General features: G+C 39.2%; 58 protein-coding genes, 5 tRNA genes, 1 riboswitch and 4 other annotated features (1 of these 68 running past the window's edge). Of the genes, 53 read left to right on the top strand and 10 right to left on the bottom strand.

From position 1 onward, the window contains the following. The 6 genes from K0R93_RS16875 to K0R93_RS16850 form a co-directional block, all read left to right on the top strand. Window positions 1-730: the 3' portion of an FCD domain-containing protein gene (locus tag K0R93_RS16875; protein WP_300303753.1), read on the top strand. It extends 26 nt beyond the left edge of the window; only the last 730 of its 756 coding nucleotides appear in the window; the start codon falls outside the window, past its left edge; the stop codon is at window positions 728-730. A gap of 1 nt (window position 731) precedes the next feature. Continuing rightward, complete coding sequence (locus K0R93_RS16870; RefSeq protein WP_300303750.1) at window positions 732-1,007, top strand: (2Fe-2S)-binding protein; 276 nt, start codon at window positions 732-734, stop codon at window positions 1,005-1,007. A 63-nt stretch (window positions 1,008-1,070) separates the two neighbouring features. Further along, a complete protein-coding gene (gene dapA / locus K0R93_RS16865) occupies window positions 1,071-1,946 on the top strand; it encodes a 4-hydroxy-tetrahydrodipicolinate synthase (protein ID WP_300303747.1) in 876 nt (291 codons plus the stop codon). 27 nt (window positions 1,947-1,973) lie between these two features. Next, window positions 1,974-2,303 (top strand): (2Fe-2S)-binding protein, encoded by a 330-nt coding sequence (locus tag K0R93_RS16860; protein ID WP_300303744.1) that lies wholly within the window; start codon window positions 1,974-1,976, stop codon window positions 2,301-2,303. Continuing rightward, window positions 2,296-3,411, top strand: a complete 1,116-nt coding sequence (locus K0R93_RS16855) for an NAD(P)/FAD-dependent oxidoreductase (protein ID WP_300303741.1) — start codon at window positions 2,296-2,298, stop codon at window positions 3,409-3,411. The genes K0R93_RS16860 and K0R93_RS16855 overlap by 8 nt, the downstream gene beginning before the upstream one ends. Then, entirely contained in the window at window positions 3,393-3,908 is a 516-nt protein-coding gene (locus K0R93_RS16850) for a 4Fe-4S dicluster domain-containing protein (protein WP_300303738.1), read from the top strand. The genes K0R93_RS16855 and K0R93_RS16850 overlap by 19 nt, the downstream gene beginning before the upstream one ends. An 18-nt stretch (window positions 3,909-3,926) precedes the next feature. On the opposite strand, the gene dapD is transcribed toward K0R93_RS16850, so the two are convergent. The 5 genes from dapD to K0R93_RS16825 all read right to left on the bottom strand — a co-directional run bounded on the left by dapD (window position 3,927) and on the right by K0R93_RS16825 (window position 8,327). Then, the gene (dapD, locus tag K0R93_RS16845) at window positions 3,927-4,664 is read right to left on the bottom strand and encodes a 2,3,4,5-tetrahydropyridine-2,6-dicarboxylate N-acetyltransferase (RefSeq protein WP_300303735.1); all 738 of its coding nucleotides are present in this window, start codon (window positions 4,662-4,664) and stop codon (window positions 3,927-3,929) included. A 99-nt stretch (window positions 4,665-4,763) separates the two neighbouring features. Then, on the bottom strand, window positions 4,764-5,531 hold the full coding sequence (gene dapB, locus K0R93_RS16840; protein ID WP_300303732.1) for a 4-hydroxy-tetrahydrodipicolinate reductase: 768 nt from the start codon (window positions 5,529-5,531) through the stop codon (window positions 4,764-4,766). An 11-nt stretch (window positions 5,532-5,542) separates the two neighbouring features. Beyond that, on the bottom strand, window positions 5,543-6,424 hold the full coding sequence (dapA, locus tag K0R93_RS16835) for a 4-hydroxy-tetrahydrodipicolinate synthase (protein ID WP_300303729.1): 882 nt from the start codon (window positions 6,422-6,424) through the stop codon (window positions 5,543-5,545). Between the two features lie 99 nt (window positions 6,425-6,523). Beyond that, a complete protein-coding gene (locus K0R93_RS16830; protein ID WP_300303726.1) occupies window positions 6,524-7,519 on the bottom strand; it encodes an aspartate-semialdehyde dehydrogenase in 996 nt (331 codons plus the stop codon). Between the two features lie 25 nt (window positions 7,520-7,544). Next, a complete protein-coding gene (locus tag K0R93_RS16825; protein WP_300303723.1) occupies window positions 7,545-8,327 on the bottom strand; it encodes a DeoR/GlpR family DNA-binding transcription regulator in 783 nt (260 codons plus the stop codon). A 298-nt stretch (window positions 8,328-8,625) separates the two neighbouring features. Continuing rightward, window positions 8,626-8,816, bottom strand: a riboswitch (Lysine riboswitch). Window positions 8,817-8,981: 165 nt separating this feature from the next. On the opposite strand from K0R93_RS16825, the gene K0R93_RS16820 reads away from it, so the two are divergent. From K0R93_RS16820 to thrS, 18 genes are all read left to right on the top strand, one after another. Further along, window positions 8,982-10,151: a M20 metallopeptidase family protein gene (locus K0R93_RS16820; RefSeq protein ID WP_300303720.1), complete on the top strand. Its 1,170-nt coding sequence runs from the start codon at window positions 8,982-8,984 to the stop codon at window positions 10,149-10,151. Between the two features lie 32 nt (window positions 10,152-10,183). Further along, on the top strand, window positions 10,184-11,155 hold the full coding sequence (locus K0R93_RS16815) for a type II CAAX endopeptidase family protein (protein WP_300303717.1): 972 nt from the start codon (window positions 10,184-10,186) through the stop codon (window positions 11,153-11,155). Between the two features lie 22 nt (window positions 11,156-11,177). Then, complete coding sequence (locus K0R93_RS16810) at window positions 11,178-11,714, top strand: mismatch-specific DNA-glycosylase (RefSeq protein WP_300303714.1); 537 nt, start codon at window positions 11,178-11,180, stop codon at window positions 11,712-11,714. 60 nt (window positions 11,715-11,774) lie between these two features. After that, complete coding sequence (locus K0R93_RS16805; RefSeq protein WP_300303712.1) at window positions 11,775-11,987, top strand: small, acid-soluble spore protein, alpha/beta type; 213 nt, start codon at window positions 11,775-11,777, stop codon at window positions 11,985-11,987. Between the two features lie 312 nt (window positions 11,988-12,299). Then, window positions 12,300-12,992 (top strand): SOS response-associated peptidase, encoded by a 693-nt coding sequence (locus K0R93_RS16800; RefSeq protein ID WP_300303709.1) that lies wholly within the window; start codon window positions 12,300-12,302, stop codon window positions 12,990-12,992. Window positions 12,993-13,017: 25 nt separating this feature from the next. Further along, window positions 13,018-13,779 carry an SIR2 family NAD-dependent protein deacylase gene (locus tag K0R93_RS16795; protein WP_300303707.1) on the top strand — a complete coding sequence of 254 codons (762 nt, stop codon included), beginning with the start codon at window positions 13,018-13,020 and terminating at the stop codon, window positions 13,777-13,779. Continuing rightward, entirely contained in the window at window positions 13,766-14,506 is a 741-nt protein-coding gene (locus K0R93_RS16790; RefSeq protein WP_300303705.1) for a class I SAM-dependent DNA methyltransferase, read from the top strand. Before K0R93_RS16795 ends, K0R93_RS16790 begins: the two co-directional genes overlap by 14 nt. A gap of 116 nt (window positions 14,507-14,622) precedes the next feature. Beyond that, a complete protein-coding gene (locus tag K0R93_RS16785) occupies window positions 14,623-14,823 on the top strand; it encodes a cold-shock protein (RefSeq protein ID WP_300303703.1) in 201 nt (66 codons plus the stop codon). 160 nt (window positions 14,824-14,983) lie between these two features. Beyond that, window positions 14,984-15,868, top strand: coding sequence for an Hsp33 family molecular chaperone HslO (gene hslO / locus K0R93_RS16780; RefSeq protein WP_300303700.1), 885 nt, complete (start codon window positions 14,984-14,986; stop codon window positions 15,866-15,868). Between the two features lie 156 nt (window positions 15,869-16,024). Beyond that, window positions 16,025-16,100: transfer RNA gene (locus K0R93_RS16775), tRNA-Val, on the top strand. Between the two features lie 4 nt (window positions 16,101-16,104). Further along, window positions 16,105-16,181 (top strand) — tRNA-Asp (locus tag K0R93_RS16770). A 4-nt stretch (window positions 16,182-16,185) separates the two neighbouring features. After that, window positions 16,186-16,261 (top strand) — tRNA-Phe (locus K0R93_RS16765). A gap of 236 nt (window positions 16,262-16,497) precedes the next feature. Next, a tRNA-Gly gene (locus K0R93_RS16760) sits at window positions 16,498-16,572 on the top strand. Window positions 16,573-16,579: 7 nt separating this feature from the next. Continuing rightward, window positions 16,580-16,654, top strand: a tRNA-Cys gene (locus tag K0R93_RS16755). A 98-nt stretch (window positions 16,655-16,752) separates the two neighbouring features. Next, complete coding sequence (locus K0R93_RS16750) at window positions 16,753-17,388, top strand: DUF6873 family GME fold protein (protein ID WP_300303697.1); 636 nt, start codon at window positions 16,753-16,755, stop codon at window positions 17,386-17,388. A 55-nt stretch (window positions 17,389-17,443) separates the two neighbouring features. Further along, entirely contained in the window at window positions 17,444-18,355 is a 912-nt protein-coding gene (gene ytxC, locus K0R93_RS16745) for a putative sporulation protein YtxC (RefSeq protein ID WP_300303694.1), read from the top strand. Window positions 18,356-18,407: 52 nt separating this feature from the next. Continuing rightward, window positions 18,408-19,085 (top strand): DUF445 domain-containing protein, encoded by a 678-nt coding sequence (locus K0R93_RS16740; RefSeq protein ID WP_300303691.1) that lies wholly within the window; start codon window positions 18,408-18,410, stop codon window positions 19,083-19,085. Window positions 19,086-19,179: 94 nt separating this feature from the next. Beyond that, window positions 19,180-19,396, top strand: a binding site (T-box leader). Between the two features lie 81 nt (window positions 19,397-19,477). Then, window positions 19,478-21,391 (top strand): threonine--tRNA ligase, encoded by a 1,914-nt coding sequence (gene thrS, locus K0R93_RS16735; RefSeq protein WP_300303688.1) that lies wholly within the window; start codon window positions 19,478-19,480, stop codon window positions 21,389-21,391. Between the two features lie 44 nt (window positions 21,392-21,435). Here thrS and ftsH read toward each other — a convergent pair whose 3' ends face one another. Beyond that, the gene (ftsH, locus tag K0R93_RS16730) at window positions 21,436-22,848 is read right to left on the bottom strand and encodes an ATP-dependent zinc metalloprotease FtsH (RefSeq protein ID WP_300303684.1); all 1,413 of its coding nucleotides are present in this window, start codon (window positions 22,846-22,848) and stop codon (window positions 21,436-21,438) included. 563 nt (window positions 22,849-23,411) lie between these two features. Here ftsH and K0R93_RS16725 point away from each other — a divergent pair. The 18 genes from K0R93_RS16725 (at window position 23,412) to K0R93_RS16645 (ending at window position 42,369) form a co-directional block, all read left to right on the top strand. Continuing rightward, entirely contained in the window at window positions 23,412-24,575 is a 1,164-nt protein-coding gene (locus K0R93_RS16725; RefSeq protein WP_300303681.1) for a DUF3798 domain-containing protein, read from the top strand. A gap of 82 nt (window positions 24,576-24,657) precedes the next feature. After that, on the top strand, window positions 24,658-26,259 hold the full coding sequence (locus tag K0R93_RS16720) for a sugar ABC transporter ATP-binding protein (RefSeq protein ID WP_330685194.1): 1,602 nt from the start codon (window positions 24,658-24,660) through the stop codon (window positions 26,257-26,259). Between the two features lies 1 nt (window position 26,260). Next, the gene (locus tag K0R93_RS16715; RefSeq protein ID WP_300303678.1) at window positions 26,261-27,304 is read left to right on the top strand and encodes an ABC transporter permease subunit; all 1,044 of its coding nucleotides are present in this window, start codon (window positions 26,261-26,263) and stop codon (window positions 27,302-27,304) included. 1 nt (window position 27,305) lies between these two features. After that, window positions 27,306-28,586, top strand: a complete 1,281-nt coding sequence (locus tag K0R93_RS16710) for an ABC transporter permease subunit (RefSeq protein ID WP_300303675.1) — start codon at window positions 27,306-27,308, stop codon at window positions 28,584-28,586. A 53-nt stretch (window positions 28,587-28,639) separates the two neighbouring features. Continuing rightward, window positions 28,640-28,775 (top strand) — a sequence feature (ribosomal protein L20 leader region). After that, entirely contained in the window at window positions 28,773-29,330 is a 558-nt protein-coding gene (gene infC, locus K0R93_RS16705) for a translation initiation factor IF-3 (RefSeq protein WP_425323464.1), read from the top strand. Its footprint overlaps the feature before it by 3 nt. Window positions 29,331-29,353: 23 nt before the next feature. Further along, entirely contained in the window at window positions 29,354-29,551 is a 198-nt protein-coding gene (rpmI, locus tag K0R93_RS16700) for a 50S ribosomal protein L35 (protein ID WP_300303672.1), read from the top strand. 28 nt (window positions 29,552-29,579) lie between these two features. Next, window positions 29,580-29,939: a 50S ribosomal protein L20 gene (gene rplT / locus K0R93_RS16695; protein ID WP_184312747.1), complete on the top strand. Its 360-nt coding sequence runs from the start codon at window positions 29,580-29,582 to the stop codon at window positions 29,937-29,939. A 118-nt stretch (window positions 29,940-30,057) separates the two neighbouring features. Then, the gene (locus K0R93_RS16690; protein WP_300303790.1) at window positions 30,058-30,855 is read left to right on the top strand and encodes a TrmH family RNA methyltransferase; all 798 of its coding nucleotides are present in this window, start codon (window positions 30,058-30,060) and stop codon (window positions 30,853-30,855) included. Window positions 30,856-30,966: 111 nt separating this feature from the next. Beyond that, on the top strand, window positions 30,967-31,059 hold the full coding sequence (locus tag K0R93_RS19315; protein ID WP_415781270.1) for a YqzL family protein: 93 nt from the start codon (window positions 30,967-30,969) through the stop codon (window positions 31,057-31,059). Between the two features lie 8 nt (window positions 31,060-31,067). Then, window positions 31,068-31,285, top strand: a binding site (T-box leader). An 85-nt stretch (window positions 31,286-31,370) separates the two neighbouring features. After that, window positions 31,371-31,562 (top strand): hypothetical protein, encoded by a 192-nt coding sequence (locus K0R93_RS16685; RefSeq protein ID WP_300303668.1) that lies wholly within the window; start codon window positions 31,371-31,373, stop codon window positions 31,560-31,562. A gap of 31 nt (window positions 31,563-31,593) precedes the next feature. Then, window positions 31,594-32,613: a phenylalanine--tRNA ligase subunit alpha gene (pheS, locus tag K0R93_RS16680; protein ID WP_300303665.1), complete on the top strand. Its 1,020-nt coding sequence runs from the start codon at window positions 31,594-31,596 to the stop codon at window positions 32,611-32,613. A gap of 44 nt (window positions 32,614-32,657) precedes the next feature. Next, complete coding sequence (gene pheT, locus K0R93_RS16675) at window positions 32,658-35,054, top strand: phenylalanine--tRNA ligase subunit beta (RefSeq protein ID WP_300303662.1); 2,397 nt, start codon at window positions 32,658-32,660, stop codon at window positions 35,052-35,054. Between the two features lie 205 nt (window positions 35,055-35,259). After that, entirely contained in the window at window positions 35,260-35,832 is a 573-nt protein-coding gene (gene zapA / locus K0R93_RS16670; protein ID WP_300303657.1) for a cell division protein ZapA, read from the top strand. Between the two features lie 105 nt (window positions 35,833-35,937). Beyond that, window positions 35,938-38,481, top strand: coding sequence for a U32 family peptidase (locus tag K0R93_RS16665; protein ID WP_300303654.1), 2,544 nt, complete (start codon window positions 35,938-35,940; stop codon window positions 38,479-38,481). Between the two features lie 48 nt (window positions 38,482-38,529). Then, entirely contained in the window at window positions 38,530-40,908 is a 2,379-nt protein-coding gene (locus K0R93_RS16660; RefSeq protein WP_300303651.1) for an endonuclease MutS2, read from the top strand. A gap of 16 nt (window positions 40,909-40,924) precedes the next feature. Continuing rightward, a complete protein-coding gene (locus tag K0R93_RS16655) occupies window positions 40,925-41,278 on the top strand; it encodes a hypothetical protein (protein ID WP_300303648.1) in 354 nt (117 codons plus the stop codon). 14 nt (window positions 41,279-41,292) lie between these two features. Then, the gene (locus K0R93_RS16650; RefSeq protein ID WP_300303645.1) at window positions 41,293-41,748 is read left to right on the top strand and encodes a DUF523 domain-containing protein; all 456 of its coding nucleotides are present in this window, start codon (window positions 41,293-41,295) and stop codon (window positions 41,746-41,748) included. Between the two features lie 33 nt (window positions 41,749-41,781). Next, window positions 41,782-42,369, top strand: coding sequence for a GerMN domain-containing protein (locus K0R93_RS16645; protein WP_300303642.1), 588 nt, complete (start codon window positions 41,782-41,784; stop codon window positions 42,367-42,369). 35 nt (window positions 42,370-42,404) lie between these two features. Here the strand turns inward: K0R93_RS16645 and K0R93_RS16640 are convergent, their stop codons facing one another. Then, on the bottom strand, window positions 42,405-43,838 hold the full coding sequence (locus K0R93_RS16640) for a rhomboid family intramembrane serine protease (RefSeq protein WP_300303639.1): 1,434 nt from the start codon (window positions 43,836-43,838) through the stop codon (window positions 42,405-42,407). 126 nt (window positions 43,839-43,964) lie between these two features. Next, window positions 43,965-44,179: a binding site (T-box leader), on the top strand. Between the two features lie 53 nt (window positions 44,180-44,232). On the opposite strand from K0R93_RS16640, the gene argS reads away from it, so the two are divergent. Next, window positions 44,233-45,933 carry an arginine--tRNA ligase gene (gene argS / locus K0R93_RS16635; protein ID WP_300303637.1) on the top strand — a complete coding sequence of 567 codons (1,701 nt, stop codon included), beginning with the start codon at window positions 44,233-44,235 and terminating at the stop codon, window positions 45,931-45,933. A gap of 63 nt (window positions 45,934-45,996) precedes the next feature. Then, a complete protein-coding gene (locus K0R93_RS16630) occupies window positions 45,997-46,866 on the top strand; it encodes a radical SAM protein (protein WP_300303634.1) in 870 nt (289 codons plus the stop codon). A 100-nt stretch (window positions 46,867-46,966) separates the two neighbouring features. Here the strand turns inward: K0R93_RS16630 and K0R93_RS16625 are convergent, their stop codons facing one another. Together K0R93_RS16625 and K0R93_RS16620 are read right to left on the bottom strand one after the other, a co-directional pair. Continuing rightward, window positions 46,967-47,164, bottom strand: coding sequence for a hypothetical protein (locus K0R93_RS16625; protein WP_300303631.1), 198 nt, complete (start codon window positions 47,162-47,164; stop codon window positions 46,967-46,969). Window positions 47,165-47,329: 165 nt separating this feature from the next. Next, window positions 47,330-47,824, bottom strand: coding sequence for a hypothetical protein (locus K0R93_RS16620; RefSeq protein ID WP_300303629.1), 495 nt, complete (start codon window positions 47,822-47,824; stop codon window positions 47,330-47,332). A gap of 164 nt (window positions 47,825-47,988) precedes the next feature. Here K0R93_RS16620 and K0R93_RS16615 point away from each other — a divergent pair, with 164 nt between their 5' ends. The 3 genes from K0R93_RS16615 (at window position 47,989) to K0R93_RS16605 (ending at window position 51,114) form a co-directional block, all read left to right on the top strand. Continuing rightward, complete coding sequence (locus tag K0R93_RS16615) at window positions 47,989-48,483, top strand: amidase domain-containing protein (RefSeq protein WP_300303626.1); 495 nt, start codon at window positions 47,989-47,991, stop codon at window positions 48,481-48,483. A gap of 109 nt (window positions 48,484-48,592) precedes the next feature. Beyond that, window positions 48,593-50,356, top strand: coding sequence for a B12-binding domain-containing radical SAM protein (locus K0R93_RS16610; protein WP_300303623.1), 1,764 nt, complete (start codon window positions 48,593-48,595; stop codon window positions 50,354-50,356). A 5-nt stretch (window positions 50,357-50,361) separates the two neighbouring features. Further along, a complete protein-coding gene (locus K0R93_RS16605) occupies window positions 50,362-51,114 on the top strand; it encodes a hypothetical protein (RefSeq protein WP_300303620.1) in 753 nt (250 codons plus the stop codon). Window positions 51,115-51,161: 47 nt separating this feature from the next. On the opposite strand, the gene K0R93_RS16600 is transcribed toward K0R93_RS16605, so the two are convergent. Then, window positions 51,162-51,383, bottom strand: a complete 222-nt coding sequence (locus K0R93_RS16600) for a DUF3892 domain-containing protein (protein ID WP_300303617.1) — start codon at window positions 51,381-51,383, stop codon at window positions 51,162-51,164. A 136-nt stretch (window positions 51,384-51,519) separates the two neighbouring features. Between K0R93_RS16600 and K0R93_RS16595 the strand changes: the two genes are divergently transcribed. The 6 genes from K0R93_RS16595 (at window position 51,520) to K0R93_RS16570 (ending at window position 57,203) form a co-directional block, all read left to right on the top strand. Then, complete coding sequence (locus K0R93_RS16595) at window positions 51,520-52,728, top strand: MFS transporter (protein WP_300303614.1); 1,209 nt, start codon at window positions 51,520-51,522, stop codon at window positions 52,726-52,728. A 77-nt stretch (window positions 52,729-52,805) separates the two neighbouring features. Next, window positions 52,806-53,633 (top strand): NAD(+)/NADH kinase, encoded by an 828-nt coding sequence (locus K0R93_RS16590; protein ID WP_300303611.1) that lies wholly within the window; start codon window positions 52,806-52,808, stop codon window positions 53,631-53,633. 31 nt (window positions 53,634-53,664) lie between these two features. Next, window positions 53,665-54,150 (top strand): GNAT family N-acetyltransferase, encoded by a 486-nt coding sequence (locus tag K0R93_RS16585; RefSeq protein ID WP_300303608.1) that lies wholly within the window; start codon window positions 53,665-53,667, stop codon window positions 54,148-54,150. 100 nt (window positions 54,151-54,250) lie between these two features. Further along, window positions 54,251-55,372 (top strand): tetratricopeptide repeat protein, encoded by a 1,122-nt coding sequence (locus K0R93_RS16580; RefSeq protein ID WP_300303605.1) that lies wholly within the window; start codon window positions 54,251-54,253, stop codon window positions 55,370-55,372. Window positions 55,373-55,561: 189 nt separating this feature from the next. Then, entirely contained in the window at window positions 55,562-56,470 is a 909-nt protein-coding gene (locus tag K0R93_RS16575) for a phosphate butyryltransferase (RefSeq protein ID WP_300303602.1), read from the top strand. Between the two features lie 31 nt (window positions 56,471-56,501). Next, window positions 56,502-57,203 carry an aspartate/glutamate racemase family protein gene (locus K0R93_RS16570; RefSeq protein ID WP_300303599.1) on the top strand — a complete coding sequence of 234 codons (702 nt, stop codon included), beginning with the start codon at window positions 56,502-56,504 and terminating at the stop codon, window positions 57,201-57,203. The last annotated feature ends 468 nt before the right edge of the window (window positions 57,204-57,671 follow it).

The raw sequence follows: 57,671 nt of genomic DNA, 5'->3' as shown, positions 1-57,671 counted from the left end.
ACTAATTGTATTGGAATGTATCGCATCCTCAGAGGAGCCCATTGGTTCATGGTTTCTTGTTGAGTTGTTAGAGGAAAGAGATGTGAATACCAGTTCCGCAACCATAGGAAGAATTCTAAATAGGCTAGAACGGCTAGGGTATGTAGAAAAAGAGAGTGTTAAGGGCAGAGTCATTACGCCAACTGGTATAGATGCTATTCGCAATGCGAAGACCATTGAAAAAATTAACTTTCATAAGAATGAACTAGATAAGATGATCAACACAAAGGTGCTTGAAGATTTCATTATGGTCCTTCAAGCGAGGAAAGCCATTGAACGGGAGACCGCAAGACTGGCAGCCCAGCATAGCACGGATCGTGAGATAGATGAGATGATATCAGTTTTGAAGCGTCAAGAAGATCATTTTACCAATCATAGCAGCATCGCCCAAGATGATATAGACTTTCATAAGGCCATTGCCAAGGCTTCTAAAAACACAGTGTTAGAGTCTCTTTACACCATTATTTCCACAATGGGGCAGCAGTCAAAGCTGTTTGAATATGTAAGGGCTCAAGTGAAATCACCTTATTCAAAGTCCCATCGTGATATTCTTAATGCCATCAAAAACCATGACGCCGAGGAGGCTGAGCGGTGCATGATTGAACATACGGAAAACCTCATCCAGGATGTAACCAAGTATTGGGATGAATACAATATCAAGAGTCACACCAACCCAGATGGAGGGAAATGAAATGAATGATGAAATCCTTTGCAGATGTGAAGAAATTACGGAAGGACAAATTAGAGAGGCTATACGGCAAGGTGCAACAACTGTCAATGAAATCAAACGTTGGACCCGATCCGGCATGGGTTTATGTCAAGGGCGAACTTGTAGAAGACTCATGGAACGGATTCTATCGGAGGAAATGGGAATACCATTGAAGGAGATTACGCCTGCTACCTTTCGACAGCCTGTACGCCCCATAAGGATGGGCATATTCTCTGAGATCGAAGATAGGGATGAATAAGAGAATAGATAATCCTAGTCATTATTGAATATAGAGATAACAAGTATAAAGGGGGAAATAGTCATGAAAAGTTGGGGCAGATTGATCACTGCCATGGTTACTCCTTTTAATGAAAATTTGGAGGTGAATTACGAACTGGGGATAGAGCTAGCGAATCGCTTGGTCAACGAGGGAACAACCGCTTTGGTGATTTGCGGTACAACGGGTGAGGGTTCTACCCTTTCGGCGGAGGAAAGAGAAAATCTTTTTAGTAACATAAAGGAGAATGTACGGGTGCCAGTGATCGCAGGGGTTGGAACGAATTCAACGGCGGCGACCATAGAAAATGCGAAGCGTGCCGTGGCATGTGGTGTGGATGGTCTCCTGGTGGTGGCACCATACTATAACAAACCGGATCAGGATTCTTTATATGAACATTTCAAAGCTGTAGCCGGAGCGGTAGAAACGCCAATCATGCTATATAATGTGCCCGGTAGAACGGGATGCAATATTGCGCCTGAAACCATCGAAAGGCTTGCTAAAATAGAGAATATTGTTGCCCTGAAAGAAGCCAGTGGAAATATTGTTCAGTTATCAGAGGCGGTAAAACGAACACCGTCAGATTTTTTAGTATACACAGGAGATGATGGGTTAACCCTTCCCAGCCTTTCTGTGGGTGCCTATGGGGTTGTAAGTGTGGCTGCCCACGTAGTTGGTACTAAGATGATGGAAATGATGAATAATTTTTTAAGGGGAAATACGGAGAAAGCTACAGAAATCCACTTGCAGCTGCTGGATATCTTTAATGGATTATTTGTGGTATCCAACCCTATCCCAGTAAAAGCTGCCTTGAACATGATGGGGGTACGGGTAGGTGAGCTTCGATTGCCCCTGACAGCAGCGAAACCAGCGGTAAAGGCAGAAATCCAAAGACATATGAGGAAATTAGACCTTGTTTAAGGCGGCAGAAAGGAAGGATGAAAGAAGATGACAAGGATCTGTGAACATCCTATCTTAGGGGATTTGACAGGCGTGGACCAGGTAACCATTATCGTAGATGGAAAGCCTTATCCAGCCCATGAAGGCGAAATGATCGCAGCAGCGCTGCTGGCGAATGATATTAAGACCTTTAGGTATACAGCCCATCAGCATAGACCACGGGGTATCTATTGCGGTATTGGTCGATGTACGGATTGTATCATGACGGTGGATGGTATCCCGAATATACGCACATGTATCACCCCAGTGCGAGATGGCATGGTGATAGAAACCCAATATGGTGTTGGGGAGTGGAAGAGGGGGGATCACCATGAATAGTTTTCCTATCGTGGTCATTGGGGCTGGGCCTGCAGGGCTGTCAGCGGCTATTGAAGCAGCTAAGGCAGGGGCAAAGGTTTTGGTGATAGATGAAAATCTAAAGCCAGGAGGCCAGCTCTTTAAACAAATTCATAAGTTTTTTGGTTCAAGGGTTCATAAAGCAGGAGTAAGAGGGATGGACATAGGCAGACAGCTGCTGGAAGAAACCAAAAACTTAGGGATTGAGGTGTGGTTAGATACGGAGGTCTGCGGTATTGATCAAACTAAAAACATATGGGCAATTCGCAATAAGGACACTTCGGTAAACATTCGGGCAGAAAAAGTAATTGTGGCATCTGGAGCTACAGAAAACGCAGTGAGATTTCCGGGCTGGACCTTGCCAGGAGTCATGGGCGCTGGTGCTGCGCAAACCATGATCAATACAAATCATGTTTTGCCTGGGAAAAAAATTCTTATGGTTGGTTCCGGCAATGTAGGGGTAATCGTTTCCTATCAATTATTGCAGGCGGGGGCAGAGGTTGTAGGAATTATTGAGGCTGCACCGCAGCTTGGGGGCTATGGTGTACATACAGCCAAAGTAAGGCGGGCAGGTGTACCTTTCTATACGGCCCATACGATAAAAAGAGCTATGGGAGACCACTGTGTTGCAGGTGCAGAAATCGTTGGATTAGATGCTGGGTGGAATCCTATTCCAGGGACGGAGAAAGTCCTAAAGATAGATACCATATGCTTGGCAACGGGATTAACACCATTGACGGAATTGGCATGGATTGCGGGATGTGAATTTACCTACATACCGGAACTAGGCGGTCATGTACCTATCCATGATCTGCACATGGAATCAACTGTGAAAGGTATTTATATCGCTGGCGATATATCGGGTGTAGAGGAGGCTAGTACAGCCATGGAGGAAGGTCGGTTGGCAGGGATCAGTGCTGCCGCTGATTTAGGCTGTTATACAGCTGAAGAGAAGAGAAAGCGTACGTTAGAGATATGGGATCATTTAAATGCTTTAAGATGCGGGCAATTTGGGCAAAAAAGAAGAGATGCGAAGGATAGAATTCTTGCTGTTGGGAAGGAGATGATCTCATGGGCAGTCCATGTCTAAAAACCGTAGGAGCACCTTCCTTAGAGGAATTAAGAAATTCTCCTGCCTTTCCAAAATCAGAAGATTTTATGAGGGGGCCTATCGCTGTAATTGAGTGCATTGAGGAAATACCCTGTAACCCCTGCGAAACATCCTGCAGAAAGGGTGCGATTGTTATTGGTGATCCCATCACCAATCTTCCAAGGATCGATTTTGAGAAGTGCATCGGTTGTGGTATCTGTGTGGCTGCTTGTCCAGGCTTAGCTATCTATATAAAGGATTATACCTATTCTGATGAGGAGGCACGGATTTCCTTTCCCTACGAATACTTGCCATTGCCCCAAAAAGGTGATGTTGTACAGCTAATCGGAAGAACAGGAGAGATGGTATGTTCAGGTACGGTCATTGGTATGCAGAATAGCAGGCAAAACGACCGTACCACCATTGTAACCGTTGCTTATCCAAAGAATTTCTTTGATGAGGTAATCAGTATGAAAAGAATAAAAAATAAAAGCTAGAAAACTAGCTTTTATTTTTTATCCCCTTAAATCATCAAGGAGCTTTGTTTTTTCTTCTGTTTTTTCATCTTTGGCTTTGATGATTTTCGCTGGTGAACCTGCTACTACTGAATCTGGAGGAACATCCTTGGTGACGATGGCACCAGCAGCGACTACTGCATTTTTTCCTATACGAACCCCTTCTAATATGACAGCATTGGCACCAATCATTACATGGTCCTCAATAATAACAGGTGTAGCGCTTGGCGGTTCTAAAACGCCTGCCACAACAGCGCCGGCACCCACGTGAACATTTTTTCCTACCATGGAACGGGCACCTAATACAGCATTCATATCAATCATGGTGTTTTCACCGATTTCAGAGCCTATATTGATGACTGCGCCCATCATAATGACGGCGTTGTCTCCAATTTTTACGCGATCTCTGATAACTGCACCTGGTTCTATGCGAGCATTGATATGCTTAAGGTCTAACATTGGGATTGCCGAATTTCTACGATCGTTTTCTATCACATAATCTTTGATTAAATCTTTATGAGCTGCTAAGAAATCAGCAATTTCTCCATGTTCACCAAAGAGAATCCAAAAATTATCGCTGCCAAACTTCTTTATTCCTTCTTGGGTTACAGCCTGCAAATTTCCTTGAGCATATACTTTAACAGGTGTAGATTTTTTCGCTTGCTTAATAAATTTAGCAATTTCGTATGGGTTTGTTAAGTCAAATTGTTCTTGTGCAGTATCTTTTTCTATTGTCATTGGTAAAATCATTCCTTTCATACTTTTTCAGTCGGAAGAACTGTGGCATATCCCTGTTTTCATATATGGGATTTATCGTATTAAATCAAATAGTTTATTTTATATTGGCTGTTCTTGAATGATACTATTCATATTATAGAAGCCAGGCTTTTGCTGGGTGATAAACTTAGCAGCCCTTATAGCACCCAATGCAAAGATATCCTTGGACAATGCTGTGTGGGTAATTTCGATGATTTCATCGGGTCCTGCAAAAATAACCGTGTGTTCACCTACAATGGTACCACCACGAACAGCATGGATACCGATATGGGTATCTTTTCTTACGTCCGTCTTACCATGTCTTCCATAGATAAACTCTTTGTTGTTTTCAAAGGCATCATTGATGGCATTTACCAGCATGAAGGCGGTACCACTGGGAGAGTCAACCTTCTTATTATGATGTTTTTCAATTACTTCGATATCGAAAGAGGTACCCAATGTTTTACCAGCTCTGGCTACTAGATCTGTCACCAAATTGATTCCCACGGACATATTTGCAGAATGGAAAATGGGAACGACTTTTGCGCTGTCTACAAGCTTTGAAAAATCATCACCACTTAATCCAGTGGTTGCGGTAACCAATGGCGTCTTCGAGCTCACACAGTAATCAATAAGTGCAGGAAGGGCGCTGTGATGGGAAAAATCTACGATCACATCACCTTTTTCTTTACAGGCACTTGCCTGACCATACACAGGGAAGGTGTTTACATATTTGTCAGGGTTATGATCAATACCAGCTACAATTTCTATTTCTGGGTCTTCCTTCAGGAGCTTTGCGAGAACTCTACCCATTTTTCCATTGCATCCATGAAGTATTACTTTCAACAAAGGAATCCCTCCTATTTTAATAAACCATATTCTGTCATTCTAGCGGTTAATATACTTAAATTTCCTTCTGTCATTTCTGTCAACGGTAATCTCAACTCTCCCATTTCAAAGCCCATGAGATTCATGGCAGTCTTTACAGGTATGGGGTTTACCTCAATAAATAAGGCATCGATCAAAGCCTTCATTTGAAGCTGAAGGGCACAAGCACCTTTCACGTCACCATCAAGGAACTTTTGAACCATGTTATGGGTATCTTTAGGCGCTACATTAGCCACAACAGAAATAACACCATGGCCACCCAATGACATAAGGGGTACAATCATGTCATCATTTCCAGAGTATATATGGAAGTCTGATGGAACAAGTCTGGCGATTTCGGCTACTTGCGCAATATTACCGCTGGCCTCTTTAATTGCCTGGATATTCGGATGCTTTGCCAATTCGGCTACTGTTGCAGGGAGAATATTTACACCAGTACGACCGGGTACATTGTACAGAATAATAGGAATGTTGACAGCATCGGCGATGGCTGTAAAATGAGCGATAAGACCCTTTGTCGTTGCTTTGTTGTAATAAGGCGTAATCAGTAAAAGACCATCAGCGCCAACTGACTCAGCGTATTTACTCATTTCCAAAGCATGTGCTGTATTGTTGCTGCCCGTACCTGCGATCACAGGGATACGCCCATTGATTTTTTCTATCGTAAATTTAATGGTTTCTTTTTGTTCGCCCTCAGTCATGGTAGAGGCCTCACCTGTAGTGCCACATACGATGATTGCATCGGTCCCTTGTTCTATATGCCAATTTAAGATTTCTTCTAGTTTGCTATAGTTTACTTTACCTTCCTTAAAGGGTGTAACGATTGCTACACCAGAACCCGTAAATAGACTCATTCACAACATCCTCTCTTTTAATATTTTCACTGACTTGCCAGAGCCAGCGAGAGAAATAATCATCAATCACTATATTCAGACTGTACGAGCAGGGTAGAATTATAAAGATTGGGCTACAAGTTCAGCTACTTGAATAGCATTGGTGGCAGCGCCTTTTCGAATGTTATCCGCTACAACCCACATGTTTAAACCATTTTCAGTACTTTCATCCCTGCGTATTCTTCCTACATATACGTCATCTGTTCCAGCTGCACTTCGGGCTAGGGGATATACATTCGCTGATGGATCATCTTGAAGTACAATACCAGGACTGTTTTTTAGCAGTTCACGAACGTCATTCACTTCAAAAGGCTTTTCTAGTTCCAAATTTATAGATTCGCTGTGACTATTGAAAACAGGAACTCTCACTGTTGTTGCAGTGATCTTTAAGTTATAGTCTCCAAGGATTTTTTTCGTTTCTTCGATCATCTTCATCTCTTCTTTTGTATAACCATTCTCTAAAAATACATCGATGTGGGGCAGGCAGTTATGGGCAATCGGATGAGGATATGCCAATAAAAGATCATTTCCGCTTAGACCTTCTTCAAGATCTTGGACACCCTTTACACCAGTACCAGAGACTGATTGATAAGTAGAATAAATAATTCTTTTGATACCATATTTGTCATGGAGTGGTTTAAGAGCTACAACAGCCTGGATTGTAGAGCAGTTTGGATTTGCGATAATACCTTTGTTCCATGCGATGTCCTGGGGGTTTACTTCAGGAACTACAAGGGGAACATTTTGATCCATCCTCCATGCACTGCTGTTATCTACAACAATGACACCTTTAGATGCTGCGATAGGTGCAAATTTTTTGCTGATATCTCCGCCAGCAGAGAATAATGCGATATCAATATCTCCATCGAAGCTTGCTTCTGTAAGCTCTTGGACCGTATATTCAATGCCTTTGCAAGTTACCTTTTCACCGGCAGATTTTGCAGATGCAAACACATAAAGTTGGTCGAAAGGAAAATCTCTCTCTTCTAGAACCTTTAGGAATGTTCTTCCTACCATACCAGTTGCTCCAACCACAGCCAAATTAACTTTTTTCATTTATAATAGCCCCTTTCAATATTTATCATTTAATCGAGTTGTTTAACATCTTTGCTAGTTCAATTTTTACACCGTATTTTCCAATACGATGCAGTTCATCCTTGTTGGCATTTTCATCAGTAATCAGCATATCTATTTTTTGTAAATCACACACCTTCGCGAACGTAATTCGACCGATCTTTCGATAGTCTGCTATGACAATATTTTTTTGTGTACACTCCATCAGTGTTTTTAGGAAGTCTGCGCTTTCAATGGTAGAGGTACTGATGCCAAAATCATCTTTAATGCCAGCGCAGGGTATGAATGCTTTGTCAAAAAAGTAATTTCTAAGATCATTCACTGCTCTGGAGCCTAAGATATTTCCTTTATAATTTTTAATACGGCCACCGATGACGATGGTTTCTATGGAGTCTATATGTGAAAGCTCTTTTGCTATATCTAGAGAGTTTGTGACAACCGTGATGTTTTTGTCCCGCATCATGGGGATCATGAACAATGCGATTGTGCTTCCCATGAGCATGATGGTGTCTCCGTTTTCGATGAAGCCCGTTGCTTTTGCCGCAATGGCTTTTTTCTCTGCCAGGGCCTCATTTTTTCCCTGTTCAATGGAAGGAATCCATTTGGTTTTCTCAATTCGGGTTGCGCCCCCATGGGTCTTTTTTAAAAGACCTTTTTCTTCTAGGTCTGTGAGGTCTCTGCGAATGGTATAGATAGATACATCAAAGGCATCCGTTAACTGCTGGAGGTTCACAATACCTTCTCTTTCAATCATTTCTAATATCTTTTTTCGCCGGGCTTCTGTAATCAAATCCTACGCCTCCATATCTCAATGTGTGATCATGTCTTGCTAATATTATTATAATATAGTTATTAAATTATGGTTACAATTATATTAACATGGGGTGGATAAATTTGCAAATATTTTTAAAGCAAGAATGTAGTAAATATTTTGCACGGGTTCATATATTATATTCTGAGGTGTAGTTTACTGGTGCATAAAGGTAAGTATGAGATGAATCATATAAAAATGGATACAAAAAAACGGCGTAGGAGTAAAAGGTACTCTTAGCCGTTTTAAAACGTCAATAGAATACAACTTTCACCCTGTGTGTAGTAGCGCTTCGTCGATAAACTGGGTGATTTATCGATGACAGTCCTATGCTTTTTCAGCACAGTCCCAGCAAATATCCAAAGGGTTGAATATTCACTTCGGCGAAGACACCTTTCCTCTTGGTATTAACGGTTCCCTAAACCTAGCCAAAAGTAATCATTGTCCTTCGCAACCTCTAAGACACATCAAATTCGTTGAATGTTTAATATATATTCAATTTAGTGTATCTTAACACGCATATAACGATAAGTCAACCCATAACAAAAAATAAAGTTTTGCTTTTCATGAAAAAGTAAAAAGGATACAATGAATTTATGTAGGTTGACAGATAATAGATATGAGGTGATTGATATGATTCAAATACAAGAAGCTGTAGCAGCAATAAAAGACGAAATAATCGCGTTAAGAAGAGGACTCCATCAGATACCCGAAAATGGGTTTGAAGAGTATAAAACCAGTGCATTTATCATTGAAAAGCTGAAAGAATATGGTGTTGAAGTCCATAAAAATATAGCAGGAACGGGTGTAGTGGGATATTTAAGAGGTAACTTAGGGGATCAAACCATTGCATTCCGTGCAGACATGGATGCTTTATCTGTAGAGGAAAAAACAAACTTGTCCTATGCATCTACCCACAGAGGAATGATGCATGCCTGCGGCCATGATGCCCACATGGCCATTCTATTGGGATTAGCAAGATTTCTCTCAATGAATAAAGCTATATTAAGATGGAATATAGTATTTTTGTTTCAGCCGGCAGAGGAAGGTCCTGGCGGTGCTGAACCTATGATTCAAGAGGGGATTATGGAGAAATTTAAGATTGATTGTATCATGGGACTCCATGTTTTCCCTGAAGTATCTGAGGGAAAAATAGCATGCAGACCTGGTCCAATGATGGCGCAAACGGGAGAGTTTGATATCACCATCACAGCGAAAAGCGGACATGGTGCCATTCCCCATAAGGCAGTGGACGGTCTAGTCATCGCATCAAATCTAATTATGAACTATCAATCTATAGTGAGCCGTAATATTGACCCTATTGAAGGGGCTGTAATGACTATTGGAAAGATGTGGGGAGGAGAACGGAGAAATGTTATCGCGGGCCGAGTTATTTTGGAAGGAACCATGCGGGCATTCTCTGAGGATACGTATAGAACAATCCAGAAAAGAATGAAAGAGATTGCAGAAGGCGTTGCGTTGTCCTATCAATGCAACATTGACATTGTATTTCGGGATATGTATCCAGCAGTAGTAAATAATGAAGAGATGTTCCATGATTTACAAAATGCTGTGGGGCAAGAAAACCTTGAGTTCATTACCCCCCAAATGATTGCAGAAGATTTTTCATATTTTCAGAAAGCTGTTCCAGGCTTATTTTTCTTTTTAGGAACGAGAAATGAGCAGGAGGGATATGTTCATCCTCTGCACAATAGCTGCTTTGTATTTAATGAAGATGTATTGTTGACGGGTATTCAAGTGTATCTAGACTATATGAGGCTGAAAAATATCATTGAAGAATAGAATATAGCAGAACGTATAAAGGAGGGAATGGATTGGAGAGAAAAAAAGGGATACAGGTGCTTGGTATAAATATTCTTTATCTAGTGGTTGCACTGATGCTGCTTACTGTTGGGGCCTTTGTTCAATATAGGGATGTGAGGATTGGATTGATTATTACGGAATATGTGCTTGTGTTACTTCCTGTTATTGTATTTTTGAAAATAAAGGGAGAGAGCATAAAGGATGTGCTGAGGTTGAATCCTTTGCGGGCCAAGCACGGGGCTCTCATTATGCTGATTACCCTTTTCAGCTATCCAGTGGCACTATTCTTTAATCTGATCGCTATGACTATTATGAGCAATTTCGGAAAGCTGGAACAGCTGCCAGTGCCAGTGGCAGATAATTTTAAGGATTACATCATTTTGATGTTGATTATATCAGTATCAGCTGGAATTTGTGAGGAGGTTTTTTTTAGAGGACTCATGATGCGAGGCTATGAAAGGCTAGGAAAAGCCAATGCCATTGTATTATCATCGGTACTATTCGGTGTATTTCATTTTAACCTGCAAAATCTCTTAGGACCCATTGTATTGGGATTGATCTTTGGGTATCTTGTCTATCAAACAGACTCACTTTATGCAGGGATCATTGGTCACATGACCAATAATGGGTTTGCTGTAACCTTGGGTTACGGGTTGATGCAGCTTCAAAAGATTTTAGGAAATGCGGTTGATGCCAGTGCTCAAGCCATGCCCAATACGATGCAATTGATGATGGCGACCTTTGTGGTAGGTTTTTTTGCTGTTCTTGGGGGCACAGCAGCCTTCCTGCTGCTGCGGATCATTATTAAGGATACCAAAAAAGAAGAACAAAGAGGTAGATCGGAAGAAATCCTAGGGGATGAAGGCCTTGAGGAACCGTCGTCTCTAGCAGGAAATGTGTCTGTTACATCTTTCATTCCCGTGTATATAACACTAATCATTTTTGTGTTTTTGGGCTATTTACAAATTCAGCGGTTGGCATAATTGAAAGGATTGAGAAAGTTATATGGATCATTTAATGAATGAAAGCAATAAACCCTTACCAGACATCATCAAAGAGGGTCTGGATGTGCTGTTTATCGGATATAATCCAGGTCTGAAGTCCGCTCAAGAGGGGCATCATTATGCTGGAAAGAGTAATCGGTTTTGGAAACTATTATATGAAGCAGGGTTAACGCCCTGTAAACTCAATCCCCATGAGGATCGTGAGCTTCTAAAATACGGATATGGGTCCACAAACATCATTGATCGAGAATCAAAGAGCGCTGCTGAATTGACCGACGAAGAATATGAGGCAGGACGTGAAAAGCTAAAGGAATTATTGAAGAGATACCGCCCTAAGATTGCTTGTTATGTAGGCATAGGTGTATATCACAAGTTTGCAAAGAAGAAAAATGTTAAACCAGGTTTGCAAGCTGATTCAGTGGTGGATGGTGTGTTAGATTATGTATGTTCCTCCAGCAGCGGTTTGAACAGGATTCCCGTGGATGAGCAGGTGAATTGCTTTAAAGGTGTGTTGAAACTATTAGAAAATATAAAATAAAACATCATGTATAAAAGCTACCCCTATTACCCATAATACAAAAGAGGGGAGGGGTAGAAATTGTCAAAGAAAAATAGCCTAAAAAACAAAAAGAAGAAAATCGTAACCATAGAGGACCAATGGAAATATGAAATTGCAGCTGAATTAGGATTAGCAGATAAGGTTGAACAGTTTGGCTGGGGAGGCTTGACTGCCAAGGAGACAGGCCGAATCGGCGGATTGATTACCGTAAGGAAAAAACAATTCAATCAGAAAAATACCATGGAGGGATAGGGATTACTATTCCTCTTTTTGTTTTATTGAATTAATATGGCGTGATTGTAGATAGATGCGACGCAAGATCGAGATCCAATTTGTAGGGGTCGCATAGTATGCGACCCGAGACCCGAAGTGACTGCCCTACCCCTTAGGCGGGTTGCATACTATGCAACCCCTACGGATTTTTACCTTAATCCTGTATTATGTCACATCCTTTATCCATGGCGAATGCTGAAGAATGAAACATTATTCACTTTCTGCTTAATAGAATTCTCTATTATACAAAAATGGGATATAATATTTGTAATGAATCTTAGGAGGTTCCCTATGTGCGGAAGGTACTATTTAATAGAAAGTCTTCAAACTTTAGAAGAACGATATCATCTAACCCATACAGATATAAGCTATACACCCAGATATAACATTGCACCTACCCAATACGCCCCAGTAATTATAAATGATGTAACCAAACAATTGAAGCTTTTTAAATGGGGACTCATTCCTTCTTGGGCAAAGGATATAAGCCTAGGAACGAAAATGATCAATGCCAGAGCTGAAACGTTGCTGGAAAAGAATAGCTTTCGTGATGCTTTTCAAAAAAGAAGATGTATTGTTCCAGCCAGTGGATTTTATGAATGGGAAAAAACAGGAAATACGAAACAACCCTTTCGTTTTGGTTTAACAAGTCACAAAATATTTTCCATGGCTGGATTATGGGATACATGGATAAACCCACAAGGCGAAAAGATTTATTCTTTTACTGTCATTACCACAGAACCCAATGAATATTTACGTCCATATCATCATAGGATGGCTGTGATCTTACATGAAGGGGATGAAGATCGGTGGTTGGATGGGTATATGAAAGATTTGGATGAATTAAAAGATATGTTACAGCCTTATCCAAGCCGATATTTTGAAAAGCAAAGGGTCACAGATGCAGTAAACTCAGTAAAAAATGATTATCCTGAACTAATACAACCTGTATCTGCAGAAGAGCAGATCAGATGGGATATATAATATTTGATGAAGTGGGGGAAGGGTCATGGATAAAATTGAAAGAGCCGTTGCACTCATAAAAAGCAGTAGAAAAACAATTGTTTTGACAGGTGCGGGTATTTCAACCGAGAGTGGAATTCCAGATTTCAGAAGTCCTGGTACCGGCCTATGGGAAAAAATAGATCCTATGGAGGTATTATCGACGAAGGCACTATATCAAAATCCTGAACATTTTTATCAAGTAGGGTTTCAAATGTTAACTTCAATGGATGATGCAGAACCCAACAAAGCCCATGAAATATTGGCTAAATTGGAAAAAGAAGGCTATATAAATCTTCTCGTAACCCAGAATATTGATAATTTACATCAAAAGGCAGGTTCAATGGATGTGTTGGAGGTTCATGGACATACAAGAAGCTGTTATTGTTTAAACTGTGGTATGGAAGTGTCTATGGTAGATATGAACAGAATTCTGGAAAAAGGGGAAATACCACCCAAATGTCCTGACTGTGAAGGAACATTGCGACCGAGTGTGGTACTGTTCGGAGATTCGCTGCCGCCTTGCTTTGATAGGGCATGGAGTGAGGTGGAGAATGGAGAGTTGTTAATTGTCATTGGTTCGAGTTTGGAAGTAGGCCCTGTGAATTATCTTGCGAATATATGCAAGCAGTTAATGATCATAAACCTTGGAAGAACAACCTATGATCAGCAAGCAGATTTATTGATCCAAGGTTCAGCAAGTCAAATTCTTGAACAAATTTATGAAAAACTACACGGAAATAAGGGGAATCTAAATGAATGCTTATAGCAGTTTTGCCTATGTATATGATGTTCTTATGGCGGAGGTTAATTATGAAAGCTGGATAGGGTATATTGAGGATATATTTAATAGATATGGAATAGAACCAAAGAACATTGCTGAGTTAGCCTGTGGGACAGGCAATATAACAAATCGATTAGCGAAGCTGGGATATAACCTCATTGGCACTGACTTGTCGGAAGATATGTTGATGGTTGCTCAAGAGAAGGCATATGATCTGGGTGTGTCAGTGATTTATCTACATCAAGATATGAAGGAAATGATGCTGCCGAGTGAGTTAGACTGTATACTATGCGTTTGTGATGGCATAAATTATATACTGAAAGAGGCTGACTTGAAACAGATATTTCATTCTGCTTATGAACATCTAAAGGTTGGGGGATTATTAATATTTGATATTAGTTCCCAGTATAAATTAGCACACATACTTGGCAAGAATACCTTCGCAGAGAATCATAAAGATGTATCCTATATTTGGGAGAACTATTATGATGCGTCAAGGGCCATATGTGATTTTGACTTGACATTATTTGTTCAGGAAGAAGGGTTATATAGAAAATATACGGAAAGTCACAGTCAACGAGCCTATAGTGCGGAAGAAATAATGAACATCCTGGGCATGATCCCCTTTAAATCCACCGAGGTTTTTGATGCTTTTACTTTCCAAAAACCTACAACCGATAGTGAGAGGCTTTATTTTGTTTGTCAAAGATGATAAAAAATCGTTGAAAAAGGAAAACCTTTTATCATTTGACAGAAATTATTGCCTATGGTAAACTTTAGAAAGTAGGTAGAATACTACGTTAGATTTAGGTTGGGAGGATTGTTTTCATGGAAAAGGGTACTGTAAAATGGTTCAACTCAGAAAAAGGATACGGATTCATCTCTAGAGAAAATGGAGACGATGTATTCGTACACTTCTCCGCCATCAATATGGACGGCTACAGGACGCTAGAAGAAGGTCAAGCTGTTCAATTTGAAGTAGTGCAAGGAGAAAAAGGACCTCAAGCTACAAACGTTTCAAGAGCATAATCAAAATTGTTTCTAGACGAGTAGCGAATAAGCCCTGATATCAGTCAGGGCTTTTATAATGATGTAGGTAAGTTCACGTAACCCATTGGTTTGTAAAATTTGGTTTATGATAAAGAATATTGTTTATAATATATAGGAGATGCAACAAGGAGGGAATGTTATGAAAAATTATGTTGTAAGGGCTGTGGCAGCGAACCAGAGTATTAGAGCCTTTGCTGCCATTACTACTGATATGGTTGAGCAAGCTAGACAGATTCATGATGCCACACCTGTGGCTGCTGCAGCTTTGGGAAGAACATTGACTGCTGGCGCTATGATGGGTGTCATGTTAAAGGGTGACAAAGATAAAATATCTATTCAAATCAAAGGGGAAGGGCCTTTAAAGCAACTCCTTGTGGCTGCTGATTCTAAGGGGAATGTGAAGGGATATGTGGCAAACCCCCATGTGGAGCTTCCACTACGGGAAGATGGGAAATTAGATGTTGGAAGTGCTGTTGGTAAAGAGGGAAAAATCGTAGTGATCAAGGATCTTGGTTTAAAAGAGCCGTACATTGGACAGTTAGAATTAACATCAGGAGAAATTGCAGAGGATATAACAGCCTACTTTGCTGTTTCTGAGCAGCAACCATCGGCAGTAGCATTGGGTGTCTTAATAGATCGTGATCGTACCGTAAAAGCAAGCGGTGGATTTATTATTCAACCTTTGCCAGGCATACGAGATGAGATTATTACCATTATAGAGGATAGATTAAGTTATATGCCTCCAATCACTGAAATCATAGATGGTAATAAGAGTGCTGAAGAAGTTTTGGAAATGATTTTAGAAGATTTGGATGTGGAGATTCTTGAAAAAAAGGAAATCCATTTAAACTGCGATTGTTCGGTAGATAGACTAGAAAAGGCATTGATGAGTATTGGGGCCAAGGATCTGAGAGAACTTATCGATGAGGATGGACAAGCAGAGTTAACCTGCCATTTCTGTAATACAAAATATCATTTCGATAAAGCCCATCTAGAAAGATTATATACTGAAGCAACAAGATAGATGTTCGATAAGAAAATATTAAGCGAATCGGAATTGAAGAGAGAAATGGTTAAAAATACGTAAATGAAGTGGGAAAAGGTGAGAAAAAATGGTGAAATTAACATTGACTAAATGGCCAAAATAGTGTAATATATATTTTGTCAGTTTTGTTAGTGAGGGCGCATAGCTCAGCTGGGAGAGCACCTGCCTTACAAGCAGGGGGTCATAGGTTCGATCCCTATTGCGCCCACCATTTTGGCCCGGTAGTTCAGTTGGTTAGAATGCCAGCCTGTCACGCTGGAGGTCGAGGGTTCGAGCCCCTTCCGGGTCGCCATATTGCCCAGATAGCTCAGTCGGTAGAGCAGAGGACTGAAAATCCTCGTGTCGCTGGTTCGATTCCGGCTCTGGGCACCAAAAACAAGGTTAAGGCTAAGGATGAGATTAAAATATCCTTAGAAATATTTAAGGGTTAAAACCTAAAAGGAATGACCCTGAATACTCAACCTAAACCTTAAAACTCAACCTTAATATATGCGGAAGTGGCTCAGGGGTATAAGCAGAGAACCGAAATCTCCGATTTCGTGTGAATCGCTTAGTCATGAGTAAGTCTACTAATTGCAAAGGTAAAAAACCATAGTAACAGTTAACATGCGGAAGTGGCTCAGGGGTAGAGCATCGCCTTGCCAAGGCGAGGGTCGCGAGTTCGAATCTCGTCTTCCGCTCCATAATTTTGGCGGCATAGCCAAGTGGTAAGGCAGAGGTCTGCAAAACCTTTATTCTCCAGTTCAAATCTGGATGCCGCCTCCAAAAGCATATAATCCTAGATTTCTAGGATTTTTTATTTTTTTGTGTAGATTGATAAATGATAAACTACAAATACTAATACGAATCAGGTGGTGAAGTCTATGAAAGACCGTACATATCTAGAAACACCCTTTCTTCCGAAGAGACCAGTGATGGCTATGATATTAGATGGAAGGACTCCTACAATCATTTCGAATAGTTTAGAAAAAATGGGTATACATGTAGTGAAGACAACTTGCTGCAAGGAATTGTACCCAGCGATTTCATATCATCCCGATATTCTATTACATCCAATAAACGAAGAGGAAATTATCATTGCGCCCAATGTTTATGAAAAACTGGGAACAGCCATGATTGAATTGGGTCTTCGTGCAATTAAAGGGAGCACAAATTTAAAGAGTAACTATCCCTATAATGTTGCATATAATGTAGCAAGGATTTCAAACTTTGCAATCCATTGCTTCAAGTACACAGACCCGATTTTGCTAAAGCTTTTAAAGGAACAAGATGTTCAATTTATTGATGTAAAACAGGGATATTCAAAATGTTCAATCTGCATTGTAAATGAGAGAGCAATCATTACAGCTGACCATGGTATTGCCAAGGCAGTGGAGAAACATGGAATTGAGGCATTGTTGATTTCGCCAGGCTACATATCGTTACCAGGTCTTTCATATGGATTCATAGGAGGTGCTTCTAATGGCATCTTAAGAAATAAATGTAATCGTTCATTTTGAATATCACTTCTTATTACACATATACTACTAATAGCGTAGAAAGGAGTGAAAAGGAATGTATCTGCTTTCTGTTTTATTTTCCGAGACATCCCAGTATATTTATGATCGAATAGATAAGGAAGTTCATTATTTTGAAAAAGAAGGTATTGTCATAGAGAAGTACACTGAAAAACAGGGTAAAAATGAGTGTATTAGCTTTGAGGTGCAGACATCTAGTCTGAAAAATTATACGAAAAAAGATTTTGGAAACATATTCAAACATTATCTGGCCAATGCTTTTTCAGACATTATCATACAATTTGAAGAAACGAAACTGGCCAGAAAAATTCTTCAAGAACAATACTATTATTTTAGCCCTGTAGAAAGAGAAAGTATTCTAGGGCATTTGGAAAACGTACTTAAAAATGAAGAGTATAAGTATCATGAGGGGGTTACTTATCGAATCAGCCGAAAAGCAAAAATATTACAGCAAATCATGGATTATCTGAAGGAAAATGATTTTATACATTTGGATGGATTTATACGTTTTAGATTAAAAAACTATATTTTAGAATTGGAAGATAGTGTTGATAAGGCTGTGGAAGATTTCCTTATGGAGAAAGAATACAATGAGTTTATACGACTCTTAAGATATTTTGTGGATATTCAAGAAGCTAAAATAGATACGGTTAATGTACTTATTCATGAGGATGGCAAATATCATTTGTTCGATAAGTTGAGAAGAAGTGTCAACAATGATTATATAGAGGATTTGGCAGCAGAAATGCTGGATAATGACATTGGATATGATGATTTACTTATTAGCTCTCTGATTACCATCGCCCCTAAAAAGATCAATATTCATTTTACAGGAAAGATTCATAACAAGGAAATTATTAAAACGATAAAGAATGTGTTTTCTGATCGAGTGAATGTGTGTACAGGATGTGATTTTTGTTCATTGATACAGCACGTGAAACAAGAGTAGAGAGCGCTCTACTCTTTTAATATATGAATAGCTTTATGGTTGAATGGAAACAATGGCTGTGATATACTTGGTTTCGATTGAGAAAAATGTTGATTATACAAAAGACAATAAACTTGGGGTGAATATATTGTTCTGGATAAAATTATTGATATTGGCTTTGATTGGTGCTGCCATTGGATGGTTTACAAACGTGTTGGCAATTAAGCTGATTTTTCGGCCGCTACAGCCAATTCAAATACCTGTATTAAATATAACGCTGCAGGGGTTAATTCCAAAGCGGAAATCAGAATTGGCAAAAAGCATTGGGGAAATTGTGGAATCCGAGTTAATCTCCATTGAGGAAATCATAGATAAGTTTATCGAAAATGAGAATAAAAGTGAAATCATCTTTAGTATCAAGAGGAAGATCAAAAGGATCATTGAACAAAAGCTGCCTGGAATTATTCCTAGTGCCATTAAGCTGATACTTATGGATTATATTGATGATGTGATTGATAAAGAGGCAGAAATTGCCATAACTGAACTGACGGAGAAAATGGTACATAAGGCAACTAGCAACGTAAACATCGCGCAAATCATCGAAGATAAGATCAATAATTTTGAGATAGATAAGTTAGAGCATATCATATTGGCCATTGCCCAAAAAGAATTAAAGCATATAGAGGTGCTCGGTGGTGTTATTGGTTTTTTGATAGGGATTTTGCAAGGATTAATCGTTTTGTTCATATGATGAAGGATTGTGGTATAATAAGGTAGAAACGTGGATAAAATGATTGACAAGTACAGAAAATACACATATAATAGTAAAAAATCATAGTATATTCATAAAAGCAATGAAGAGACAAAGTACTATAAATCCAATCACCAGAGAGAGGATGCCATGGCTGGAAGCATCCTTAGATATGGCTATAGGAAAAACTAGCTCTGAGCTATACCTGAGTAATGGTAGATGAAAGGGTGTTCGTGTTGGCAGCGTTAATGCCTAAGAGTGGATCTGATTCAATTAGGGTGGAACCGCGGGAATAACCTCTCGTCCCTTAGCTATGGCTTTGGGGTGGGAGGATTTTTATATTTTTGATCAAGTTTTTTGAAATGTGGATAACGTTGAAGGAGGTATACCAAATGGAAAAAATTAAAATTACATTAAAAGATGGCTCGGTAAAAGAGTTTCCAAGGGGAACAACAGTCATGGAAATCGCAGAAAGCATCAGTTCACGACTTGCGAAAGAGGCTGTGGGCGGCGAAGTAAACAATAAGGTTGTCGGTTTAAAGTATCAAGTGAATGAAGATGCTGATTTGAGTATCTTAAAATTCGAGGATGAAGACGGTCAAGATGTTTTTAGACATACTAGTGCCCACATTTTGGCCCAGGCTGTACTAAGACTATTTCCAAATACAAAATTAGCCATAGGACCAGCCATCGAAAATGGATATTACTATGATTTTGATTCCGAGCATCGATTTACCCAAGAAGATTTAGAGAAGATCGAAAAAGAAATGGAAAGAATCGCTCAAGAAAATTTAGATGTTGAAAGATTTGAACTCCCAAGGAATGAAGCCATAAAATATATGGAAGAGAAAGGTGAAGCCTACAAAGTAGAGCTTATTGAGAATTTACCTGAAGATGCAGTCATCTCTTTTTACAAGCAGGGAGAGTTTGTAGATTTGTGCGCAGGACCTCACTTAGCTACAACAAAACCAGTAAAGGCATTCAAACTGTTAAGTGTAGCAGGTGCATACTGGCGTGGGGATGAAAAGAACAAGATGCTTCAAAGAATTTATGGAACATCCTTCCCGAAGCAGAAACAGTTAGAGGAATACATCCATAGGATGGAAGAGGCAAAAAAGAGAGATCATAGAAAACTAGGAAAAGAGTTAGATTTATTCAGCATTCAAGAAGAAGGACCAGGATTCCCATTCTTCCATCCAAAGGGCATGGTTATTCGTAATCTACTTGAAGATTTTTGGAGAAAGGCCCATGTGAAAAGAGGATATGAGGAAGTTAAGACACCTATTATTCTAAATGAGCAATTATGGCATACATCAGGTCACTGGGATCATTATAAGAATAATATGTACTTTACTGAAATAGATGAAACAGATTTTGCTGTAAAACCCATGAACTGCCCAGGTGCAATGCTTGTATATGGCAGAAAAATGTTTAGCTACCGTGATTTCCCAATCAGAATGTGCGAACTTGGATTGGTGCATAGACATGAACTTTCAGGTGCTCTCCATGGTCTCATGAGAGTACGATGCTTTACTCAGGATGATGCCCATATTTTTATGCTTCCTGATCAGATTAAAGACGAAATCAAAGGTGTAATCGATTTTGTAGATTATGTCTATAGCATCTTTGGCTTTAAATATCATATTGAACTTTCTACAAGACCAGAGAATTCTATGGGTACTGATGAAGAATGGGCGTTAGCGATCAATGGTTTGAAAGAAGCATTGGAAGAAAAGGGTCTTAAATATAAAATTAATGAGGGAGACGGGGCATTCTATGGACCGAAGATAGACTTCCACTTGGAGGATTGTATCGGTAGAACATGGCAGTGTGGTACAATTCAGCTAGACTTCCAAATGCCTCAGCGATTTGATCTCACTTATGTAGGTAGAGATGGAGAGAAGCACATTCCAGTTATGCTTCATAGAGTAATCTTTGGAAGTATTGAAAGATTTATTGGTATATTGATAGAGCATTTTGCTGGAAGGTTCCCAGTTTGGTTAGCACCGGTACAAGTGAAGGTTTTACCAATTGCCGATAAGTTTATGGGTTATGCAGAAAAAGTCACAGAAATGCTACAGGATTTAGATATTCGTGTGGAGCTAGATGATCGTAATGAAAAGATCGGTTATAAAATCCGTGAAGCTCAATTGGAAAAAGTACCGTATATGATTATCGTTGGAGAAAAGGAGATGGAGTCAAATACAATCTCCGTTCGATCAAGGGATAAGGGTGAGTTGGGCAGCCAAGAGATACAGCCTTTTATTGTGGGTATTCAAGAAGAAATTCAATCAAAGACTTTATAGTTATGTATATAAAAAAGAGTCGTTTTGTTTTCAAAACGACTCTTTTATGTTAGGGTAGTGCATGCCAGCTTTTTTTGAGCTTCTTCGAAAATAACATCAAATTCTTCACCAGTCAGTGTTTCTCGGTCAAAAAGCGTTTTAGACACTTCTTCTAAAATATCTAGATTTGTTTTTATATGGTCTAAAGATTCGTTATAGCATCCATCAATAATGGTTTTTATCTCTTGGTCAATCATGGGATAACAGTTTTTTGCAAGATTTGGATCGAAAATTCTATTGCCTAAGGTACTCATGCCATATTCACATACCATTTGATATGCGATATTATTGGCTTTTTTTAAATCATCTCTGGCACCGGTAGAGACTTCACCAAAAATTATTTCTTCAGCGGCTCGTCCACCTAATAATACTTTAATTTTGTTCTGTAATTCTCTTTGCGTAATAAGGTAACGGTCTTCTTCTGGAGAATACATAACATATCCAAGCGCTTCGCCCCTTGGGATAATAGAAACCTTGGAAATTAAATCCGTATTCAAAAGCTTACCTAATAAAGCATGACCTGCCTCATGATAGGAGACGATCTTTTTCTCCTTTTCCATAACCACTGCATTTTTGCGTTGAAGGCCTGCCATAACCTTTTCGATGGCTTGGTTAAACTCTTCGGTGCCTATGTGTTTTTTATTGTTCCTCACTGCCAAAATAGCCGCCTCATTGGCGATATTTGAAAGATGGGCACCAGACATACCGTGGGTTCTTTTGGCAAGGCTTTTGATATCTACCTTTGCATCTATGGGTTTGTTTTTAATATGAACCTTTAGAATCTCTTCTCTTGCTCGAATATCTGGGTTACCAATAAACATGTGGCGATCAAATCTACCCGGCCGAAGCAGGGCTTCATCTAACAGATCCAAGCGATTTGTGGCACCAACCACAATAACCGTTTGGTTGGAATGAAAGCCATCCATCTCGATTAGAAGCTGGTTAAGGGTCTGATCCTTTTCATTATTGCTTTCAGAGCTTCGCTTCGCGCCAATGGCATCAATTTCATCAATAAAGATGACACTGGGTGCATCTTTTTTTGCTTTTTCAAAGAGCGTTCGAACTCGCTTTGCGCCAACGCCTACGTATTTTTCCACGAACTCAGCACCACTGGCTGGGAAAAAGGCAGAATTGGTTTCACCTGCAATGGCTTGGGCTAGTAAAGTTTTTCCAGTCCCTGGAGGCCCATAGAAAAGAATACCTTTAGGAATCTTGGCACCCATTTTGTAGTATTTTTCTGGATGGTTAATAAAGTCGATAACTTCAGCAAGTTCTTCTTTTACTTCCTCCAGACCAGCTACATCTTTGAAATGTGTAGAAGGTCTATCGGAGCTTTCTCCTTTTTTATCATCTTTGTCTTTTCTTTCGCTCTTGATATGGACTGGTTCTAGTTCAGGTGAGCTGTCTCCCCATTTCATATAGAGTGCAAACAGACTCCCGGCTGTCAGCAGCAGGAATATGCGATTGGCATTGCTGATATTTACTAATGGTGGATTCCCAGCGAAGGAGGCCAATAGTAAAAAACAAGATAGAACAAGCCCCGAAACGAGTAAAATGGAAATAACTTTATGTTTTGAAATGTTTCATCACCTTCTTTCCCTTAAGTAGTTATAATTAGTTTACCCAATGTCATGGAAAAAATATAAATAAAATAAGGTTTTTAAAAATCCCACATAGAAAAAGAAAAGTGATGGAAAGATTGAAAATGCTTATCCGAAAATTATAAAGATACAAAAAGTAATAAATATAGCAAAAATTTAAAAATATTCAAAAAAATAAAAGGATTTTTATGACCAATATCGAATATAATGTTTTATGGTAAATTAAGCCAAGGTGAGTAACCAAATTCTTTTTCATGATAACTTTATTCATGATTAGGACGAGTCACGCATAGAAATGAATCATAGCAGGGTTTTAGAGAGGGGGTTTTCCTTAGTGCCCTTTCTTTGAAATATATAATTAAAAAATGGGGGGAATCAAAATGTTTAAAAGGAGTTTAGCAATCATTTTAGCACTATTCATGATGGTTAGCTTGGCCGCTTGTGGACAACAACCGCCAGCACCTGCTGATCAACCTGCAGCGGCTGAAGAGCCTGCTAAGTTTAAGATTGGTATCATGACAGGTACTGTTTCTCAAAATGAAGAGGAATTTAGAGCAGCTGAAAGAGTGATGGCAAGATATGGGGCCGAAATGATACTTCATACCACGTCACCTGATAACTTCATGAAGGAGCAAGAAACAACAATTGCCAATGTATTGGCCATGGCTTCTGATCCTGATTGTAAAGCAATCGTAATTTGTCAAGCGATTCCAGGTACATCTGCAGCTATCGATAAGGCAAGAGAAATCAATCCTGATATCCTATTCATTGCCGGCGTTCCTGGAGAAGACCCAGATATGATCGCTGCTAAAGCGGATGTCGTACTTCAAGCTGATGAGCTTGGAATGGGTACTTCCATCATTGAGCAAGCTGCAAAGATGGGTGCAAAGAAATTTGTACACTATTCATTCCCAAGACACATGTCTTATCAACTTCTTTCTATGAGAAGAGATATCTTTAAAGAGCAATGTGCTGCAAAGGGTATCGAGTTTATTGATGCAACAGCGCCAGACCCAACAGGAGATGCTGGTGTTCCAGGTGCACAGCAGTTTATCCTTGAAGATGTACCAAGAAAAGTAGCAGAGTTGGGAACAGAAACTGCATTCTTTAGCACGAACTGCTCTATGCAGGAACCATTGATTAAGTCTGTTCTAGAGGAAGGTGCATTATTCCCACAACAGTGTTGTCCTAGTCCATACCATGGATACCCAGGAGCATTGGGAATCGAAATTCCAGAGGACAAAGCTGGTGACTTAGAGTATATCTCAGAGCAAATCAAGACAAAAATTGCTGAAAAGGGCGGCACAGGAAAATTTGCTACTTGGCCGGTACCTGTAAACATGATGTTTGTTGATGCTGGTGTTGAATATGCCAAAGCTTACCTAGAAGGCAACACAAATGGTAAAGTTGATCAAGCTAAGCTTGTTGAATGTTTCAAGACTTATGCAGGTGTAGATATGACAGTTGATACATTAACAAGTGAAACATCAGGCAAAAAGCTTGAAAACTTCTTTATGGTTCTTTCAGATTACATAACATTCTAATAAGTGAGATAGGGTTGCCTCAACAGGCAACCTTATTCATCATTAATTTTGGTCATAAAATTCATAAAGGAGGGAAAGAACGGTGAATCACGGCACAATACTGGAAATGAGAAATATTGAGAAAGACTATTTTGGTAATAAAGTTCTTAAAGGTGTAAATTTGACTGTGAAACCGGGGGAGATTCATGCGCTGTTGGGAGAGAACGGGGCAGGAAAATCTACATTGATGAATATATTATTTGGTATGCCTGTTATTCACACCACAGGAGGATTTAATGGTGAAGTTACCTTCAATGGCAGTCCAGTTGCGCTAAAGTCTCCTAGGGAGGCTATGGATATTGGGATCGGAATGGTGCATCAGGAATTTATGCTGATTCCAGGATTTACGGTCACAGAAAATATCAAGTTAAACAGAGAAATAACAAAGCATAATGCAGTCAGCAGAGTTCTGGGTGATAGCATGAAAAGTCTAAACATGACACAAATGGAGAAGGATGCTCGAAAAGCTTTAGATACCTTAGGAATTGGTATAGATGAATGGGCTAAAGTGGCTGGTCTGCCTGTAGGATATATGCAATTTGTGGAAATAGCGAGAGAGATTGACAAGCAAAACATAAAGTTATTGGTTTTTGATGAACCTACTGCGGTATTGACGGAAAGCGAAGCAGATACACTGCTACAGGCTATGAAAAAAATTGCCGATTCAGGCATTGCCATATTATTCATAACCCACAGACTGGATGAGGTAATGAGTGTTGCAGACAATATCACAATTCTTAGGGATGGAGAATTGGTTGCAGCTTTGAAAAAAGAAGAAACAAATGTGACCCAGTTGGCAGAATTGATGGTAGGACGAAAAATTGAAAAGATGGCGCAGCGAGATCATGACCTTGGGGATGACAGTAATATTGTATTAAAGATTAGAAATCTTGAAGTTGAGATGCCAGGAGAAGAAGTAAAGGGCATTGATCTGGATATACGAAAAGGTGAAATTATTGGCCTTGGCGGCCTGGCAGGACAAGGGAAGATCGGTATTGCCAATGGAATTATGGGTTTATATCCTGCTACAGGAGAGGTTGAGCTTAGCGGCAGACAAATAGAATTGAATAATCCAAAGGCGTCGTTAACCAATGGTCTAGCTTTTGTATCAGAAGACCGAAGGGGTGTAGGCTTATTATTGGACTCTTCTATAGAATTAAATATCGTGATTACAGCTATGCAGATGAAGGAAATGTTTTTAAAGAAATTAGCTTTTTTTGAACAAGCAGATGCCAAGCATATTCGAGAACATGCCCTAAAAATGATAGAAGACTTGGATATTCGCTGCAGGGGGCCTCAACAGTTAACAAGGCGGTTAAGCGGAGGGAATCAGCAAAAGGTATGTATTGCCAGAGCATTAACCCTAAGTCCAAATGTTCTCTTTGTATCAGAGCCCACCAGGGGAATTGATATAGGTGCAAAAAAACTCGTCCTGGATTTGTTAGTCAAGCTCAATAAAGAAATGGGAATGACCATTATTATGACATCCAGTGAGCTAGGTGAATTGCGGTCTATTTGCGATCGTATCGCGATCATCACGGAAGGCAAAGTGGAAGGAATATTATCGCCAGATGATAGCGATGCAAATTTTGGCCTAATGATGGCCGGTGAGTATAAAAAGGTTCATGGGAAGGAGGCCGTTTAAGATGCAGGAAAAATTAAAGTTGGTAATCAATAAAATTGGTATACCCCGTGCAATTATCATCAGTTTTCTCATACTCTTATTCGTAGGTGCGTTTTACTATGACTTATCCATACAGATGCTTCTTTCAGATACTTTGGTTCGACTTGGTATGAATGGCGTACTGGTACTAGCCATGGTTCCTAGTATTCTATCTGGTACTGGCTTAAACTTTGGATTGCCCCTAGGCGTTATATGTGGAATCATAGGAGGTCTAATAAGTATCGAAATGGATTTAGAGGGCTTCACTGCAATTTCTGTGGCGATGCTTATTTCTGTTCCGTTATCTGTTATAACGGGCTACTTCTACGGACTGCTTTTGAATAAAGTGAAAGGGTCTGAAATGACAGTGGCTACATATGTAGGTTTTTCTGTGGCATCACTCATGTGTATAGGCTGGCTGTTTTTACCTTTTAGAAGTCCAGAACTTGTATTTGCCATTGCAGGTTCAGGGTTGAGGCAAACCATTACACTCAGCGGACGATTTGATAAGATTTTAGATCAGTTTTTAGCGTTTGATGTGGCTGGGGTTACAATCCCTACAGGATCATTACTTTTTCTAGGATTGTGCTGCTTCATTATTGGTTTATTTTTAAAGAGTAGATTGGGTATTGCCATGAAGGCCGTAGGAGAGAATGAACGTTTTGCTGTAGCGTCAGGGTTGAGTGTGGATAGAGGGCGTATCATTGGTACTGTTGTATCAACAGTACTTGGGGGAATTGGTATCATTGTATATGCTCAAAGCTATGGATTTTTCCAGTTGTATCAAGCGCCATTGATGATGGCTTTTCCAGCTGTGGCTGCAATTCTGATTGGTGGAGCATCTACCAAGAATGCAAAAATATCCCATGTGCTTTTAGGAACCTTGATGTTCCAAACCCTATTGATTGTGGCATTGCCTGTGGCCAATAAGATGGTTCCAGAAGGAAATTTATCGGAAGTAGCCAGGGTAATCGTAAGTTATGGGTTTATACTATATGCATTGACACAAGCTGGCGGAGGTGAATAAGATGGTCGAGTTAAATGTAAAAGACAAATCGAAGAATCCTATTGGAGGCAAAATCAAGAGTGCATTATTCAACAATATTGTACCCATATTATTCATTATCATTTGTTCTCTAGGCTTTAAGTTTTCAGGTTTACCGGCGGCGTATGTGGTGAATGAATTGGTAGCTAGGCTTGCTCGTAATTCCTTTGTGGTATTGGCATTAATTATTCCGGTTATTGCAGGTATGGGTATGAACTTTGCAATTGTGTTAGGCGCTATGGCAGGACAAATTGCAGTTGTAGCAGTAACCCACTGGGGAATTGTAGGCGTGCCGGGTCTCCTGTTGATCATGGTACTCACGACACCGTTAGCGATTATATTTGGGTATATGACAGGAAAGCTATTGAACAAGACCAAGGGGCAAGAGATGGTTACAAGCTTAATGTTGGGTTTTTTTGCCAATGGATTATATCAATTACTTTTCCTTTTCTTGATAGGAACCATTATCCCTATGAATAACCCGGTATTGGTATTGAGTGGAGGTATTGGAATCAAAAATACAATAGACTTAGCAGGTACCATCAAGTATGCTATGGATAACATGATTAAGTGGAACATGTTCAAAACGATGGCATATGGCGGTGCATTCACTGCATTATGCATGTTTGCATATACTGGTTACAAAACAGTCATAGAAAAAAATAAAATTCGCTTAAACAGTAAACCTGTAATTACAGGAATTATATTTATCTTGATTTCAGTGATGGGATTCATGTCTATGGGAAAAAAATCTCCCTTTGTTATCGTGCAAGTACCAGTAGGAACTTTTGTATTTATTACAGCATTATGTTTATTTACCACATTTATTGTGAAGACTAAGCTTGGACAACAATTTAGAACAGTTGGACAGAGCATGCATATCGCTGAAGTATCTGGTATCAATGTAAACAAAATACGATTAATCGCCATTGTTATTTCTACAGTTCTAGCTGGATGGGGTCAAATTATTTTCCTACAAAATCTTGGGACCCTAAATACATATGGAAGCCATGAACAGGTAGGAATGTTTGCAGTAGCATCTATCCTCATTGGCGGTGCTTCTGTGACGAAGGCATCCATTTGGCATGCGATCATAGGAACATTGCTATTCCATACATTGTTTGTAGTATCACCCTATGCAGGTAAAAACCTATTAGGGAATGCCATGGTTGGCGAATACTTTAGAGTGTTTGTTGCCTATGGCGTTATCGGGGTATCCCTTGGATTGCATGCTTGGAAAAATCTTGTGAAAAAGAAAAAATAAAAAATAATTTATGAGGTTGACAACTTTTCATTGAGATGGTAAACTAATTGAGTGATATGAAGTAGAAGTTATCCGCTTCTCACCTTACAACAAAGGTTCGTAAGGTCAATATGAGCTTGTTACTTATTTTTAAGTATTCTTTTGAGCTTATGAGGCGGATGCGTTACGCATCCGTCTTTTTATTTTATATATGCATGTGGATGTTGTTTTAAAAATTATAGGAGGTGGCCGATTATTAAAGATTTAGAGTTAAACGAAGAAATAAGAGACCGTGAGATTAGGGTAATTGATGCAGATGGTGAACAACTAGGTGTTATGCCAACAAAGCAGGCGTTGGAGATTGCCATTGAAAAACGATTGGACTTGGTGAAAATTGCACCGCAGGCAAAACCACCTGTTTGCAGAATCATGGACTTTGGCAAGTATAAGTATGAGCTTTCTAAGAAAGAAAAGGAAGCGAAAAAGAAGCAAAAAGTTATTACGCTAAAAGAAGTTCGATTAAGTCCGAATATTGAAGAACATGACTTAAATGTGAAAGCTACCAACGCCATTAAGTTTTTAGAAGATGGCGATAAAGTAAAAGTTACTATTAGATTTAGAGGTAGAGAAGTTGGCTATGCGGATTTAGGACATCGTGTTATGGAAAAGTTTACTGAACTGATTGCTGAAGTAGGAAATGTAGAGAAAAAGCCAATCATGGAAGGAAAAAACATGATTATGTTCCTAACACCAAAGAATAGTTAGATCTTAGAGGGGAGGAAACAAATATGCCAAAAATGAAAACACATAGAGGCGCAGCAAAGAGATTTAAGTTGACGAAAAAAGGTAGTGTTAAGAGAAATAAGGCGTTCAAGAGCCATATCCTTACAAAGAAGACTTCAAAAAGAAAGAGAAATTTAAGAAAAGCTACGCTTTTAACAAGCGCTGATCAGCATAGAATTAAAAGATTATTACCATACGCATAAAATAGGGTTGTAAAGGAGGTAGAAATACATGGCAAGAGTAAAAAAAGCGATAAACGCTAAGAAAAAGCATAAGAAAATCTTAAAGCTTGCAAAAGGACAATACGGCGCAAAAAGTAAACTTTTTAGACCTGCTAACGAAGCAGTAATGAGAGCTTTAAGATTTGCATATATTGGACGTAAGTTAAGAAAAAGAGACTTTAGAAAATTATGGATCGCGAGAATTAATGCTGGTGCTAGAATGCATGGCATGTCATACAGCAGATTAATCAATGGATTAAAGCAAGCTGGTATCGAAATCAACAGAAAGATGCTATCTGAGATGGCAATCTACGATGAAGTTGGTTTCAAACAATTGGTAGATGTAGCAAAGCAAAAGCTTAACGCTTAATAAAAAAAGACTCTTTTAAGAGTCTTTTTTTATAGAATATATTGATTTTGGATATTATAAAAACAGATATTTTCCATGAAAAGTAAGGGTAAAAGGTGAGGTGTATGCCTTGATCAATGTGATAAGCTCTCCAGAGAATCCTATAATAAAGCATATAAAGCAGCTGACGAAGCGAAAAATGAGAGAACAATATCAGGAATACATCATTGAAGGTGTTCGAATCATTAAGGATGCATGGGAGAATGAAAAAACCTTAAAGCAGATTTTATTTTGTGATGAACTTTACGAAACTGCCGGTGGGGAAGAACTCTTGGAAAATCTTCAGCAAAAAGGCATGGCATCCTATAAAATACCTGTTCAACTCTTCAAAGAGCTTTCAGATACCCAAAATCCCCAAGGGATTATGGCGGTTGTTTCTATGGATATACATAGCATGGAAGAGATATTAAACAGGCCCCAAGGCTTTTATATTATTCTAGACAGAATTCAAGACCCGGGGAACATGGGAACCATTATTAGAACTGCTGATGCGGCAGGGGCAGATGCCATTTTTATTACCAAGGGTTCTGTAGACCTTTATAACAGTAAGACAATCCGTGCGACCATGGGCTCTATTTTCCATGTGCCTATCTTGTCCACTGGAACCACCAGTGAGACCATTGATATATTGAAGGCCAATGGGATAAAGATTGTTACCACCAGCCTAGAAGGCGAAAAGTACTATTTTGAGGTAGATTATAAAGGCTTGTGCGGGATTATTGTAGGAAATGAAGCCAATGGGGTACAACATGAGGATATGATGGCTTCTGATATATTGGTTAAGATACCTATGCCGGGTAAGGCGGAATCTTTAAATGCATCAGTAGCAGCATCGATTGTCATGTATGAGGCCGTAAGGCAAAGGGTAAAAATATAGTCAGAAAATTTTAAAATTAGTTCCTTTTATTCGCTGTATAATTCTTGTAAACCTTTTTTTCCTGTGCTATAATGTATATAAATCAGCCAGTGAAAAGGGGTGTCGGCAATTATGTTTGCCACAAAGGAATGGTTTTGGAGAGTATTTATGTTAACCGGTAACATTAACGCCTACTTGGCTTATAGAGAACTTGGGACAAATTAATCATATAGAGATCAGTTATGATAGAGAAAAGTAGAATGTAGTTTGACTTACAGAGAAGGAATGCCAAGGGCTGCGAGCATTTCTAAGTTTTAAAGCATTTGAAGTTCCCTCTTGAACTATAGAACTGAAATGTACAGTAGGTTCTATCGGTGGACGCCGTTATGTCGAATGAGTGGTTGTTTTACAACTATTAGGGTGGTACCGCGGAGAAATCTTCGTCCCTTTCGGGATTGAAGATTTTTTTTATTGCGAAAAAATGGAAGAATAAGGAGTGTGCCAGAGATACTATTTGTGTAGGAGGTATCGTGAATATGACATACATCATTAGCTTTGGAATTTTCTTTGTTGTGTATTTTATAATGAGTTTGATTATAAACAGTCGGCGCAGTTCAGGAGAGAAAAAAGATCTAAAAACCATTGCAAATTATGCTTTTTTCATTGGAATGATTTATATTTTGGCACAAATGCTGTTTAGATCCTTCGGGAATCTTTTCAATAAATAAAATAAGAAATAATATAGGAAGGAGAATGAAAATGAGAGAAAAGCTTGAACAAATAAAGACACTGGCTTTGGAAGAAATCGTGAAAGCCCAGTCTATGCAAGAACTAGAACAAGTACGTATCAAATACTTAGGGAAAAAGGGAGAACTTACCGCGGTTCTTAGAGGCATGGGAGGATTGTCTCAAGAAGAGAGACCAATTGTTGGGCAGATTGCCAATGAAGTGCGGGAGGCCATTGAAAATTCACTAGGCAGTGCAGTAGAAGGGGTCAAAGCTATTGAGAAGAATGCAAGGTTGGCTGTAGAGACTATTGACGTTACCATGCCGGGCAAGTCCCAAGAAATTGGTCACCGACATCCTTTGAATGTAGTATTAGATGAAATCAAGGGTATTTTTATGGGTATGGGCTTTAAAATAGCGGAAGGACCAGAGGTAGAAACTGTATTTTATAACTTTGATGCATTAAATGCGCCGCAAAATCACCCATCAAGAGATCTATCTGATACCTTTTATATTTCTGAGGATATCTTATTAAGAACACAAACTTCACCTGTTCAGGTGAGAACCATGGAGCGCTCAAAACCGCCAATTCGTGTTATTTCTCCTGGACGATGCTTCCGAAGGGATACACCTGACGCAACCCATTCACCGATGTTCCATCAGATTGAAGGCCTTGTGGTAGATAAAAACATTACCATGGCAGATTTAAAGGGAACACTGGACTTATTTGCGAAGCAGTTCTTTGGTGTTGGAACAAAGACGAAGTTTAGACCACATTACTTTCCATTTACGGAGCCAAGTGCTGAGGTGGATGTAAGCTGCTTTAAGTGCCAAGGGGCAGGATGTCGTGTATGTAAGGGCAGTGGATGGATTGAAATTCTTGGGGCTGGAATGGTTCATCCTAATGTACTGAAGGTATGTGGGATTGATCCAGAGGTCTACAGCGGATTCGCTTTCGGTATGGGATTAGACAGAATTGCCATGCTAAAACATGAAATAGATGATATTCGTCTTTTCTTTGAGAATGATATGCGGTTCATTAAGCAGTTCTAGGTTATAAGTTTAAAGATAAATCGAAATAAAGGAGGTATTCTATCATGTTTGTACCATTGAAATGGCTAAAGGATTATGTGGATATAGATCATATGGATGTAAGGAAGTTAAGTGAGGATTTAGAAATGTCTGGGTCTAAGGTAGAGGCCGTTGAAGTGTTGGGAGAAGAAATAGACAAGGTTGTGGTTGGAAAGATCCTAGAGATCCAAAGACATCCAAATGCAGATAAACTTCTCGTGACCAAAGTAGATGTAGGAAGCGAAATCATACAGATTGTAACTGGAGCTGATAATATTCAGGAGGGCCATTATGTGCCTATTGTCCTTGTTGGTGGAACTTTGCCAGGCGGCGTAAAGATTAAAAAGGGTAAGCTGCGGGGAGAAGAGTCAAGTGGTATGATGTGTTCTGCTAAGGAATTAGGCTTGGTCGATAAGGTCATTCCAGCTTATCAAAAGGATGGAATTTATATTTTAGATCAGGCCTATACGCCTGGCGATGATATCAAGGGGATCCTAGGGATAAAAGGGCATGTCATCGAATTTGAAATTACACCAAACAGACCAGATTGTCTGAGTATGTTGGGAATGGCAAGGGAGACTGCGGCAACCTTTAATCTGGATATGAACTATCCTGAAATCAAGATTAACCATGAACATGGAAATATCGAAGAAGTGGCGTCAGTTGAAGTATTAAATACAGATTTTTGTAGAAGATATGCAGCTAGAGCAGCTACTGATATTGTTATCAAGCCATCACCTGAGTGGATGCAGAGAAGACTGATGGAGGCAGGTGTTCGACCAATCAGTAATATTGTAGACATAACCAATTATGTGATGCTTGAGATGGGGCAGCCCCTCCATGCCTTCGATTTAAATATGCTGACTGATAAAAAAATTATTGTGAAGCAGGCAGAAGAGGGTTCTGTTTTTACGACCTTGGATGGAACAGAAAGAAAGCTGGATAGCAGCATGCTTATGATTTGTGATGGTGAAAAGCCAGTAGCCATAGCAGGTGTGATGGGCGGGGAAAATTCAGAAGTAACCGATGAAACAAGAGCCATTCTCCTTGAATCTGCCAACTTTTATAATGATAATGTGAGAGCAACCTCTAAAAAGCTTGGGCTGAGAACTGAGGCATCTGCGAGGTTTGAAAAAGGCGTAGATCCAAATATTGCACTAAATGCAGTGAATAGAGCTTGTCAATTGATTGAGGAACTGGGCGCAGGGAAAATTGTTGGGGGAATTATTGATATTTATCCCAATAAACTTGAGAAGAGATCATTAAAGGCAAGGCCTCAAAGAATCAATGATTTATTAGGTACAAAATTATCACCAGAGGAAATTTCAAATATCCTTCAAAAACTTGAGATAGAAGTGTCTCAAGATGAGGAAGGATTATTACTAGCCATACCTACTTTCCGCCAAGATATTACAGAGGAAATTGATATCGTGGAGGAGGTAGCAAGAATATACGGATACAATAGGATCGATGTGACGATTCCAAAAGGGAATTCTCAAGGCGCAAAGACCAATGGACAGATCATTGAAGATTATGCGAAAAAATATTTGAATGCTGCTGGTGTAACAGAGATTTCTACCTACTCCTTCGTGAGTCCAAAGGGATTTGATATGATTGGTTTGCCCGAAGAGAGCTTCATGAGAAGGTCCGTAAAATTAATCAATCCACTAGGGGAAGAAAATAGTATAATGCGGACTACCTTGATGCCAAATATGCTTGAGGTTCTTTCAAGAAACAATAACCGTAATGTGGAATCTGTAAAGGCTTTTGAAATCGGAAGGGTATTTCTACCCCACAGCATTCCTGTGGATCAGCTCCCAATCGAAAAGCCAGTGCTTACCCTGGGGATGTATGGCCAAAACATTGATTTCTTCACAATGAAGGGAACCATTGAGAGTGTATTCCATAATTTAGGTATTCAAAATATAGCGTTCACTCCAGAAAAGAATCATCCGACTTTCCATCCCGGCAGATGTGCGAACCTTGTTTGGGAGAATCATATACTAGGCGTTATTGGTGAGATTCACCCCGATGTTGCAGAAAACTATGATTTAGAAGTAAGAACTTATCTAGGAGAGATTGATTTTAATATTGTTCTTCAAATAACGAGACTAGATAGAATATATAAGGCACTGCCTAAATATCCTGCAATCACAAGGGATATTGCTTTGGTAGTGAAAGATGAAGTTTATGTGAAGCAAATTGAGGACATTATCAAAGAAAATGGCGGAAAGCTGCTGGAGCAGGTTCAACTGTTCGATGTCTATAAAGGAAAACAGATCAAAGAAGGTTATAAAAGTGTGGCTTATGCCCTTACGTACCGGGGCGAGGATCGTACGCTGACAGATGAAGAAGTTGTGAAGGTTCACGATAAGATATTAAATCAATTAAAAGAAAAGCTAGATGCTCAATTGAGAGACTAAAACAAATCCGGCAGACTGCCGGATTTGTTCATTCCTCTTCTACGAAAAATTGGATAGATATACCTACGAAATTTCATGGATATAAGGCAACGGCAGTATTTATTTCATGTCCAGGATGTAATATAATAGAGTAAAAAAAAGAAGGAAATACTATTCTTTTACAGAATTAATATAGGGACTCCAATCCATAGAAGGAGAGATATTGATGAGCAACAAAAGCAAGGTCGTTGTGCGGATCAATGGGCAGGAATATACCTTGGTTGGTACCGAGCCCCGTGAATATATGCAAAAGGTCGCCAATTATGTTGATGATAAGATGGTGGTTATTGCAAAGCAAAGTAAGAAGTTAAGTACTGCCATGGCAGCTGTATTGACTTCCGTAAATATAGCAGATGAATATTTTAAGACAAAAGGACAGCTTGAAGCCTTAGAAAAGGAAGCGCTTCAGCCCCTGTATGAATTAGATCAGGTGCGCAGTCAGCTTGCGGCTGCAGTGACAGAGGCTGAAAGTCAGAACCAGGAATATATCAACATTATTCAGCGTTTGGAAGAGGACTTGAGAAATGCTAACACCAATGAACAAGAGAGCCAAGGGCTGCTTTTGGAGAATCAGGAGTTAAGAGTGTCCTTATCTGAAAAAGAAAAGGAAATAGAGCAGATTCGCAAAATGAATGAGGATTTACAAAATAAGTTATTTGAAATGCAGATTAAATATGTACAATCAAGAAAGGAATTTGAAGCCCACTTAGAGGGTTCTGGTGGAGATGGAAAAAAATAATTCTATATCTTTTATGGTATGCTAAAAGTAGTGATATAATAATATTGCTGCTTTTTTTATTGTGCGCATGGTAATATGATTAATTAAAAACAGGGGTTGATAAAATTGAGAGAAATAGAATTACTAGCACCGGCAGGAAGTTGGGAAGCACTGGTAGCTGCGGTGCAGAATGGTGCTGATGCTATATATTTAGGGGGGAAGGCCTTTAGTGCAAGACAAAGTGCCAATAACTTCGATGATGAGGAGCTTATCAAAGCTGTAAAGTACTGTCATATTAGGGGTGTAAAGGTGTTTGTAACTGTAAATACCTTGGTATCCAATGAAGAATTAAAGGCGTTAGGGGGATATATTTCATTTTTATATAACAATGATGTAGATGCCGTTATCGTCCAAGATCTCGGTGCTGCAAAGCTTATCCGTGATCTATTCCCTGATTTTGAGATTCACGCCAGTACGCAAATGTCTGTTCATAATTTAGAGGGCGTCAGGCTCTTAGAAGAGCTTGGTTTTCAACGGATTGTGCTGGCAAGGGAGATGTCTGCACGAGAGATCAAAGCGGTGCAGGATAATTGTAAAGCAGATATTGAGGTATTTGTCCATGGAGCCCTCTGTATTTGTTATTCAGGCCAATGCTTGATGAGCAGCATGATCGGAGGGAGAAGCGGAAACCGTGGGCGGTGCGCTCAACCTTGTCGAATGCCTTATCAGTTGGTCAATAGAAGAAGTGGAGAGACGATAAAGAGTGAACAGGGGGATTATCTACTGAGTCCAAGGGACCTGAATACACTGGAAAATATCCATGAGGTTCTTGGTACGGGTGTTAAATCTCTAAAGATTGAAGGGCGCCTCAAACGGGCAGAATATGTGGCTACCGTGGTAGGTGCTTACCGCAAGGCTATTGATCAATATATCATGAATAAATCTATGTCTAAACTGGAATCAGCTATGATAAGAGATGTGGAGCAAATTTTCAACCGTAAATTTACCAAAGGATATATTCTAGGAGATCAGGGAAAGCAAATTATGAGCCTTGAAAAACCCAGTAACCGTGGAATAAAGGTCGGAGAAGTTATAGGTTATGATAAGAAAAGACAAAGGGTGGAGATTCGACTTACTGATGAATTACGCAAAGGTGACGGCATAGAAATTTGGACGGAGAAAGGCGACAGCCCTGGGGCTATCGTAGAGGTTTTAACAGTAAAGAATGAGAAAAGAGAAGTAGGAAATCCGAATGAAACCATTCAGGTAAATTTTAAGCACCCTGTTTCAAAGGGGCAGTCTGTCTATAAAACCTCTGATATTGATCTGTTTCAGCGAGCGAAGGCAACTTATGAGAGAGTAGAGCGAAGAATACCAATTGATGGTGCCTTTAGAGGCAGAATTGGAGAGCGAATATTTTTGAGCCTTTGGGATCAAGAAGGGCATCATGTGGAGCTTCAAGGAGAATATGTAGTGGAGAAGGCGTTGAAAAAGCCAACAGAAGAGGATCGAGTTCGGGAACAGCTGATGAAACTGGGAAACACAACCTACGTCTATGACAGCCTAGTGATTGAACTGGATGGAGATGGGATCATACCCGTTGGCGAATTGAACAGCTTGAGGAGAGATGCCATCCAGCGATTAGATGATTTAAGAGCAAATCACAATAGTAGAAAGGCTATAGTAGCACAAGTTTTAAACCCAAAAATCAGTCAATGGTTCAGTGATTACACATCTGTACGAAGGGCAGAACCGAATATGAGAGTATCTCTAAATAATATAACCCAGCTAAAAGCGGTGCTTTCATTTCCTATAACGCGTATCTACTATACGGATCTAGCCAGCTATGATGATGCACATATGCTAGTGAAAGGCCATCCTATTGAGATCGTTCCGTCTTTCTCAAGAATAACTTCTGATGAGGAACTAAAGGATGTACACAAATTCTTATCGAGAAGCCAAAATCAGATTCGAGGTGTTATGGTGCCAAACCTTGGTGCCTTGAAGGTGGCAAGAGATTTGGGATTTGAGCATATCTATGGAGATTTCACTTTAAATGTATTTAACAATGGTGCGCTAAAATTACTACAGCAATGGGGTGTTCAGGAAGCTGCTTTATCTCCAGAGTTGACGCTAAAGCAAATCAAAGAAATTATGGCCCATGCTGCTATTCCAGGAGAGGTTATTGTTCATGGATACTTGCCCCTAATGGTTATGCGGTACTGTCCTACGTCAGCAGTTGTTGGTAAGAAGAATCAGCAGGAGAACTGCAGTCTATGTAGAAATAGTAGTTTAGGCTTAAAGGATAGGAAGGATATGGTTTTTCCTATCATGACAGATGATCATTGCCGAACCCATATCTTGAATTCTCAAAGCCTATGCTTGCTGGACCATCTTCATGAGATAATGGATGCAGGTGTGGGAAATCTAAAAATTCAGTTTACCATAGAGAATGCCCAGGAGACAAGGGCAATCATGGAGGCGTATAGCAGTGTTCTTCAAAGGGGAAAAATGACACCTTCCGCTGAGACATTTTTGGAGGAAATACGGAAAAATGGATTGACAAAAGGCCATTTTTACAGGGGTGTAGAGTTGTACAGCCCCTGGATAACACGACTTGGCGTTCAGGTGGAGTTACCTGTGCCCGCGGCGGGTGCAAACTCCATCTGAACTGAGTCTTAGTTGATGAAAGCAAATAGAAAGTATGAGGAGAGGAAAATGAATAGCAGAACATTGAGAGTGTTGGAATATGAAAAAATTAGAGATATGCTTTTAGAGAAGGTTGAATCCAGTCTTGGGAGAGCATTGGCTGAAAAGCTGGAGCCATCTACCCATATGGAAACTGTGATGGAGTGGCAGAAGGAAACCAGTGAAGCTGCGGGTATATTGATTCAGAGAGGAAATGTATCCCTAGGAGGTGTTCACGATTTGTCCTATCATGTGAGACGGGCTGAGATCGGTTCTTACCTGTACCCTGGACAACTCTTAGAAGTCAGTGATACACTGCGGGCTGCGCGGAAACTAAAGACCATGTTTAAGGAATCCAAGGAAGGTGAAGGAAAATATCCCATCATGGAGGGATATATTGGTCAGATCAGCACCATGAAGGTCATCGAGGATCGCATAAACGAGTGCATCATCAGCGATGAAGAAATTTCTGATCATGCAAGTCCAGAATTAAGAAACATTCGAAGACAGATGGAATCAAAGCATGCTGCGATTCGGAATAAACTGAATAGTATTACATCATCCAGCCAAATGCAAAAGTACCTTCAGGATGCCATTGTGACCCAGCGGCAGGATCGATATGTAGTGCCTGTAAAACAAGAGCATCGTGGAAACGTTCCAGGGTTGGTTCACGATCAGTCATCCAGTGGAGCAACATTATTTGTTGAACCTATGGCTGTAGTGGAATTAAACAATGAGTTAAGAGAACTCAAAATCAAAGAACAGATTGAGATTGAACGAATTCTAAGGGAATTAACGGCTTTGGTTGGAGAAAAAAGCACTGAAATACGCTGCAATCAGGAAGTTCTTAAAAAGTTAGATTTCATTTTTGCAAAAGGGAAACTGTCGGTTAAAATGAGGGCAATCGAGCCTAAATTGAACAATAGGGGATATTTAAGGATCAAGAATGGAAGACATCCCCTTCTCGATGTGAAAAATGTTGTGCCGACGAATATTTGGAATGGTGACGAATTCAGTACACTGATTATTACAGGCCCAAATACTGGCGGTAAAACGGTAACCTTAAAAACGGTAGGGCTTTTTACCTTGATGGCCCAGTCGGGCCTTAATGTGCCTGCTGATTTTGGTACAGAGCTGTCTGTCTTTCATCAAGTGTTTGCTGATATAGGTGATGAACAGAGTATTGAGCAGAGCTTGAGTACTTTTTCATCCCATATGACCAATATCGTTGAAATACTTGGAAAAGTGGAAGAAAGCTCTCTGATTTTGCTGGATGAGTTGGGTGCTGGAACGGATCCAACGGAAGGGGCAGCCTTGGCCATTGCCATCTTAGATCATTTGTATGGACTAGGGGTAAGGACCATTGCTACCACCCACTATACGGAATTAAAGCAGTATGCCCTAACCACCAAGGGTGTACAGAATGCCTCGGTGGAATTTGATGTGGAAACCTTAAGTCCTACCTACAAGTTGTTGATTGGTGTACCAGGAAAATCCAATGCTTTTGAAATTTCAAAGCGTCTAGGACTCGGTGGATACATTATTGACAAAGCAAAAGAATCGATTTCTAATGAAGATATTGCGTTTGAAGATTTGTTAACCTCCATTGAAAAAGACAAGCAAAAAGCGGAGCAGGAGAGAGATAACGCCATTCGGCTTAAACTAGCCATCCAGCAGCAAAAAGAAGAATATGATAGGAAAAGTGAAAAGCTGGAGAAACAGAGAGAGAAGCTGTTACGAGAGGCCCGGGAAGAAGCCAGAAGAATCTTAAGAGAAGCCAAAGAGGATGCAGATCAAATCATTAAGGAATTGAGAACCCTGTCTCAAGAGGTAGAGGAGAAGGAGAAAAATCGAAGAATTGAAGAGGCAAGGAAGGGTTTAAGAGATAAACTAGGACAAATGGATGAAGGTCTTGGATTGGGGGTATCATTAGGTGTAAATACTAAACCACCAAAGCAATTGAGACCAGGGGATGCTGTATTAATCTTATCATTAAACCAAAAAGGAAATGTGGTGACAGTACCCGATGCCAATGGTGACTTGACAGTACAGGTAGGGATTATGAAAATCAATGTGAATGTTGAGAATTTAAGATTGGATCGAGAAGAAAAGGAAAAGGGAAAGAAAACTGGAACCGGAAAGATCATGAAAAGTAAGGCTGAAAATATTAAAAGCTCTATTGACCTAAGAGGCCAACTTCTAGAGGAGGCGCTGTTAAATACGGATAAATATTTGGATGATGCATACCTTGCAGGCATTCAGGAAGTTACGATTATTCATGGGAAAGGAACAGGTGTTCTAAAAGACGGAATCAAACAATTATTGAGGGGACATAAGCATGTAAAGTCTTCTCGAGAAGGCGCCTATGGTGAAGGTGGTGCCGGTGTTACTGTGGTAGAGCTGAAATAGACAGGAGCGTGGGGGAATGCTTGGAAGATTGATTGGATTTATTTTATTGATTGTCTGTTTCTTTGTACTCTATTTAGGATCTGTTTGGGAAAATTCATGGATGACTTTTCTTGGAATCCTATTGGGTGCCGGATCGGCAATTTTGATTGTCATTAGTAGAATGAAACAAAATCTTGTGCTTTTGGAAGAGTATAAAGCTGCATTGAGAGAACTATCGAAGAAGCCTGGTGATAAAGGTGCTATGGAAAAAGCCCATACAGCAGGGGTTGAATATTATAAGAGCAAACGAGATAACCAAAAGCTTTTACCCATGGATGAGCATATGATTCAGCATGATATTACCCAAATACTAAACAAGAAAAAAAAATGAGAGGTGTATAATCTATGATTCTCATCAGTGCATGTTTAGCTGGGATTAACTGCCGTTATGATGGAGGCAGTAAGCAGATTGTTGAAATTGAAAAGCTTATCAAGGAAGGTAAAGCAGTTCTTGTATGTCCAGAACAGCTTGGGGGATTGCCTACACCCCGTATTCCGTGTGAAATCAGAGATGGTGATGGCAGAAGTGTGCTGGAAAAATCTGCAGCTGTTTATAATCGGGAAGGCGCCAATCTAACGGATTGCTTTATTAGGGGTGCTGAAGAAACTTTGAAGATCGCAAAACTTTATGGGGTAGAAAAAGCCATACTAAAAGCAAGGAGTCCATCCTGTGGAAAAGATAGAATTTACGATGGAAGCTTTCAAAAGAAAGTAACCCATGGGGACGGTGTTACAGCTGCTTTGCTTAGAAAACATGGAATCTTGGTGTTAGATGAGGAGGATTTTAGGGAATATATATAGAAAAAGTATTAGAGATTAGAGAGGGGGATACCAATGAGAAAAAGACTATCGTTTCTATTGTTCGTTCTATTGGTAGTAAGTATGATATTTGCGGGATGCAGTAAAGGTGACCAGGAGAAAACTCTGCAGAATAATAACCCGCCAGCTGCTGAACAAGAAGAAAAAGATGCTGCGGATCTCCAACCAGAGGAAGAAATTGATTATGTACTATTTCTTAAGCACAAGGATAAACCATATATTCTGGATGAAGCCTATAGTGTTAAGAAAAGCGATGAACGGTTAAAAGGGATTTCCATCGAGGAATTTGTCGTTAGAGAATTAATAGGATTTGAAGATTTTCAAGCCTATGTGAATCCTATACCAAAGGGTACGAAGCTCCTATCCATCGAAAAAGAAAATCAAAAAGTGGTTGTAAATTTATCTAAGGAGTTTGCAGACGGGCAAAAAGGAATCAGTAATGATACCTTGCTTTCCATTGGGTCCATTGTCAATAGCCTTACGGTATTAGAGGGAATTGAGGAAGTAGAGATCCTCGTGGAAGGAAAGCCTGTAAAAAAGCTTAATGGTATTGATATGACACATCCATTCGGGTACATGGAAGGCTTGTATCCAGACAAATAAAATAATAGAAGCAGCCAATGGCTGCTTCTATTATTTTATTGCATTTGATTGAGTTCTCGTAAGAATTCTTGGGCTTGTTCATCTTGCGGATCTATGGAGATCGCCTGATGAAGAAGGTCTATGGCGGTTGAAATTTCACCCTTCCGATAGTGGGTATAGGCTAGATAATAATAGAACGCCCCGACTTCTGGGTTAATAGATACACCTTTTTCAAGGTAGGATTGCCCTGATGCAATCCGATCTTCCTGAAGCTCTTTTACACCCTTATGCAGGTGATATTCCCAGGTTTTTTCCTGGAGCTTTATACCAGTTGCTAAGGAACCAGCTACCAGAAGAACGATGAGGAACTGAGGGAGCAGCTGTTTTTTAAGGAAGAATTTTTCTTTATGAAGACCTAGGGCCCAACTAGCTATATAACCACCTAAAAAACCGCCTAAGTGGGCAAAATTATCAATACCAGGAATCGTAAATCCAAAAAAGATGTTGATTACAAGCATTGATACGAGGTTCAGGCCATACCGGGCAGAAAAGATGGCGGGCTTTCGGAGTCCGAAGTATATATAGGCGCCGATGAGACCAAAGATGGCACCCGATGCCCCTGCGGACACGGCAGGACTAAATAGAAAACTCCCGAGGCTGCCAAAAATACCAGCTATGAGATAGATCAAAAGAAATTTCGATGTACCATAAATGGCTTCCACATCTTTTCCCAGCATATTTAAAGCGTAGCTGTTAAACATTAGATGGGCAATGCCTATATGAAGAAACATACTGGTAAGGAGACGGTAGTATTCACCTGTCGCAATCAGTGGATTATACTTTGCACCAAAGGCAATCAAATATCCAGTATTGGTCGTGCTTCCTGTCATAGACATATAAATAAAGATTAGGATATTGACAGCTAAGAGTATATTTGTAAAGTAGAATTTCTTTTTAGGGAAGAAATAGCCCTTTGACTGTTTGGTAGTCCGTTCTATATCCAGTAAGTCAACGGCTTCCAAATCTTCATGGGGGATTTGGGGAAGCCATGCTTGGATGGATGAAAGAACATATTCATCATCAAGAAAATTAGATTGGTGATGTACGATCTGCAGTCTGGACAAGTCTAGAACGATTAAATGGAGATTGACTTTCTGTGTGATGATCCATCGATGAAGCTCCTGCAATTGATCGAGCTGTTCCTGCTGATAAGGTTGTTCGATCAATAGAATTTTATAAAAGCACAGCTTTTTGTAGCGATTACGGACCTGAATTTCTTTAATAGAAGGATAAATTATATTTTTTTGGTAGTCTAGAGAACCGAAGAGAAATTCAGGATTATCTATAAACTCTATAAAGTGTTCTTTAAACCATAACTGTTTGTGGAGCACGATATCTGTGATGGTATCGATCGGTCGATACGGATATAGAAAAAATTCCTTTTGTTCAATAAAGGATTTCATAAGTAGCGCAGTTGATTTTACTAGCAAGAAAAACCCTCCAAATTTTGTATTTATTCTATTGTAACACACATACCCTGTAGAATATGAAAAAAACCTTATAAAAAACCTTGATTTGGTAAAAAATATATGATACATTAATACTCAACAATAGGATATTGATCTGTGATGAGGATAGTAGGTCTTGGCATAGTATTTTAGCGAGTCGGAGTTGGTGAAAGTCCGATATACAGCTTTGAGTGAAGCGCACCTCGGAGATTTTTTACTGAAAGCCAGTAGGTAGAACGGATGCCCACCGTTAGCGGGGTGTAGAGTGGATACAATTTGTATCAATAAGAGTGGTAACACGGGATATAACTCTCGTCTCTTGCATAAAGGAGATGGGGGTTTTTTTATTTAGATTTTATTAAGGAGGATTTAGAATATGATTAACTTTAAAAAGGAAATTGCTCAAGCCCTCGTAGATAAAACAGGGCAGTTAGAATTAAATCAAGTGATGGAAATGATTGAAATTCCACCGAATCCACAAATGGGAGATTTCGCTTTTCCTTGTTTTAAATTGGCAAAGGAATTTAGAAAAGCACCAAACATCATTGCCCAAGAGATCGCTGAAAAACTAGGTGGTATTGAATTGTTTGAAAAGGTGGAGAATGCAGCGGCCTATGTAAATTTCTTTATCAATAAGAGCATCTTTGCTAAATCTGTTATTGGTGAGGTTTTTGACAAAAAAGAGAACTTTGGTGCGTCGGATATGGGTGAAAACAAAAAAGTAATCGTTGAGTATTCTTCACCAAACATTGCGAAACCTTTTCATATCGGACATATCCGAACCACAGTGATTGGTCATGCCATAGCCAATATTTATGAATATCTTGGCTATGATGTAATTACAATTAATCATCTTGGTGACTACGGAACACAGTTTGGAAAGTTGATTGTGGCTTTTAAGCGTTGGGGGGATGCAAAAGAAGTTGAAGCAGAACCGATTCCAGCGTTATTAAAGCTTTATGTAAAGTTCCATGAAGAGGCAGAGAAAAATCCAGAATTAGAAGATGAAGCTAGGGCGTGGTTTAAGAAGTTGGAAGAGGGGAATGAAGAAGCCCTAAAACTTTGGCAATGGTTCAGGGATGAGAGTTTAAAAGAATTTAGCAGAGTATATGACATGCTGGGTATTGAGTTTGATTCCTATGCAGGAGAAAGCTTTTACTCTGATAAAATGCCAAGAGTATTGGAAATGATGGAAGAAAAAGGCCTGCTGAAAGAGTCAAAGGGAGCAGATATTGTGGATCTAGAACCTCATGGAATGCCGCCGGCTTTGATTCGAAAAAGTGATGGATCTACCCTATACATTACCAGGGACATTGCGGCAGCCATCTATCGAAAGGAACTTTATGACTTCTATAAGAACATATATGTGGTAGGATCTCAGCAAATCCTCCATTTCCAACAATGGATGAAAATTATAGAGCTCATGGGAAATGAATGGGCCAAGGATTGTATCCATGTGCCGTTCGGTATGGTTAGTCTTGAAGAAGGTACTATGTCTACGCGAAAGGGAAGAGTTGTATTCCTCGAAGACGTATTGAATAAGGCAGTGGAGCGAACAAAGGAAATTATCAGTGCCAAGAATCCAAATCTTGATGATAAAGATCTAGTAGCAAAACAGGTAGGCATTGGAGCTGTCGTATTCCAAGAGCTATCCAATAGCCGAAACAAGGATTATGTATTCTCCTGGGATAAGACGCTGTCCTTCGATGGGGAAACAGGGCCATACGTGCAGTATACCCATGCTAGAGCTGCCAGTATTCTAAGAAAAACGGAAGTAGAAATAGATACTTCCGCTGATTATGGGTTGCTGTCTAATGAGGATGCAATGAATTTGGTGAGATTGATTCAGCAGTTCCCATCCGTTGTGGAAGATGCAGCAAGAAAATATGAGCCTGCGATTATATCAAGGCATATTGTGGATGTGGCCCAAGGTTTCAATAAGTTTTATCATGATTGTCCAATTATCGTAGAAGATAAAGCATTACAAAAATCAAGGGTTGCATTGGTTTATGCTGTAAAGCAAACGATTCAAAATGGATTGTCCCTCCTGGGTATTGCAGCACCAGAGAAGATGTAGTAACAGATAATAGTCAGCTGTCTTTTGTCAGCTGACTATTTATACGATAGGAGTGAGGATTATATGAGATATGAAGGAACCGTATATAGACCTCCGAGTGAGGCGTATAGTCTTATCGTTCAAGTGACCATAGGATGTTCCCATAATCAATGTACTTTTTGCAGTATGTATAAAGATAAAAAATTTAGGATTCGGCAAATATCTGAGATCATAAAGGATTTGGAAGCTGCTAGAGTACATTATAAGTCCATAAAAAGAGTATTTTTGGCCGATGGCAACGCCTTGGTGCTAAAAATAGAGGACTTGAAGACAATCTTAAAGAAAATCAATGAATTGTTCCCAGAATGTGAGCGGGTGGGCATATATAGTGCTCCTAAGGATATACTCAGAAAGACGGTGGAAGAATTAAAGTCACTAAATGAACTTGGCTTAGGGATTGCATATTTAGGAATAGAATCGGGTAGTGACGAAATATTAAAATCCATAAAAAAGGGTGTAACGGCTGAGGAAATGATAGAAGCAGGGAGGAAGATCATTCGCTCCGGTATAAGTCTGTCGACAACGATTATTTCAGGATTGGGTGGTGTAGAAAGATGGAAAGAGCATGCTATAGAATCAGCTAGGGTTGTCAATGCCATAAACCCTCAATATTTAGGGCTACTAACACTGCTCCTTGAAGAGGAAACAGAGCTGTATAGGGAAGTTCAGGATGGCACCTTCCAGCTTCTTTCACCGGAAGAAATCATGAAGGAAACCCACCTGTTTATACAACAACTCCAAGTGAAGGATTGTATGCTGCGAAGTAATCATCCCTCAAACTATGTTTCCCTACAGGGAATTCTTCCTCAGGATCAAAGCAAGCTGTTGTTACATCTTGAAGAAGCCCTAGAAAACGGGGAAAGATATAGAGACGAGTTTTTTAGAAGACTGTAGATTGGAAATGAAAAAGGTACACGTATATACAATAAAAAACCACAGCCTTGTAGATAGGGCTGTGATTTTTATGTTTTGGCGAAATTGTCTATAGGAAATGTTACTTCTTTTGAAGATATAATAAGAATTCTTCTTCAGTAGTTTCAGCTAACTCGCTTAACTGCTTTACAATACTATTCTTAAGACTGATGAAGGAAGGGATATTTGCATTTTCACCTGTATATTCAAGGGCCTTAATAATCATTAGCATATCTGTCTTTGAAATTTCTTGAATTGATATTCTGTCAAACTGTTCCATATGGACCACCTTTCCTACTTAAGCATGTTATATTCAATTATTCGATATAAATCGCCTAAAACCTTCAAAAATTGATAAAATGTTTTTGAAAATATATTCCAGATATTCAAGCAAAAAAGCACACCCTGTGTGCTTTATTTTCTTTGTTAAAAGGAATGTAGGTTCTTATTTATCTTTTAAGTTGTCAGGATCCTTCTTGTGATAAACACGTTGGCTGCGATTTTTAATCTGTAGTATGAGATCTACAACATGATTGATTTCTTCCTTCATTAAGGAGAGATCTTCTCGGTTGATGTTATAGTAAAGATATAAATCTTCAAAATATCGTACAATATCAGTTAAATCTCGATCTATGGCCACGAAATCATTAAAGTTCTTACTTTTCATTGCATTTTTAAATTGGTCAATATCGACCTTGATGGCTTCGACGATGTCTTCTTCTGTAGGATATTCGCCAACAATGAGCAAATATGGCTTAATACGCTCTAATAAATAGGTATCATCAGGATTAACATGATAAAGATATTCGATGTTCAAATTATTGATTGTATATTTTACATAAAACTTAATGCCTTGAACATTAATCACCTGTGCGCCTATTTTACGTAGTTCCTCCATGCAGAACGTATGCCTGAGCAGCTTTGACGACATAATTGCCATATAGGACCACCCCCTAAAACCATCTTTTATTTATTATACCATGTTTTGCTAAGAATAGCTCAGAATTTATTTGAAAAATTTTACAAAAGGAAGTTCATTTTTCAAGGGCATAACCAATAAACATAGATTATATAAGAATATAAGTCTATCAAAGGAGTGGTGTAATGATTTATCCATACAACCGGAAAGCAGCAGTTACTTATGCGAGAAAATGGGCATTGGCTCGCAATCCTCGTTATGCTGATTTTGAAAAAATGGGTGGAGACTGTACAAATTTTGCTTCTCAGGTACTCAATGCAGGGGGATGCCCCATGAACTATCGCCAGTATGGATGGTATTATCGGAGCATAAATGATCGCGCCCCTGCTTGGACCAGCGTAAGGTATCTTCATAAGTTTCTGATTCATAACAAAGGTGCAGGGCCTGTTGTGGAAGAGACCAATATGCAAGGCATTACAGTGGGGGATCTGATTCAACTGGACTTCGAAGATGATGGGATTTACAACCATACACCTGTAGTTGTTGATATACAGCCTGGGGAAAGAAGTCTAGAAAAAATATTGATCGCCGCCCATACCATTGACCGCATTGATTATCCCGTAGCTAATTATGCTTTTAAAAAAATACGGTTTTTACATATCTTAGGCTATAGGAGATAGGAAAGATCCTATCTCTTGGTATTTATTGGGGAACTTTGTGTTATAATGTGTTTAAAAGCTTGGAAAATCGTTGAAGATATATAAACAAAGGAACGAAAGGACTAAGGACATGAGGATACTGTTAACGACACTACATTCTAAATATATTCACTCATCCCTGGCATTACAATATTTGAAAAGTTATTGCAGGGATATGACCGAGATCATAGATATCAAAGAGTATACGATCAATCATGATTTGGATTATGTTTTGGCAGAGATATATAGGGGACAACATGAGATCGTATGTTTTTCCTGTTATATCTGGAATATCGAACAGACATTGCGTATCGCTAAAAATTTAAAAAAAGTCAATCCAAAGGTAAAAATCATTTTGGGTGGCCCAGAAGTAAGTTTTGATGCCCGTGAGCTATTGGATAAAAGCCCATTCATTGATTATATCGTTATTGGTGAAGGTGAGGCTACTTTCAAGGAATTATTGGACTACTTGGTAAAATTCCAAGGGGATTTGGAATCCATCCAGAGCATTGCCTTTCGCGTGAATGGCGTTGCTATTGAGACCAATGAAAGAGGGCTGATAAAAGAACTTGATACGATACCTTCTCCTTTTGGCGATGGGTTGGTTGGTTATGACAATAGAATCATTTATTATGAAAGCTCAAGGGGCTGCCCCCATAATTGTAGATATTGCCTTTCTTCGACCATAAAAGGCGTTCGATTTCTATCTATTGATAGAGTGAAGAAGGATATGGATGTTTTCTTGGCAGCAGGGGTGAAGCAGGTAAAGTTTGTAGACAGAACCTTTAATGCAAAGAAATCTCACTGTTTAGAAATTATGAGATATCTCCATGAACATGATAATGGAACAACCAATTTTCACTTTGAAATCACAGCTGACCTGTTGGATGAGGAAATATTAGCTTTTCTATCACTGGTAAGAGAAGGTTTGTTTCAATTTGAGGTAGGTGTTCAAACTACCTATGATATGACCATGGAGGCCATTGATCGTAAGGTGGACTTCCATAGATTAAGCCAGACCGTGAAGCATATTTCAAAATATAATAATATTCACCTCCATTTAGATTTAATTGCTGGGCTGCCCCATGAAACGTTGCAGCGTTTTAAGCTATCTTTCGATGAAGTTTACAATTTAAGACCAGAGAAGCTTCAGCTAGGATTCCTAAAGCTATTAAAGGGTTCAGGCATCCGACGAGATGAAGGGCTGCATGGCTATATTTATCGGGATGAACCGCCCTATGAAGTACTGGGGAACCGTTATCTGACCTATAGAGAAATGCTGCAAATAAAGGTGATGGAGGAGATGGTTGAGCATTACTTTAATACCCATGCATTCGATCATGGCGTCGAATTTATTCTCAAACAATTTTACAAAAGTGCTGCAGAATTTTATTTGGAGCTAGGACAATTTTGGGAAGCAAGGGGTTATCATCATACATCCCACGGTAGAAATGCTATGTATGAAATATTGTTGGTATTTTATCAAGAGAAGAAGTGGGAAGCGATGGATTATTTCCGCGAACTTTTAAAACTTGATTATTTAAAACAGGGAAAAAGCACCATTCCTCTATTCTTCGAGTCCTTAGAGGATACAGACTTTAAAAATAAGGTTCATCAATTCTTGCAAAACCAGGATAATGTGGTAAAATATCTGCCACGGTTTGAAGGACAGCCAGCAAAGCAGATTATCAAAAAAGTGCATTTTGAAAGCTTCCAGTATGATGTATTACAAAGCTTTGAAAAGCTAGAAAAGGTAGATATCCATAAAGCGCCTACGACCTTGCTCTTCGATTATGCATTGGATTATAAAGTGTTTTCAAAATCTAAGGTTTACAAAATTGATTTAGAGGGGTGATAACATTGAATATCATTGAAGATTTGATTGGGGTAAACAAAGAGATCATACCTAAGAGTGTAAAGTTGACTTTGAACAACTGGCCAATTATTTTTACAGGTTTTGTTTATGCAGTAATCTTAAGTGTTTTAGGGCGTGTGGCATTTATGTTCTCTATTTTAGCGGGGATCATTATTACTTTGGTGCAAGGGGCGTTGTTCTCTAACTATCTATATCTTATTGAGAACATCGTTCGATACGGAAAGATTGATCTGCAGGATTTTAAACAGGGATTTAAGGTGTATCTAGGTAAAATCTATGGAATTCTCGTGGTGATTTGGTTTGTAAACTATGGGGCAAGTTTGTTTTTAAGACCCATATTGAATATTCAATTGGGCTTTATATCACTTTGGTCGATTTTGATGATTGCTGCTTTTATTCTATTGAACTGTTTGCCAGAGGTTATCTACCAAAAACATTATCATGTTGCGGAGAGCTTTACCTATGCTTTTGAATTCATGAAGGAAAATTGGCTGGATTGGCTTGTACCCAACGCTGTATTATTTGGTGTTTTTGCGGTGTTGACTGGTTCGGGACCCAATGCCACTGCCATATTCGGGAGAGGGATATTCTCGTTATCTACGCAATCTATTGCAGGATATATAACTGCCCAGTTATTATTATCCTTTATCATGGTATATAGAGGATTATTGTTTAATGTACTTAGTACAACTTCTCGTAGGAAAAGAATGTTTATGAGAAATAGTTATAAAATGTAACAGGCGACCCTTCTGGGGTCACCTGTTATATTTTATAACTATATAAACTAGAAAATGGGAAAATCTTGTAATTTTTTATGGTCGCTTGAAGATGGTTCTAGATATTCAACACCGGTGGCAGGATCTAGTTCGACACGAACATTATCGATTAGGCCTGCCTTGGCAACATTTACGGCACGATCAATGTCGAGGACATTTCCATCTTTAAATTTTACACTTTGAATACTGCCATCGCGAAATTTTCTTACAGCGACAATTGTATGTTTCATTTTATCACCTCTTAATTTCATTATCTGTAGCCCAAGAAAAAATATGTGATACAAATTCAACATGAAATAGCATAAATAAGGAAAAAATAAAAAGTACATATGGAAACTAAAAAGTTAAAAAGCAGGGTGGAAAATAGTGATTAAGAACCAGTCCGTTAAAATGTTGGCCTTATCCTTTGTCCCTTTTATCATGGTCTTAGGTAATTCAATGCTTATTCCAGTATTGACAGATATTAAAAGAGAACTGAATATTACCAGTCTTGAAGCAAACTTAGTTCTCAGTTATTTTTCATTTTCAGCTGCATTAATTATCCCTTTCCTTGGATTTTTATCTGATAGAATTGGCCGCAAGAAAGTCATTATACCAGCTTTGGTTCTTTATGGCGTTGGAGGACTTATATCAGGATTTGCCAGTGTTTTTGCTAAAGATCCCTATAAGTTGATTATATTCGGAAGAATTGTTCAAGGATTTGGTGCAGCGGGAACATCTCCTATTGCCATGGCTTTGGTAAGCGACATGTTTTCCTCAACGGAGAGGAGCAAGGCATTAGGTATTATAGAAGCATCCAACGGGGTGGGGAAAGTTGTAAGCCCAATTTTGGGGTCCATCATTGCCATGATCGCTTGGTATTTTATATTTTTTTCCTATTCATTTCTCACGATACCTGTGGCTGTTTTCGTAGGGCTTGTGATCAAGGAAGATAGGAGCCACGCAGAACGTAAAAACCTTAGAATTTATTTTGGCGAAATATGGACGATTCTTAAAGCCAAGGGTTTTTCTTTGGGTATATGCCTCTTAGGCGGTTTTGGGATATTGTTTATTCTCTACGGTGTTCTTGCAAATATTTCCGACATTCTTGGAGGCGCGTTAACAAGCAATGTCTTAAAAAGAGGATTTATCGTTGCACTACCCGTCACTACGATGTCTATTGTATCTTATTGGTTGGGTACATACTTGCAGAATAGACGAGGAATCTATAAAAAGATGGTTCTCTATAGTTTTGTTATATGTATTATCGCTTTATTATGGATACCCTATGGGGAATCATTTATCATAAGATTAGTTATGCTAGAAGTGATTGGAATTGCTGCGGGTATGGCCCTAACAGCTCTGAATACCTTTGTAACCAGCTGTGCACCTCCAGGGAAACGGGGCGTGATAACAGCGGTATATAACAGCTGTCGATTTTTGGGCATAGCTGGCGGCCCTATTTATTTCAGCAATTTTTATGGACAAAATAGCAAGTTAATATTTTTTGTCATTATAACAGGAGGGTTCGCACTCTTAACACAACAATACTTGCAGACGGATCGAATGCTGCAATACTTTGGTGTAAAAAAATAGCAAAAACCATGATTAGAAAGAGGAATTTTATATCATAGAAAAGAATACATATCAAAAACTAGAAAATAGGTGGTCGTTTGAAAAGAGTTTTAATACATCACAATTATAAGCAAGAGAGTATGTTGGTCCGTAAGGAATTGGAGGAACAGTTAAATAAAATTGGAATGCTCTCCGTAGAAACAGACCCTGATGTGATTATTGTCATTGGCGGGGACGGTACGATGCTCAGTGCAATTCGTCAATATAAGCTTTTGCAGAAGCCATTCATAGGAATCAATACTGGGAATCTGGGATTCTTGCCTACAGTTACACCAGGGGATTTTAACAGATTTATTCATGCATTGCATACAAAAACATACCATATCCATCAATATCCTTTAATCAAAGTCCGTGCTAAAACCAACAGCGGTACGTATATTGAAGAGTATGCCTTTAATGAGATTCTTATTAAGCATTTAGACCCTAGGCTCATGGAAGCGAAGCTGTTCGTGAATGGACGCCCTTTTAACTACTTTACTGGAGATGGATTCATTATAACAACACCAATGGGTGCAACGGGTTATGGCATTTGGGCTGGAGGCGTTGCTACCCATTCAGAACTGCCTGTATACCAATTGATTCCCATTCACCCCAATGATAATAGTATCAATAGACCACTTAAAATCCCGTTGATTCTACCATTGGACACAAAGATAAGGTTTGAGATTATTAAGTCTATGACCCGGGAGATTATGATTGCCTATGACGGAGCGAAACTTGGGAATCACTCTATTGCTGAGGTAGAGATTTCCATCGCCAATATCGATGTGAAAATTTTACGGGTAGGTGAGTTTGACTACTTTGATTATTTTAAGAAAAAGATCATTGATAAGGGTGAGTTAAGAACGATCAATGAAGATTTATAATTGAAAAGTTGCCAGATAAGGGGGACAGAAAATGGAAATTGTTTATAGGGAAATGTTTTTAGAAGACTTACCTAGGGTGGTTGATTTATTTCGGGAATTGGCCTTGGAAGAGGCAGAGGTTTCATTTGCAGAGATTCTATCAGAAGATGAGATTAAAAGCTGGTTAACGGATGAGGATGTTTTTGTTTATGTGGCTGTAGATGAAAATCAATTACTTGCTGTATTCAGAGCAATACGAGGGAAACAAAATAAAAGACATGCAGCATACCTAACGGTTGCGGTGGGAAAGAAACATCGGGGATATAGAGTAGCAAAGGAACTAACCTTATATAGCCTTGAACGATTAAAGCAAGCAGGAATAAAGTTAGTTAGAACGTATGTGTATAGCAACAACAGGGCTTCTATCAATACAGTTTTATCTTGTGGGTTTACGTTCGCAGGCTCCGTCTATCAACATCATTATGATGAAGCCCTAGATGCATATGTAGATGATCTTATTTTTCATAAAATCCTATGAAGTGTGAGGACAATCCCATTGGCGGGATTTTCTTCACACTTTTTCTTCTATAAAATCAATAAATAGGATATAATCGATAGATGAATAGGAGGCGATGCACATGTTTCAACAAGTAGATAAACATCTTAAAAATCAACTTGAGCGTATTGTTTTCATAGAACTGAAAGAAAATATCGCGACGAAAAATGAACAATATAAAATGCTTATGGGAATACCCGTGCCTATAATAGTGAGTGAGTTAGCTGAAACGGTAAAAAAGAAAGAGGAAGAGCAGACGATTTCTCTGGCATCCATGTCACGGGCTATGATCTGGTTAATAGGTTTGGATCATCATTTTAAATACATAGAGGCATATAAGGCGTTCTTATATGCCTTCGATGCCAATATTGAGGACTATATTGTTTATGAGGGCTTGAAGGCAGCGGATCACAAGGAGTTCTATACAGCTTTGATTTACTTCCGAGCATTAATCCTATTAAATGGAGAGAATATCAATGGGTTATTCAATTATGCTCGATGTTGTCAAGATATTGCCTACGAAACCCAAGATAGGGATGTGGAACAGGACTTTTCAAGTGAAGCCCATGAGGTTTTAGAGCTTTTGGTTGAAAAACAACCTGATTTCGCATTAGGCTATTATCATTTGGGATTCTATTACGCAAATCAGAGGCTTTTTAAAAAGGCTGAGCTAACTTGGGAAAAGGCGTTGAAGTTACGGATTGATGAAGAAAAGGAAAGCGAAATCCTTTTACAGTTGGACAGTTTGAAGAACCATATTCAATATGAAGAAGGCTACAGCTTAATTTTAAGTAACGAGCCAGAACTGGGTTTGGAAAAATTGTTACCCCTAGAGGAAAAACATGCTGAATGGTGGAATCTTTTATTCTTTATTGGTCTTGGCTACAGACAATTGAATCAGTATGAACAGGCAATAGAATATTTTCAAAAAATATTAAAAATCAATTCAAGTCAGGTAGATACATTGAATGAACTAGGAATCTGTTATGCAACGTTACAGGATCATATAAATGCAGAAAAATACTTAAAGAAGGCCCTTCAGCTTAAACCTAGTGATAGTGAAATCCTATGCAATTTAGGTATGGTTTACATGGAGCAGGGCAATTTAATATTGGCAAGAGAAGTATTAGAGCGATCTTTGAGAGAAAACCCAGATGATGAGATCACCATGATATGCTTAGATAAGCTGAAGTCCATGGAGTAATCATTGAGATGTGTTAAAATGTTGCCCCTTTCTACTAGCATTCGGGTTTTAATTATAGTATAATTATTCTGAATAAAGCCGCATATTTATTATGCAAAGAGTGCAGTCAACCTAAAAAGGGGTTTTTTTTGATCTGGTATTACTAAAAAATTGTAACGTTCAATAAAAATTTTATATGGGAGTGATCGTATGATTAAAAATTTTCAAGAATTAATTCAGGCTGCTAAAAATCAGAAAACAATGAGACTGGCTGTGGCTGCAGCGCAAGATGAAGAGGTGTTAGTGGCAGTATGCAACGCTTCTGAATTGGGCATAGTTGAACCAATCCTTGTTGGAGATGTAGAAAAGATAAATGAGATTGCTCAAGATCATCATTTAAATATCGGCGATTATCAGATCATAGACAAAAAAGATCTGGATGAAGCTGCGAGGTCTGCAGTAGAACTTGTTAGCTCAGGAAAAGCAGATTTCGTTATGAAAGGTATTTTAGATACGTCAATATTACTTAAGGCGGTTTTAGATAAAGAAATTGGATTAAGAACAGATAGTCAGCTAAGCCATGTGATGGTATATGGTATGAAAAATTATCATAAGCTGCTTTTCTTAACCGACGGGGGAATGAATATTGCACCGGGGTTAGAAGAAAAGGTCAAAATTACAAAAAATGCTGTCCAAGTTGCCAAGGCTATGGGCATTGAGACGGTAAAGGTAGCCTGCTTGGCGGCAAAAGAAAAGGTAGATCCAAAGATGCAAGCTACAGTAGATGCCGATGCATTAAAGAAAATGAGCGAGGCTGGTGATTTTGGACAAGGTGTCATTGTAGATGGACCACTGGCTTTTGACTTAGCTATCTCAAAGGAAGCAGCTGAAATTAAGAAGTTTAAGAGTGCTGTAGCTGGAGATGCAGACATCCTGCTTGTTCCAGTTATTGAGGTGGGAAATGGTATTGGAAAGGCTTTGACCTATTTTGCTGATGCAGATTCTGCAGGGATTATCATGGGGGCCAAAGCTCCAGTTGTATTGGTCTCTAGGGCCGATACCCATGAGGCGAAGCTGAATTCCATTGCATTAGGAAGTGTAATTGCTGCAAATAAATAGTTTGTGCTATATTCATCCAGGGGGGATGCAGATGACCGATTATACTTTAGGGGTCCTTGGCGGCATGGGTCCAGAAGCAACGTCTTACTTTTTTCAATATCTCATCAAAGCAACACCTGCAAAAAAGGATGCTGAACATATTAAAACGATCATATATAGTAATCCACAAATACCCGATAGAACCCAAGCGATATTGGGAAAAGGCACAAGTCCAGTTGAAGAGATGACGAAGACTGCCCAAGCCCTTGAGAAGCTTGGTGTTAATGGCATATTTATTCCTTGTGTTACAGCTCATTATTTCTTAGAAGAAGTGCAACACAATATTGGCGTTCCAATTTTAAGTTTACCTAAAATAGTAGATCAATATTTGCACGCTAAGCATAAGGATAAGGAGCGGGTTGGCGCATTATGTACCACAGGAACCAGGAATAGCGGCATATTTGACAGGGCGTTGAGCTCCTTTCAACTTATATACCCAGATGAATACTATCAAGACAACTATGTGATGGAAGCAGTTTATGGCACAAAGGGCATAAAAGCAGGTTATATCAGCGGCGAACCCAGTGAGAGATTAACAAAGGCAGCCTATCATTTAAAAGAGAATGGTGCCGAGGTAATTGTGATGGGATGTACGGAGATCCCCTTGGCTTTTGAGGAAGACTCTATTGACATTCCCGTGATTAATATTATGAAGGTTGCTGCAGAGCATATTGTTGAAATGGTTTATAAATAGTATCTATATAAAACGATTGGTTCATATCCTCCTGATTGTATCTGGAGGATATATTTATGATGTTTAATATGTAGTCTCTACGGAAGTTATAAGAAATAACTGTGGTTTCCATAATATAGAATTGATTTAGCCATTGACTCTATCGTTATATTATGCTATATTATTCTTCCGTCACTTTTTAAGGGGTGATGGCGAACTGGAAGGAAATATTACCAGTTGATTTAGGTAAGAAAACATGATAAGATATATCTTGTCGTCACGAGAAACAAGGTAATAAAAATTACCAACGAAAAAGTGGTTGACAGAATGTCTGAGATGTGCTAAAGTATTAAGAGTCAGCGATACACGCTGGCAGCATGATAAATAAGTTTTGGTCTTTGAAAACTACACAGTGTAAGAATTAAGCCAGCATATATATTGGTTAGCAGTTAGCCGTTAGCGGTTAGCAGCGAAACCACCCAGAAATTT

This window comes from Anaerosolibacter sp. (genome assembly GCF_029240175.1).
In the GTDB taxonomy this organism is placed as follows: Bacteria; Bacillota; Clostridia; order Peptostreptococcales; family Thermotaleaceae; genus Anaerosolibacter.
This window is presented reverse-complemented; position numbering and strand designations above follow the sequence as displayed.

Bases quoted from the DNA above. Each gene is read 5' to 3' on its own strand.
- K0R93_RS16585 (WP_300303608.1), top strand. From the start codon at position 53,665: ATGGAAATTGTTTATAGGGAAATGTTTTTAGAAGACTTACCTAGGGTG.
- K0R93_RS16575 (WP_300303602.1), top strand. From the start codon at position 55,562: ATGATTAAAAATTTTCAAGAATTAATTCAGGCTGCTAAAAATCAGAAA.
- dapA (WP_300303747.1), top strand. From the start codon at position 1,071: ATGAAAAGTTGGGGCAGATTGATCACTGCCATGGTTACTCCTTTTAAT.
- rplT (WP_184312747.1), top strand. From the start codon at position 29,580: ATGGCAAGAGTAAAAAAAGCGATAAACGCTAAGAAAAAGCATAAGAAA.
- K0R93_RS16715 (WP_300303678.1), top strand. From the start codon at position 26,261: ATGCAGGAAAAATTAAAGTTGGTAATCAATAAAATTGGTATACCCCGT.
- K0R93_RS16785 (WP_300303703.1), top strand. From the start codon at position 14,623: ATGGAAAAGGGTACTGTAAAATGGTTCAACTCAGAAAAAGGATACGGA.
- ytxC (WP_300303694.1), top strand. From the start codon at position 17,444: ATGTATCTGCTTTCTGTTTTATTTTCCGAGACATCCCAGTATATTTAT.
- K0R93_RS16650 (WP_300303645.1), top strand. From the start codon at position 41,293: ATGATTCTCATCAGTGCATGTTTAGCTGGGATTAACTGCCGTTATGAT.
- K0R93_RS16655 (WP_300303648.1), top strand. From the start codon at position 40,925: ATGCTTGGAAGATTGATTGGATTTATTTTATTGATTGTCTGTTTCTTT.
- dapA (WP_300303729.1), bottom strand. From the start codon at position 6,424: ATGAGTCTATTTACGGGTTCTGGTGTAGCAATCGTTACACCCTTTAAG.
- K0R93_RS16860 (WP_300303744.1), top strand. From the start codon at position 1,974: ATGACAAGGATCTGTGAACATCCTATCTTAGGGGATTTGACAGGCGTG.
- K0R93_RS16615 (WP_300303626.1), top strand. From the start codon at position 47,989: ATGATTTATCCATACAACCGGAAAGCAGCAGTTACTTATGCGAGAAAA.
- pheT (WP_300303662.1), top strand. From the start codon at position 32,658: ATGTTTGTACCATTGAAATGGCTAAAGGATTATGTGGATATAGATCAT.
- K0R93_RS16830 (WP_300303726.1), bottom strand. From the start codon at position 7,519: ATGAAAAAAGTTAATTTGGCTGTGGTTGGAGCAACTGGTATGGTAGGA.
- K0R93_RS16580 (WP_300303605.1), top strand. From the start codon at position 54,251: ATGTTTCAACAAGTAGATAAACATCTTAAAAATCAACTTGAGCGTATT.
- K0R93_RS16855 (WP_300303741.1), top strand. From the start codon at position 2,296: ATGAATAGTTTTCCTATCGTGGTCATTGGGGCTGGGCCTGCAGGGCTG.
- K0R93_RS16685 (WP_300303668.1), top strand. From the start codon at position 31,371: ATGACATACATCATTAGCTTTGGAATTTTCTTTGTTGTGTATTTTATA.
- K0R93_RS16725 (WP_300303681.1), top strand. From the start codon at position 23,412: ATGTTTAAAAGGAGTTTAGCAATCATTTTAGCACTATTCATGATGGTT.
- K0R93_RS16600 (WP_300303617.1), bottom strand. From the start codon at position 51,383: ATGAAACATACAATTGTCGCTGTAAGAAAATTTCGCGATGGCAGTATT.
- rpmI (WP_300303672.1), top strand. From the start codon at position 29,354: ATGCCAAAAATGAAAACACATAGAGGCGCAGCAAAGAGATTTAAGTTG.
- K0R93_RS16850 (WP_300303738.1), top strand. From the start codon at position 3,393: ATGGGCAGTCCATGTCTAAAAACCGTAGGAGCACCTTCCTTAGAGGAA.
- thrS (WP_300303688.1), top strand. From the start codon at position 19,478: ATGGAAAAAATTAAAATTACATTAAAAGATGGCTCGGTAAAAGAGTTT.
- dapD (WP_300303735.1), bottom strand. From the start codon at position 4,664: ATGACAATAGAAAAAGATACTGCACAAGAACAATTTGACTTAACAAAC.
- K0R93_RS16620 (WP_300303629.1), bottom strand. From the start codon at position 47,824: ATGGCAATTATGTCGTCAAAGCTGCTCAGGCATACGTTCTGCATGGAG.
- pheS (WP_300303665.1), top strand. From the start codon at position 31,594: ATGAGAGAAAAGCTTGAACAAATAAAGACACTGGCTTTGGAAGAAATC.
- zapA (WP_300303657.1), top strand. From the start codon at position 35,260: ATGAGCAACAAAAGCAAGGTCGTTGTGCGGATCAATGGGCAGGAATAT.
- K0R93_RS16645 (WP_300303642.1), top strand. From the start codon at position 41,782: ATGAGAAAAAGACTATCGTTTCTATTGTTCGTTCTATTGGTAGTAAGT.
- K0R93_RS16800 (WP_300303709.1), top strand. From the start codon at position 12,300: ATGTGCGGAAGGTACTATTTAATAGAAAGTCTTCAAACTTTAGAAGAA.
- K0R93_RS16660 (WP_300303651.1), top strand. From the start codon at position 38,530: ATGAATAGCAGAACATTGAGAGTGTTGGAATATGAAAAAATTAGAGAT.
- K0R93_RS16740 (WP_300303691.1), top strand. From the start codon at position 18,408: ATGGCTGTGATATACTTGGTTTCGATTGAGAAAAATGTTGATTATACA.
- K0R93_RS16810 (WP_300303714.1), top strand. From the start codon at position 11,178: ATGGATCATTTAATGAATGAAAGCAATAAACCCTTACCAGACATCATC.
- ftsH (WP_300303684.1), bottom strand. From the start codon at position 22,848: ATGAAATGGGGAGACAGCTCACCTGAACTAGAACCAGTCCATATCAAG.
- K0R93_RS16790 (WP_300303705.1), top strand. From the start codon at position 13,766: ATGAATGCTTATAGCAGTTTTGCCTATGTATATGATGTTCTTATGGCG.
- K0R93_RS19315 (WP_415781270.1), top strand. From the start codon at position 30,967: ATGTTTGCCACAAAGGAATGGTTTTGGAGAGTATTTATGTTAACCGGT.
- K0R93_RS16610 (WP_300303623.1), top strand. From the start codon at position 48,593: ATGAGGATACTGTTAACGACACTACATTCTAAATATATTCACTCATCC.
- K0R93_RS16625 (WP_300303631.1), bottom strand. From the start codon at position 47,164: ATGGAACAGTTTGACAGAATATCAATTCAAGAAATTTCAAAGACAGAT.
- K0R93_RS16750 (WP_300303697.1), top strand. From the start codon at position 16,753: ATGAAAGACCGTACATATCTAGAAACACCCTTTCTTCCGAAGAGACCA.
- K0R93_RS16795 (WP_300303707.1), top strand. From the start codon at position 13,018: ATGGATAAAATTGAAAGAGCCGTTGCACTCATAAAAAGCAGTAGAAAA.
- K0R93_RS16820 (WP_300303720.1), top strand. From the start codon at position 8,982: ATGATTCAAATACAAGAAGCTGTAGCAGCAATAAAAGACGAAATAATC.
- K0R93_RS16570 (WP_300303599.1), top strand. From the start codon at position 56,502: ATGACCGATTATACTTTAGGGGTCCTTGGCGGCATGGGTCCAGAAGCA.
- hslO (WP_300303700.1), top strand. From the start codon at position 14,984: ATGAAAAATTATGTTGTAAGGGCTGTGGCAGCGAACCAGAGTATTAGA.
- K0R93_RS16630 (WP_300303634.1), top strand. From the start codon at position 45,997: ATGAGATATGAAGGAACCGTATATAGACCTCCGAGTGAGGCGTATAGT.
- K0R93_RS16870 (WP_300303750.1), top strand. From the start codon at position 732: ATGAATGATGAAATCCTTTGCAGATGTGAAGAAATTACGGAAGGACAA.
- K0R93_RS16710 (WP_300303675.1), top strand. From the start codon at position 27,306: ATGGTCGAGTTAAATGTAAAAGACAAATCGAAGAATCCTATTGGAGGC.
- argS (WP_300303637.1), top strand. From the start codon at position 44,233: ATGATTAACTTTAAAAAGGAAATTGCTCAAGCCCTCGTAGATAAAACA.